Here is a 43,168-nt window from a genome sequence, read left to right on the forward strand (position 1 = left end):
GAACTGTCTCTATGATGCTGAAAGCAATACATGCGCAGGAAAGCAAGGAGGCGGCACGCACCAAAGCAGCCGCTGTTGCTGAAAAGCTCCGTGAAATAAAGCTTTCCCAAGCTGCACACAAAGTTGAAGAAGGCATCGAAGAGACGCTCACATACATGGACTATCCAACCGAACACTGGAACAGGATCCGAACCAACAACACAACAGAACGGGTTAACTGGGAAATCAAGCGCCATACAAAAGCGATTGGGGCTTTCCCGGACGGTCAGAGTGCCCTGATGTTGGTCTGCGCTCGCCTGCGCCATGTGGCCGCATCAAACTGGGGATCCAAACGGTATCTGACATGAATCACTTGTTCGACCTGAAACTTCAGCGCAAGGTTGACGATCAGTCTGCAGTCAGTTAACGATGGTGAGCCGACGGGTGAAAATGAATTTGCGAAAAATTATTGACACTATCTCGACTTTTTATGGAGGATTTGATATGGAGTATGTATCTACATCGGAAATTGCAAAAATCTGGGAAATATCACGTCGTCGAGTTACGACATTGTGCAGAGAAGGCAGGATTGAAGGCGCAGTTTTTGCTGCCAATACATGGCTCGTGCCTAAAGATGCAAAAAAACCGGAAGATCCAAGAAGAGTCCGTAAAATGGAAAAGAATAAGAAGTGATTGTAGACTCAGTGAGCCCACAATCTAAAAATGGTTACTTTAAAATAAATTTGGAGGCAAATATAAATGGCAATAAGAAGTGCAAAGATTAATCAAAAAGCGGACCTGATTTGGGCGATTGCAGATAAACTTACAGGACCATATAAACCACATGAATATGGGGATGTAATCTTACCATTAACCGTTATACGAAGATTTGATTGTATCCTGTTTGATACAAAGGAAGCAGTATTAAAGAAATATGAAGAGGTTAAGAATCTTTCGATGAAGGATGTGCTTCTTCGCAAGGCTTCGGGTTTTGATTTTTATAATACAAGTAAGTATACATTTGAAAAACTTATGGATGATCCTGACCATATCGAAGAGAACTTCAGAGATTACTTAAATGGATTCTCTGAAAATGTACAGGACATTATCCAGAAATTTGAATTTGACGGTCATATAACAAGAATGGCAAATAAGAACATTCTTTATATTGTTCTGAAGGAGTTTACTACAGAAAAAGCAAATCTTCATCCAGATGAGGTTTCTAATCTTGAGATGGGTTACATCTTTGAAGAGATTATCCGTAGGTTCTCTGAAGCACATAATGAAGATGCCGGACAGCATTATACACCAAGAGAAGTTATCCAGCTTATGGTTAATATCCTATTTTATGATGATAACGATATTCTTTCCGGTAATAATGTGGCAAAGACCATTTATGATCCGGCCTGTGGTACCGGAGGAATGTTATCTGTAGCAGAAGAGTATCTTCATAGCTTAAATGCTTCTACAGAACTTGTATCCTTTGGACAGGAAATTAATGATCAGACATTCGCTATCTGTAAGGCAGACATGCTGATTAAAGGAAATAACGCAGATTATATTAAAGACGGAAATACTCTTTCTGATGATCAGTTCGTGGGGAATACTTTTGATTATATCCTTTCAAATCCTCCGTTTGGACGTGAATGGAAAAATGAGAAAGCAAAAGTAGAAGAAGAAGCAAAGAAGGGATTTGCTGGTCGTTTTGGAGCAGGTCTTCCTGCGGCAAGTGATGGTCAGATGCTTTTCCTTATGACTGCAATTTCTAAGATGAAGGATATTAGTCAGGGTGGAAGCCGTATTGCAATCATTCATAATGGATCACCGTTGTTTACAGGTGATGCTGGGTCAGGTCCATCTAATATTAGAAAATATATTTTAGAAAATGATTTGCTAGAGGCAATCGTGGCACTTCCGAATGATATTTTTTACAATACCGGAATTGCAACTTATATCTGGGTGCTTTCTAATAAGAAAGCTGGAACTGTTAGAGAAGGAAAAGTTCAGCTTATTAATGCAAATGAACTTTATGAAAAGCGCCGTAAGGCTCTTGGAAATAAACGAAATGATATTCCAGAAAAATACATTGATGAGATTACGCAGATTTACGGTGATTTTAAGGAAAGTGACATCAGTCAGATTTATGAGAATGCTGACTTTGGATATACAAAAATCACAGTGGAAAGACCTCAAAAAGACGAGGATGGCAATGTTGTATTAAAGAAAGGTAAGCCTGTGGCTGATACCTCTCTTCGTGATACAGAAAACGTGCCATTAAAAGAAGATATTAAAGCCTATTTTGAACGAGAGGTGCTTCCTTTTGCGCCTGACGCATGGATTGATGAAAAGAAGTCCAAGGTGGGATATGAGATTCCATTCACAAGGTATTTTTACAAATATGAAGCACCGAGACCATCAGAAGAAATTATGGCGGAAATTATGGAACTTGAAAAAGAATTATCCGGTAGTCTGGAGGAGGTATTTCGCTAATGGCTAAGAAAAAAGAGATTACCATCAGATCCTCTGCGGCAGAGTATCTGACATTTATTACAGCAACCGGTGAAGGCGGGATAGAAGCAATTTATGCTGATGAAAATGTTTGGTTAAGTCAAAAAATGATGGGGGTTCTTTACGATGTAGGAAAGAGCACTATTAATTATCATTTACATAAGCTGTATGAAGATGGAGAAATAGACGAGGATTCAGTTGTTCGAAAATTTCGAACAACTGCCGATGATGGAAAAGACTACGATACGTTACATTATAATCTTAAGGCTATCATTGCAGTTGGTCATAAAGTAGATTCGGAAAAAGCAGTCCAATTTCGTAAATGGGCAAATACGATAATCGAAGAATACACAATTAAAGGCTATGCCATGGATGATGAAAGGCTCAAAAAAGGCGGCAGTATTTTAACGAAGGAGTATTTTGAACAATTGCTGGAACGTATTCGAGAAATACGTTTGTCTGAGCGAAAGTTCTACCAGAAGATAACAGATATTTATGCAACTTCAATTGATTATGATTCGACAGCAAAGGAAACAAAACGATTCTTTGCGGCTGTACAAAACAAGCTTCACTATGCTGTTCATGGTCAGACCGCAGCTGAAGTGATTTATAACAGGGCTGATGCCGAGAAAGAGCATATGGGACTCACGACATGGGAAGGGTCTCCGAATAGTAAGATTCATAAGTATGATGTTACCGTGGCAAAGAATTATTTAACGGAAGAAGAGTTAGCTATCCTTAGTAGAATGGTTACGGCCTATCTGGACTTGGCGGAAAGTATGGCTATGCGAAATATTCCTATGACTATGGCCGATTGGGAAATCCGATTAGATGGTTTTCTTACATTGATGGATCATGAAGTTCTTAAGGATAAAGGGAAAATCAGTGCGGAGCAGGCCAGGATTCATGCAGAGACGGAGTTTGAAAAATATAGAGTGATTCAGGATCGATTATTCCAAAGCGATTTTGATCGATTCATGGAGTTGGAAGAACATTTAAAGGATGAACATAAATAAATGAAAAGGAAGAATACTCTAAATGAGAGAGATGAAAGATAGTGGTATTTCATGGATTGGATTAATACCAAAAGGGTGGAATATTTACAGAAATAAAAATGCGTTCTCTTGCTCGAAAGAATTAGTAGGAAAAAAATTCAAAGAGACGCAATTATTATCATTGACAACAAAAGGAATTAAATTAAAGGACATCAATAATCCGGAAGGGAAGTTACCAGAATCATTTGACACATATCAATATGTTAAAAAGGATGAAATTGTAATGTGTTTGTTTGATTTGGATTGTTCAGCGGTATTTTCAGGTCGTAGCCCTTATGATGGTATGATTTCTCCTGCATATAAGGTGTTAACTTGTACTACTAAAATGGTACCGGCTTATGCAGACTATTGGTTTACATATATAAGTTATGATAGAAAGTTTAATCATTATGCTAAAAATATACGATATACGCTGAATTATGAAGAGTTTGCATCTTTACCGATGCTTTTTCCAAGCGTAGAGGAACAGCATAGAATCGCAGATTACTTGGATAAAAAATGTGCCAAGATTGATGCTATCATTGAAAAACAGCAGGAGATTATCGAGAAGCTGAAAGAATACAAAATATCAGTGATTACGGAGACTGTTACAAAAGGAATAACTACGAGTGCTGTTTTAAAAAAATGTGAGGTGCCAGGAGTTGAAACGATACCGGAATCATGGGAGGTTAAGAAATTAAAACATTTTACGGAAGTGATATCAAAAGGCACAACACCTTCGACAGTAGGAAGAGACATTAATGATGAAGGCCCCGTTCGATTTTTTAAGGCGGAGAATATTCAAAACAATAGAGTTTGTAAAAAACCAGAGTTTTTTATTGATGAAGAAACCAATGATTTTTTAAATAGATCGCAATTGACAGATAGGGATATTTTGTTTGTTATAGCAGGTGCTACTATTGGCAAAACTGCGATAATTAGCGATGATTGTCTCCCAGCCAATACTAATCAAGCTGTTTCTTTTATTAGAATAAATGATAAGCGGAATCGTAAGTATGTTTGGTATAGTTTGCAGTCTTTACATATGAAAACAATGCTGGCGGTTAAAGCAACACAGGCTGCTCAACCTAATCTTGCAATGGAAGATTTAGGTAATTATCCAATTTTTTTGCCAACAAAGGCTGAAATGGAAAGGATTATAGATTATCTTGACAAAAAATGTGATGTGATAGATGAAACTATTATTAGCAAAAGTAGGATTATTGAAAAGTTTCAGGAATATAAGCAGTCTTTGATTTATGAGGCTGTCACCGGCAAAAGGGAGGTTTAGTTTATGTCTGATTTTGACGTAAAAGAACGTCGATTCGAAGAGGATGTTGAGGATTATCTGATTCATCACGGCGGATATGAAAAGGGAAATCCAGCTACATTTAACAGGGTAAGTGGTCTGGATGAAGGTACTTTTGTTAAATTTATAAAGAATTCTCAGCCAAAGCAGTGGGAAAGATTTGTGAAAATTTATGATGCGATGGCGGAGAAACAGATTATTGAGCGTTTTTCTCGTGAGGTAAAGCAGACAAGTCTCCTAAATGTACTTCGTCATGGATTTACCGACAGGGGGATTAAATTTCGTGCGATATTTTGGAAGCCGGAAACATCATTAAATGAAACCAGTAAAGCGCAGTATGAGGCAAATATTCTACATTGTACCAGACAGCTCCATTACTCTGTAAAGAATGAGAACAGCATTGATATCGTGCTTTTCATAAATGGTATTCCGGTTGTGTCTATGGAATTGAAATGTCAGTTCACTGGGCAGAGTACCACCAATGCCATCAATCAGTATAAGTTTGATCGTGCAAGCAAAGATACGATTTTTGCTTTTAAGGAGCGTGTACTGGTTCATTTTGCAGTGGACCTTACCAATGTGTATATGACAACACGTTTGGAGGGAGCACACACTTATTTCTTACCTTTTAATCAGGGAAGTGCCGGTGCAGGTAACGTTGGTGGCAAAGGAAATCCCAATAATGAAAATGGATATGATACTGCCTATCTTTGGGAGAATGTTCTTTGTAAGGACAGACTTTTAGAGATACTTCAGAAGTATATGCATCTGCAGCAGGAATTTGATGATAAGGGAAATCTGAAGTCGGAAAAAATGATTTTTCCAAGATATCATCAGTTTGATGTGGTAACAAAGCTTCTTGCAGATGTTAAGGAAAATGGTTCTGGAAAGAATTATCTGATTCAACATAGTGCCGGTTCTGGAAAATCTAATTCTATTGCATGGTTGGCTCATAGATTGGCAGGATTACATAACGATATGGACGAGAAGATTTTTCAGTCTGTCATCATTGTAACAGATCGTCGTGTTCTTGATAGTCAGTTGCAATCGACTGTATATCAGTTTGATCATGTAGAAGGCGTTGTTCAGAAAATAGATAAAAACTCTCAGCAGCTGAAAGATGCTATTGAGAGTGGCGCGGGAATCATTATTACTACCTTACAAAAGTTTCCGGTAATTTATAAAGAGGTTAATTCTGCAAATAAGAGATTTGCCATTATTGTTGATGAAGCTCATTCTTCGCAGACCGGCGATGCAGCTAGAAAATTAAAGAGAGCTCTTGCTGATACAGAGGAAATTTTAAAAGAATACGCTGAGATGGAGGCGGAAGACGAGAAGAATCGCAAGGATGATGAAGACCGTCTTTTAGATGAGCTTGCAGCGCAGGGAATCCATGAAAATCTTTCGTTCTTTGCTTTTACTGCGACACCGAAGGGCAAGACTCTTCAGATGTTTGGAACAAAGGATGCAGAGGGAGTATATCATCCATTCCATATTTATTCTATGAGACAGGCCATTGAAGAACACTTTATTTTGGACGTTCTGCAGAACTATATGACCTATAAGATGTATTACAAGATTACCAAGATTATCGACGATGATCCGGAACTTGATACAACACAGGGCTCAAAGGCTATCCTTAATTACGAGACATTGCATCCTCATAATATTTCGCAGAAAACCGCTATTATGCTTTATCATTTTATGAATATTACAAGGCATAAAGTGGGTGGAAAAGCAAAAGCTATGGTGGTTACACCTTCGCGTCTTCACGCTGTACGCTATGTGCAGGAGTTTAAGAGACAAATCGAAGAAAAAGGATATGATCTTGATGTGCTTGTAGCTTTCTCCGGCGAGGTAACTGATGATGGTGTTTCTTATACCGAGGAAGGAATGAACAAGGACAAGAATGGTCAGAGCATCAAGGAAAAGGCTCTTCCTGAGGCTTTCCATACAGATGATTATGGAATCCTTGTGGTAGCAGAGAAATATCAGACCGGATTTGATGAACCACTGCTTCACACAATGTTTGTAGATAAAAAACTTTCTGGTGTAAAAGCAGTTCAGACGTTATCCAGATTAAACAGAACAGCGAGAGGAAAGCTTGATACGTTTGTACTTGATTTTGTAAATTCCGCTGAGGATATTAAGGCGTCCTTCGAGCCATTCTATGAAGAGACTGTGCTTCTCGAAGAAACAGATCCTAATGTTGTTTACGATATGAAAAACACATTAGACGAATTCCGCGTATATCAGACAAGCGAAATTGAAAAGTTTGCAGATATTTTCTATTCAAATGAGACACAGTCAGCAGGTGACTTGGGTAAGTTACAGGGACAATTGCGTCCGGCTGTAGATCGTTATGTATTGTTGGAAGCTGAAAGACAGGATTTATTTAAGTCTACGCTTGCGATGTTTAATCGTGTGTATGCATATATTACTCAGGTTTGTAGATTATTTGATAAAGACATTCATAAGTTTAGTGTGTACTCAAAATTCTTGTACACGATGTTACCAAAGGGACAACCGGGCGAAAAGGTAAGCGTAGATGATAAGATTCTCCTTGAGTACTACAAACTCGAAAAGGATTTTGAGGGCTCTATAGAGTTAGAAGGGTCTGATGGTGGTTATGTTCCAATTTCCGGTGATGCTGGGCATAGGGAACCAAAAAAAGATCCACTTACAGTTATTATAGATAAGATTAATGAGCGATTTGGAACGGCTTTTACAGAAATGGATAAGGTGCTTGTTCAGATGGAAAACGACTATGCTAATCAGGAAAAATGGCAGAGTTATGCAAAGAATAATGACAGAGCTACATTTATGTTGTTATTTGAAAAAGATTTCCCGACGATGGCTGCAGAGAGATACGAGCAGAATGATGAGTTTTTCAGAAGACTGTTCGGTGATCCGGAAATGATGAAACAGGTTATGGACACAGTCGGCTCTGTGTTATATGAACGCTTGAAGAAGTCGTTTATCTATGATCCGAAGTTTGGAGTGATTGATGAGGCAACACCGGAAACTTATGTAGAAGATATTTATGCGAAGCCGGTGAAATAAAATTTTAAGGGAAAAGGTAAAGCAAGTGAATTATTGTACTGATAGAGCTATAGAAAGTGCCGAAGAGGATCTCCTTGGCAGGTCATCGTTTTCAAAACAGGTAGGACAAGCTTTATTTGAATATAATGGGAATGACAGTTTAGTTATAGGATTGTTTGGGAAATGGGGAACAGGAAAAACATCTGTTGCAAACATGGCTTTAGAAACTGTTAATGAACTTTCGAAACAAGATGATAAAGCGCCGGTTATCATAAGATTTGCGCCATGGAATTATTCGGATAAGGATAATTTAATAACTCAATTTTTTTCGACGTTGAAAACAAATATTGATTTAGGCGACAATGAAGAATTGAAAAACAAAGTTGGAAAAGCATTATCAGATTATTCTGGTCTGTTTGCATTTGCGTCTTTAATTCCTGTAGTAGGGGCCACTTTGGCAAATATATTTACCGAAAAAGCAAAAAACATCGGTGATGAGTTGAAAAAACCATATGATTTATATACGTCAAAGAAGAAATTGGAAGAGGCACTTATTGATGTTGATCAAAAAATCATTGTGCTTATTGATGATATCGATCGATTAACGAATCAACAGATTCGAGACATTTTCCAACTTGTAAAACAGGTAGGTGATTTGCCTAAGGTTATATACGTGTTGGCCATGGATAGAGATGTTGTAAAACGAGCATTGGAGGAAGTACATAAATATGATGGAAATGAGTATTTAGAAAAGATAATTCAGATTCCGTTTGAAATACCAGAATTACGAAAGAGCAAGCTCCATAATATTTTTTTTACAAAGCTTGATGAGATTATAAAGGGGCTTTCTGGTGACATCACATGGGATCAACAATACTTCAACAGGATATTTAATAATTGTATAGAGCCATATTTGTTGACGTTGCGGGATGTGAACAGGGTGATAAATACCTTTCAATTCAGATACAGTATGCTTTATGAAGAAACATCCTTTGAGGATATGCTTGGTATAACGACAATGGAAGTGTTAAACCCTGAACTATATAAGTGGATTGCCGAAAATAAAGAGGCAGTATGTGGTGGAGTATTACATGGGTTAACTATTGGACGTAATAAACCTGAAGAGAATAAAAAAACATACGAAGATAAATTTAAATTGATGGGGTTAGCTCCAGAACAATCAATAAAGAGCGTGGCAGCTATGTTCCCGGTATTTGAAAAAGACACTGGAACTCGCTTTTACGAGGTTGCAAATAACACAAATATTAGAAAACAGATGAGAGCAGCACAATCCGAAAGGTTTGAGTTGTATTTCATGTTTGATATGGATGATGTCAAAGTCTCAAGAAATCTAGTTAATGAATGCATTTATTCGCTTGCAAAGGATGAGGTGGAAAGAATTGTTTCGGAGATAAATATGCAAGGGAATATTATGTATTTTATTGATGAAGTAAAAGCAATGATAGACACAATACCTTATGAAAGATTATCTATACTAGCAAGCTGTTTTATGAAAATGCGAAATGGGTTTTCAGGAGAATCGTCCATGAGCTTTTTTTTGCTATCAGCAAATAACGCTGCTTCTTATCTTGTTGATTCTATTATAAGAAGGCTCGAAACAAATGAAGAACGGTATGAATTGTATAAAGAATTATTGATAAATGCCAGTGATGCATCTTTCGGTACGGCTGCGTATGAGATTAGAAAACTAGAGAGAGCATTTGGAAGATTTACAGATGAATTAGAAAAAACAGAAGATCAATTAGTGTCATTAGAACAGCTAAAGGATTTGGAACAACTATTTTTGTCACGGATTGAAACGTATTCAGCAACAGATACTATGTTGGATTCAGATGAATCCGCACATGCGTTTTATTTATGGGAGGATTTAGATAAGGAAAATGCCCAAAAGTATATTAATCGTATTTTCAAGGATCCGATAAGAAAACTAAAATTTATATGTAGATTAGCCGGTAAGTGGAGTGGGACTAATGGTACGGGCTGGAGTTTTGCTCATAGCAATTTCTCAGATTATACAACTGCCGGGGAAATATATGAGTCGATACAGCAATTAGAAAAAGGCCGGTTAGATGAATTTACAGAAACAGAACAGATAAAACTTGCATCATATTATTTGAACTATAATAAAGATGAGTATATGCACGTGACGGAACAACAGGCAATGGAACTGGTGAAGAAATGGAAGGAATAAAAATATATTCAATTTATTAATGATATTTCTAGTGTGGTGCTTATTGAATTAGTTCTCGTTCGATGATGACGAGGATGATCGCATTACATTTTGAACTTTTTTCTGCCATACTTGGAGCGGTTCAAAAAATACAAGATTTTTGAGAGTACTCCAAGGAGGTTCCATATGGATCAGTGCACACGATTTCATAGACAATACTCTTATTAGATTCGTCGAGGTGTTCAATGATTTGAATTTGATTGACGAGTCCTTTTATACAAAAGTCAAATATGGTACGGACAATCCGGAAGCGATTTGTCTGCTGAAAAATGGCCTTTCGTTAAGCCTGGCACTGTTGCTTATTGATAGTTATAAACAATATTTGAAAATAAATATCAAAGACAGCGAAGTTTATTTCCAGTCAGATCTTATTGACGCGATGGAAAAGGCAGATGAAAATCGTATTCTTATTTACGAAGCGAAGAATTGTATGTGAGGAGGCAAGTATATGCTTGAAATTGGAACCAAAGCTCCGGCCTTTACCCTGCCGGATCAAAATGGAAATATGAGAAGCCTCGCAGATTATCAGGGACAGAAGGTAATCCTGTATTTCTATCCGAAGGACATGACAGCCGGCTGCACTAAGCAGGCCTGCGCGTTTGGAGATCTGTATCCGCAGTTCCGGGAGAAGGGCGCTGCTGTTCTTGGCGTAAGCAAGGACAGCGTAGCATCCCACAAGAAGTTTGAGGAGAAATACGGTCTGCCCTTCACGCTTCTCTCTGATCCGGAGAAGGAAGTGATTCAGGCTTATGATGTCTGGAAAGAGAAGAAGAATTACGGGAAGGTCAGCATGGGTGTTGTCCGGACGACCTATCTGATCGATGAGAATGGCATTATCATAAAGGCTTTTGATAAGGTGAAGGCGGCTGATAATCCGGCACAGATGCTGGGAGAACTGGAATGAGAATCATTATCTCCCCGGCAAAGCAGATGCGGGTGGATACAGATTCTTTTGCCTGCAAAGAGCTTCCGGTATTTATGGACAGGACAGAAGTCCTGATGAAATGGATCCAGAGTTTGTCTTATGAAGAACAGAAGAAGCTTTGGGCCTGCAACGACAAAATCGCCCGGCAGAACGCCGAGCGATTTGCGCATATGGATCTTTACAAAAATCTGACGCCTGCCTTACTGGCCTATGATGGCATCCAGTACACATACATGGCTCCGGCTGTTTTTGAGGATGGCCAATATGATTATGTGCAGGAACATTTGCGTATTCTGTCTGGTTTTTACGGTGTAGTGAGACCGATGGATGGCGTGGTTCCATACCGTCTGGAAATGCAGGCGAAGATTGCCGCAGGCGGTCATAAGAACCTGTATGATTTCTGGGGAGACAGTCTTTATCGGGAAGTGATCGGTGAAAGCAGGACCGTCATCAATCTTGCTTCGAAAGAGTATTCAAAATGCATTGAGAAATATCTGCAGCCGGGTGACCGGTATATTACCTGCGTCTTTGGTGAACTTGAAAGCAATAAAGTCGTTCAGAAGGGTGTTTACGCCAAAATGGCCAGGGGAGAAATGGTGCGCTTTATGGCAGGAATTCATGCAGAGGCTCCGGAGCAGATGAAGGACTTCAATTGGAGTGGGTATTGTTTTGATGATGACCGCTCTTCGGATCAGGAATATGTTTTTATCCGCAAAACAATACCAGGAAAGAAAAGTCTATCATTGTGAGTGGACGTAATGGGAGAGATGAGTATGGCATCAAGCAAAAGATACCTGGAATTCATATTGGAGCAGTTATCGGACTTGGATGATATATCTTATCGAGCTATGATGGGCGAATACATCATATATTATCGAAGCAAGGTGGTCGGTGGCATTTACGATGACCGTTTTCTTGTAAAACCCACAAAATCTGCTGTGGCGATGATGCCGAATGCAGATATGGAGCTGCCATATGAAGGCGCAAAGGAAATGCTGCTTGTCGATGACGTAGAAGACAGGGAATTCCTGCGCAAGCTGTTGGAAGCAATGTATGATGATCTTCCTGCCCCAAAGAAAAAGAAGTAAGGACGAAACAGACTGACTGCGAATACAGACAGGGTGAATATAAATGAGTAAGCACAAAATGGTGGACGGGCGACTGCTCCAGATGAATAAAAGCTATGGGCAGCTGAAACAGAAGCAGAAAGAAAAAATCTCGGAGTGGATGTACCAGGCCTATCGGAAGCAGACCTTGGAAAACTTGTCGGATGAGGAAGCACTGCAACTCGTTTTTGATCGGATTGAAGAAGCAAAGATCTGGATTCCGGATCATGAGATCCTTAACCGCTACCGGGCAAAAAAGAACCAGTTCAAGAGACGCCTTGCCGGAGAAAACGTGCCTCAACATATCTTTGTGATGGAAAGCATCCTGGAAAAAGCAACGCAGAAGATGGCTTCCCTGGAAAAGAAGATTGAGGAGTATGCAGCATTCCAGTCTGAAATCCGGAAGCTGGAGGCATATTATACGAGCCAACAGTGGAAGGACGATTATTTCATGGATGAGGATGGTACATTTCCGGCCAAACTGAAGCGAGGTGTCCTTTCACAGGATGGTATATGGAGTTTGCTGGAACGAAATAAGGAATTGACCCGGAAACTCGGGATTTCGGAGGTACAGGGGCATGATGAACATGAATGACGGATTATATATTGGCGTAGATGGATGCAGAGGTGGTTGGATCGCCTGCGTCCTGAATCAAGGTGAGCTCCGATTTGAACGATTTGATTCTCTGGAGCAACTTGTCAGCCATTATCCGGAATTTGATGCATTTCTGATTGACATGGCAGTAGGACTCAGATCCAGCGCAGATCAGTTAAGACCGGATGACCTTGCCCGTAAAGAACTGGGGCAGAAATCATCCTCGATATTTCCGATTCCCTGCCGCCAGGCTGTGTATGCAGATTCGGAAGAGGAACAGAAGCAGACCAATATCAGAATTCTTGGAAAAAGTCTTTCAAAACAGACCGTTCATATCATCCCGAAGATTAAGGAACTTGATGAATATCTGAGTCTTCATCCGGAGTATAAAAACCGGATTCTGGAAAGCCACCCAGAGGTGGATTTTGCCAGACTGAATGGATCTGTTGTAATGACCCGGAAGAAAGAGTATCCGGGCTTTTCGGATAGAGCAGCGATCCTGAAAAGGTATCTGCCCGGGAAAGATTTATCCGGCATGTGGGGGATGGCAAAGAAGCTTAAGTGCAATCCGGATGACTTGCTGGATGCCGCCTGTCTTGCAGTGACTGCAGCCCTGGCAGCGGGCGGAATGTGTGAGACGATCCCTGCGGAGCCGGAACAGGATGAAAGCGGGCTCTATATGAAGCTGACAATTCCAAAAAGGATCATCGGGGTACCGGCAAGCGGACAGAAGGTTGCCATCGTGACCGGCGGAGCCAATGGAATAGGGAAATGCATAACAGAGGAATTCCGAAAACAGGGCGTAAAGGTCTATGTGATCGATAAAGCGGCGGGCGACCATTATGTTGGTGATATCTCTGACAAGGCCGTGCTGGAAGCCTTCGCAGAGAAAGTGATCTTTGAGAACGGTGGTATTGATTATCTGATCAATAATGCGCTGCCGCTAATGAAAGGGATCGATGAGTGCAGCTATGAGGAGTTCCAGTATGCACTGGCCGTCGGCGTAACTGCGCCGTTCTATCTCTCCAAACTGTTTGCGCCGCATTTCCGGGAAGGTGCCTGCATTATCAATATTTCATCTTCCCGTGACCGGATGAGCCAGCCACAGACAGAGAGCTACACAGCGGCAAAGGGCGGGATTGCGGCGCTGACACATGCGATGGCTGCCAGCTTCGCGGGGAAGGTCCGGGTGAACTCTATTTCCCCTGGATGGATCGATACGGCTTACACGATATATGAAGGTCCGGATGCTTTGCAGCAGCCAGCCGGTCGCGTTGGCAATCCGATGGATATCGCAAACATGGTGATGTTTCTTTGCTCTGACAAAGCCGGTTTCATTACCGGAGAGAATATTTGTATCGATGGCGGCATGACAAAGCTGATGATTTACCATGATGACCACGGCTGGACCTATACGCCGGAAGAATAAAGGAGAATGGCATGGGCTACTGTACCTGGGCCATGATAAGGGGCCAATCCCGGTGAGCAACGGATTATCAGACAGGATCAGTAAGGATCTCAAGAAGCGTGGCTTCAAATACGTGGGTGCTGTCACAATTTATTCCCATCTGCAGGCCTGCGGCGTCATCTGTGACCATGATCCGGAATGCCCTTGTTATCAGAAGATTGTTGCTGCGCATCCAACTGTACGGAAACGTAGGGACAAGGAGGTACTTTGATTATGAGAGTATTGATTTTTAACGGAAGTCCCAGACCCAAGGGAAATACTAAACAGATGATCCAGGCTTTTTGCGAAGGACTGGAGACGGCAGGGCACGAGTATGGTGTATATGAGGTCTGCAAGATGAATATCCACGGATGTCTTGCCTGCGAATACTGCCACACAAAGGGAAATGGACAGTGTGTTCAGAAGGATGACATGCAGTTTGTCTATCATGAGCTTCGAGAAGCTGAGATGCTCGTGTTCGCATCTCCGATCTATTATCACGGCCTTTCCGGGCAGCTGAAATGTACGATTGACCGATTCTATGCGGCAGCGTATCCTAACAAACCGGAAAAGCTGAAGAAGGTGGCCATGTTCCTGAGTTCCGGTGATCCTGACATGTATGACGGGGCACTGTTCTCATATAAGGGAGATTTTCTGGATTATCTGCAGTTGGAAGACATGGGAGTATTCACTACGCATGGATATGATTCCGGCGTGCCGGAGGAAAAGCTGGAGGAGCTTCGCAGGTTTGGGGCGAGTCTGAAATATTAAGAAAGGTATCAGATAGAAGCTGTACCGTTGAGAGAAAAGCATTAAGTATCTGATGGGCCATACGGATATCAGCGTCACCCTGAACACCTACACGCATCTGGGACTGATCGATGCGGAGCAGGAGCTGGAACGCATGCAGAGAGAGGTCAAGATGAGTGAGAAGATCGAGCGCTGGAAGCAGCGCAGAAAGTCTTCAAGGGAATGAAAAGGGATGGAAAACCGGTGAAACCGCAAAAATCCAATGTTGATAAAACGCGGTTTTCGGCCTGTTTTTCGGTCCGTTTTATCAACATTGAAGTCCAGGATATGCAAGGAGATGCCAGTTTATGCCGGATTTCAATGAAACCTGAAATCGCGGAAACCCGCATAAAATATGGAAAAACGCGGCATAAGCTGGCAAAAATAAGCATGATAAAAATTTTATTCGTCTGCCACGGCAGGATACACAGATAGTGCCTCAAACCCTTATGAATACTGGATTTCAAGGATATTTGCGAACTGTTTTATACCGCGTTTATACCTTTAAAAACACCCCGATGTGAAACTATTGGAAGGATGGATGAAGAGTATGACAAGAGTACTGTTCGTCTGCTGGGGCAAGAGATTTCAGTAAAGCAGAAAGCCTTGAAAACACGGCATTTTGATGATTTACCAAACGGATTTACACCCCGTTTACACCTTTTGAAGGTGGACTACCCGATGAATGATGAGAGCACTCTGCGTGATGCAGGGCGCTTTTTTGAATAAACGAGCTGATACTATATAGAATAGATATGTGAAATGATCATATAATGCTAAACGCATGGCTATACGGAGAAAAAAACTCCAAATAAAGAAATTTATCTTGAAAAATCGCCTTGGTTCGTATTATAATGAATGCGCAACCTGGAAAGGAGGCATATTCATGCTAATTAAAATATCTGTCGAGAATTTTAAGTCTTTTGATCAGAAGGAAGAATTGTCGATGATTTCTTCCAGCAAAATGCAAGGAAACAAGAATCATCGAGTACAGATTAAACAGACTAAGTTGTTAAAAAATGCTGTGGTTTATGGCGCTAATGCATCTGGCAAGTCAAATCTTGTGACTGCATTTGCGTTTATTAAGGCAACCCTTATGGAAGGTCTACCGGTTGTGTCAGTTAATGATTTTTGCAGAAATAGGGAAGAAAATAAAAACCGGGAGAGTATTTTTGAACTGCAGTTTACGGTCGGAGATACTTTTTATGCATATGGTTTTTCGGCAATTCTTAGTCAGAGGAAAATTACGGAAGAATGGCTGTATGAACTTATGCAGGATGGTGGGGCACATCAACTTTTTATTAGAGAAGGAGATAACTCACCGATTTTAGGAGAAGATGTCAAACTAACTGCTACAGAGAAAAGCCGCTTTAATGTTTATTCCGAAGACTTTGCGGGACAGGAGTCAAAGCTCTTCCTTACTGAAATGAATCGGGGAAAGAAATATGATGATAAATCAAGGCTTCTGTTTTTCCAAGAAGTATTTGGCTGGATTATGAATAATATCATCGTAATAACGCCGAATATGGGTATCTCGAATACCGAGGCATATTATAACGATGAGTCCTTGGAAAACATTAGTAGGTTGATTCAAACCTTTGACACAGGTGTTACGGAGATTAAGACAAGAAAAATTACTACTGAAGAAATGAGCAAGATGATTCCGGCTGAAGTGGTGCAAGGGATCTTTAATCAATTAATGACTCAAATGAGGATTACAGGTGCACCGGGAGTTCAGATGACATGGAGAGTGGAAGGTGGCTTTTTTAATATTCGTATTGCCCAGGGTAATTCTGAACCAGAGATTACCACACTTGTTTTGAAACATGGAAGATCCGCTTTTGACTTTAATTTCGTGGAAGAATCGGATGGAACTAAGAGATTGTTTGATCTTATAGATATGCTGCTTACCGATCGCCCAGATACACTTTTTGTTGTGGATGAACTTGAACGTAGTTTGCATCCGAAGTTAACAGAGCGTTTTCTGAAACTGTTCATGGATGCTCACGACGACACAAGAATGCAGTTGGTATTTACAACACATGAGGACACTATCATGGATCAGATTCTTTTTAGGAGAGATGAAATCTGGTTTGTGGAAAGAGATGCGGATAATGCCAGCAAAATATACTCTCTTGATCGTTTTAAGGAAAGATACGATAAGAAACTGAGCAAAGCTTATCTTGAAGGAAGATATGGCGCAATTCCTGTGTTTAAACAGTTTTCTTTCCGGAAAGGAGAGTAAAAATGCCGGTACATGCATATACAAACTGGAATAGCCGCCCTTCCGATGAGATTGAGCAGATAGAGCCTTTTCGAAAGTATTTCTTTATCTGTGAAGGCGCTAATACTGAAACCTTCTATTTCAGGAGGCTAATCGATCTGCGAAAACAGTTAGGAATACACCCGCTGATAGATATTCGCTTATGGGAAAAGACCGATGAAGACAGGAATCTGTCTTTTGCAAAGAACCTGGTTGCTTTTGCTGAGAAACAAAAGCAGAATCCGGAAAATGAGTTTGATTATGAACGAGATAAGATGGTCATTGTATTCGACGGTGATATCTTTGAAGAGAAAGTGCAAGGATATGAGGAACTTATTACTCAAATCGAGAATACAGATATAGCAGGTGTGACGAATCCGGGCTTCGAATTGTTTTTGCTGCTTCATATTGAGGGAAGCTATGAAGAGCGTATTAAGAATCATGAGGCAGAGTTTCTCAATATGGACGAAGACGGAAAGTACAGCTATGCCTATAATGTGCTTCGAGAAATAACCGGAATGAATGCAAAGAAAAATCCCGAAATAGGAAATCTCGCGGATAATGTCCTCATAGCAATTGATCAGGAGAAGAAGATTAATCAGGATATTCATGATCTAAAAGGGAAGGTTAGCAGTAATATCGGTAAGATCGTTGAAGATATAATAAATGAGAAACCACAAGTTTAATGAGAATAACTAAAGTATAAAGAAGCTTTTTAGGAGAACCAGAAGTATGACTCCCAATCAATATATTAATAGTATCGTTCAAAAGCACAGATTGCCAGACTCGTTGGACGAATATACATCATTGAACGTAGTAGCACCTCTTAAGCGGATTATATCAAGTTGGGCAGGGACTTGCCTTTGCGAAGTAAAGTTATCGGGTTCTAGGGCTAAAGGAACAGCGATAGATTTGTCAACAGATCTTGATTTGTTCATTTCTCTTAGTTCTACAACCAATAATAGTTTAAGAGAAATATATGAGTCATTATACTCTCGTATACAAGATGAAGGAATTGAGGCAAGAAAGCAAAATGTATCAATAGGAATTGACTATTTGGGAAAGAAGGTAGATCTTGTTCCAGCGAAAAGACAGGGACAATATGGCAATGATCACAGTTTATATAAGAGAAAAGAGGATACTTGGACAAAGACTAATATTGATACTCACATTAGCCAGGTACGTCAATCAGGAAGGTTAACGGAGATAATCGCATTGAAAGTATGGCGAGAGAATCATAGTGTAGATTTTCCGTCGATTTATTTGGAGACGTTTGTTATAGATTCATTACGTGGACGAAGCCTAAATTCACCAGCAGATAATTTTATTTATTTGCTTAAAGATATTCGAGATAATATTCAATATAGGCGAGTTATAGATCCAGCAAATTCCAATAATGTTCTATCAGATGAACTTACCCTAATGGAGAAAAGGAAACTTCAAAGTATGGCAGATTCTAGTATTTCAGAGCAGTATTGGCGCGATATTGTGTGGTAAATGATACATTTGATAGGAATGAGTAGTAAGATAACTATATTCCTGCAACAACGAAGAGAAGGAGGCTTCTATGCCACGCGTAAATATGTTGGAGTTATTTAAAAATATGCAAACTCAGATGGCGTCGACATTAGAACTGGGGCGAGCATCAATAACCCATAATGGCGAAATGGGGGAGGCTGCAGAAGAAAGTTGGCGTCAATGGCTGCGAAAGTATCTTCCACGTAGGTATTGCATAGATAAAGCAATAATAGTTGATTGCGATGGTAATACAAGCGATCAGATAGATATAGTGATCTATGACGGACAGTATTCATATTTTGTCTTTAAACATGAGCAGGTCATATATGTTCCAGCGGAGAGCGTGTATGCAGTCATAGAGGTCAAGCAGGAATTAAATAAAGCAAATTTAGACTATGCGGGTGAGAAAGCTGTAAGTGTACGTAAACTTAAAAGAACATCAGCTGAGATTCCTTTTGTTGGTGGAATCTATAGGCCTAAACCTCTACATAAAATATTGGCTGGTATTATTACAATTGAGTCAGGCTGGAAAGATCCATTAGGGGATTCGTTAAAGAAAAATTTGACAAATGTAGACATAGATAAGCAGATTGATTTTGGATGTGCAATAAAACATGGATCATTTTGGACAGAATATGGAACTAAATTATCAGTAAAAAGAAGTGCGCCAGATGAGTCTTTACTTTTTTTCTTTTTGCAATTGCTTAAAGCGTTACAAGCAATTGGAACGGTACCGGCAATTAGAATTGATGAATACGCAAAGGTATTAAATTCGTATGAAGAGTAATGGAATCTTTATATACGAAAGAATAGCCTGCAGTTATCCTTAATACGTGGATGACCGCGGGCTTTTTTATTTTGCTCACCGTTTACCTCGAAAAATCTACCATTCACTACATTGGGAGCAATAAACAGTGAGTAATATCCGATAATATCTATATAGTATGCCCTTGGGGAGGGCGCAAGACATCCGGTGGATGTATGCTCTGCGCCGACCGGAGCAAAGCGGAGACAACCATGAGAATTGCTATTTGTGATGATGAAAAAAGAATATGCGCCATCCTTGCCGAGAAAGTTGGAAAGATCTGCCCTGATGCAGAGATTATTACATATGCTTCCGGGAAAGAATTGTTTAATGCTGATGAACTGCCGGATATTTTATTGCTTGATATCAGAATGCCTGAGGTCAGCGGTATGGATGTTGCAAAGATTCTTCGGGATAGGGATTGGAGAAAAATCCTAATCTTTATTACTGGGGAAGAAGACTAGGTGTTCAACTCCTTTGATCTTCGTGCGTTCCACTTCCTTGTGAAGCCGGTGGCAGATGAAAAGCTTAAGGAAGTGCTGGATAATGCCCAGAAGGAGTTGGAACGATATGGGGATATATCCGGTAAACAAGATAAATATATTGAAATTCAGTCCGGCACGCCACATATCCGAATCAATCTGTCAGAGCTTTTGTATGCAGAAGTGTATGACCGTAAGACCATCCTTCATATGAAGGACGAAAGCATAGAATACTATGGCCAGTTATCGGCTCTGGAAGAGCTTGTGTGGAAGGAATCTTATCGAATTCACAGGTCGTATCTTGTGAATATGAAATATGTGGAATGGTATGACAGGACGTCGGTAAGAACGCTTGGTGGCGACACTATTCCGATTGCGAGAAGGGAATACGACGGTTTCCTTAAAGCATATATGGAATACAGCCGCAGGAGGATAGATTCATGAGTGTGGAAAGAATGTGGGATATGGCAAGTACAATGTCTGCCATAGCAGGACTGTTTGTCAGTGCAATTCTTGTGGCAAGGTTCTCTTCATCAATGTAGATTTTACTGCAATTCATGAGCTTGCCAAGATGATGTGCATCGATAGCAGAAACATTAATCAGATTGCAAAAGCAGCCAATACCTACGGCTGGGTTGATGAAAAAAACATTGCTGATATGAAAGCTGAACATGAGAAAGTTCTGGAAACGGTAAAAGAGTATTTTGATAAATTGCTTGAAATCATGTAGTTCTGGAAAAGTGTTTTTAGCCTGCTTGCAGGCGTAGCTTGTCGATGAAAAATCGGCAATCGGGGGGATTGGGGCATACTCCCCAACAAGTAAAATCGCATCAGGTGTACACCGATGCACTGCTTGCCAGTTTATAAACAACAAAATTTTCGATATGGAAAAAGAAAGGAATAAAGAAAAATGACTATGACAGAATATGATGAATTAATGAATGACACAAGATTGTTTTACAGGCTTCCGAAGAGATTGTTTGAGGATCCTGCATTCGAAGAAATGTCGATTGATGCAAAAATGCTATACATGATTTTGCTTGATCGCAGATGTCTCTCGGAGATCAATGGAAGTGATTGGAGAGATGATCACGGATGCGTGTTTATCTATTTTACCATCGAAGAGATGATGAGACTTATGAACTGTGGGAACAAAAAGATCAATGAGCTTTTGAAGGAATTGGAGAAATATGATCTTGTTCAGAGGAAGCACAGAGGGCTGGGAAAGCTAAACAGGATTTATGTGTATGATCTTCTTTCGCCGTACAATCCAAATTGGAAGCCCGGAGTAAAGAAAACTATGGAAGGAGATGAGAAATATGCTTAATACAGATCTTGGATGCAATAATGCAAACGGAATAACTCTGATACATGAGATTACAGAACGGCTCGCCAAAGTTCCAACTATAGTTCCGCTTGCTTATGGGATTCTTTGTGAGCTGAAGAAGACTATGAAAGAAGCGGTTCCTGTAAAAGAGATGAAAGATAGCCCAGCTGTTTCCATTGCGGACAAGTATTCTCTATCGATACAGGAAGCTGCTGAGTATTACGGGATTGGAGAAAAAAGACTTAGAAGTATTATATCAGAGCACTATAATGAGCCTTTCATTCTTGAAATAGGATCGCATCAGCGTATAAAAAGAAGACTCTTCGAAGAGTTTCTTGATCAGGCAACGGCGGTATGAATAAACACATGAAATAATGAAAACAGAAAAAAAAATACGTGGCAGGCGAACAACCCGATTGATATAATGTCAATGTCGGGTAGTTCGCCTTTTTTTATTGACAAGGAGGACTACTAATATGAGTGAAAAAAGAAAGGATAACAGAGGAAGAGTTTTACACAACGGAGAAATCCAGCGTAAGGACGGAAGGTATCAGTTCAAGTATATAGATGCCAACGGAAAAGAAAAATTCGTATACAGTTGGATGCTTGACCACAATGATGCTACGCCACAGGGAAAAGTCAGAAATTTATCCCTAAGAGAAATGGAACGTCAGATTCAGGCTAATCTGTTTGACAACATCGTTTCAAATGTTGGCAATATGACCGTGCTGGAACTTGTGGAGAAATACATTTCTACGAAGACCGGTGTGAGGCCTACAACGAAAGCGGGTTATAAAACGGTGATCAATTTCCTGAGTAAGGATCCCTTTGGCAGAAAACGCATTGATACAGTGCGTCTCTCAGATGCAAAATGCTGGCTTAGCAAGCTTCAGGCAGATGGAAAGAGTTATAGCTCGATTCATTCCTTAAGAGGCGTCTTAAGACCGGCTTTTAAGATGGATGTAGATGATGATCTGATCCGCAAGAGTCCGTTTGATTTCGAATTGGCATCCGTGATCGTAAATGATAGCCATACAAGGCTTTCGATAACCAGGGATGAAGAGAGAAAATTCCTTAAGTTTGTAAAAGAGGATCCTCATTTTTGCAAATACTATGAAGGAATCTATATTCTTTTCCACACGAGCTTCGCATCTCGGAGTTTTGCGGACTGACTCTTGGGGATATCGATTTTGAGAATCACAAGATCAATGTGGACCATCAGCTTCAGAAGCGTGCACATATCGGATACTACATCGAGAGTACAAAGACTACTTGCGGAACCAGAGTACTACCTATGACAGAAGATGTTGAGGTTTGCTTTAGGAAGATCATCTCTGAACGCAACGCACCCAAGGTTGAGCTGATAGTAGACGGATATACCGGATTTCTGTACTACGACAAGGATGGAAGCATTACATACTCGCTTCACTGGGACCATTACTTTAAGCATATAGTGGTGGACAAGTATAATTCCATTTACAAGCTTCAGATGCCCGAGATTACACCTCATGTATGCCGCCATACCTACTGTTCCAACATGGCGAAATCCGGGATGAATTCGAAAACACTTCAGTATCTCATGGGACATGCGGACATTGGAACCACGCTTAATGTCCATACTCACGTGAATTTTGAGGATGCAAAAGCAGAGATCGAGAAGCTGAATGTTGTGTGAAAATCTTAAGGTGTAAATGAAAAATAATTACACCTTTTGCCGGTGTAAATATGCCCAAATATGCATATATTATGTCGGCAAATGAAAATGAAAAAGGTGTCTAAGCCCTGATAAAACAAGGAAAAACGATATGATCAAAATATTATTCGTCTGCCACGGCAGCATCTGCCGTTCACCAATGGCAAAATACGTTCTTCAGGATATGGTTGAAAAACGGGGGCTCGCGCACCGGTATCGGATCGACTGTGCGGCGATGACATATGAGGAGATTGGAAATCCGGTGTATCCGCCGGTGCGGCAGGTTCTGAATCAGCATGGGATCAGCTGCGACGGATATGCGGCCCGCCATGTACGGGAAGAGGATTATACCGATTTTGATTACATCATCGGAATGGATGCGGAAAACATGCGGGATCTTGCCAGGGCATTCGGAAACGATCCGGCCGGTAAATGCTGCCGGCTCCTGGATTTCACAGATGATCCGAGGGATATCGCGGATCCGTGGTATACCCGCAGATTCAATTACTGCTACGAAGACGTTAAACGCGGATGCGAGGAGCTTTTGCGGAAGACAGAAGGGGAAAACTAAATAATATCGTACGGGAAGTTTCGTGAGGTTACTACATTGTCGGATGGAAACGCAGAGCAGAAGCAGTTGTTTCTTATCCGGCATTTCTTTATTGACAAAATCGACACGCGTGTCTAAAATAAAAAACGACATTGGTGTCGATTTTTGCGGGGTTGGCCAAATCATAATAAAAAACGGAAAGCGTATAAGAAAAAATGATCATAGGTTTCATGACTTCAACATTGTACAAGTATGAGTACCGGGTATCGGGGAGGTAAAAATGACATCAAAAGGTGAACAGACAAGAAACACGATATTGGATGTATCATACGCTCTTTTTGCAGAGAAAGGCTTCAAGCAGGTGACCATGAAGGATGTCTGCGAAGTCACCGGTATGAGCCGGGGCGGACTGTACAGTCATTTTTCCGGAACGGCGCAGCTGTTCGAGGCGTTGCTGGAGCGAATTACGGAAAAGGAGTCGATGGATTTTTTCGGAGAGATGAAAAAGGGGATGTCTGCGACGGACATTTTGAACGGTGCACTTCTTCTCATGGAGGATGAAATGAATCATCCGGAAGAGTCTCTGAGCATGGCCATGTATGAGTATGCGGAAACCGTTGATTGTGGTGTGATGAAACATTTTACCGAAATCAATGAGGATAAATGGACAGAACTGATCCGGTACGGGATAGCTCGCGGAGAATTTCAAAACGTGGATGTCGATGAAATGGTGAATGTGATTCTGTATTCATATCAGGGTATCCGAATGTGGAGCCGCATTATTCCGATGAATCCGGATAGTTTTCATTCCATTGTGAGTCATATCAAAAGGCAACTGACTGGATCAGGAAAAGAAGGATCGGGAACGGAAGCAGAACAGAGATCAGAGTGAGAGATTGAAATGGAAACAGAGTAAGAACCAGAAGGCAGAGCGGGAAACTGAACGGAAGGCAGAGCGGGAAAATGAGCAGAAAGCATAGCGGGAGACAGAACAGAAGGCAGAGCGGGAAACTGAACGGAAGGCAGAGCGGGAAAATGAGCAGAAAGCATAGCGGGAGACAGAACAGAAGCAGAGCAGGAAACTGAACAGATAGCGGAGCGGGAATCAGAAAGCAGAGCAGAAGACAGAACTGGAAACAGAAAAGGAGAAAGAAGGAAATGACGGAATTGCTGAAACAATTCAACAGGAAGAACAACTGCGAAGCCAGCGAAGAACTGGGACAGAACCGCAATAAGGCGGTTTTATATGTTCACGGAAAAGGCGGAAACGCGGAGGAAGCAGAACATTATATGGAGCTTTTTCCGGAGTGTGATGTGTATGGATTGGACTACCGGACGGATCTTCCGTGGGAGACGAACCTTGAGGTGGAGAGCGTGGTGAATGATTTGAGCGGGAGATACCGTCATATCATACTGATCGCTAACAGCATCGGCGCATTTTATTCCATAAATGCGAATATTGGAGAGAAGATCGAGCGTGCCTTTTTCATTCACCGATGGTTAATATGGAAAAACTGATTCTCAGCATGATGACGTGGGCGAAAGTATCCGAGGCGGATTTGCAACGAGAAAAAAACATCCGGACGGAGTTCGGTGAGGATCTGTCATGGGAGTATCTTTGCTATGTGAGAGAACATCCGGTTTTCTGGAGGGTTCCGACCGATATTCTGTATGGGTCGGAAGATCATCTGCAGGATCAGGAAACTGTCCGGAATTTCGCGGAGAAAACAGGAGCATCTCTGACTGTGATGAAAGGCGGAGAGCACTGGTTTCACACGGAAGAGCAGGTGGCATTTCTGGATCGGTGGCTGGAAGCAAAGACCGGGACTGTGAGAGATCGATTAGACTGATAAATCAGAAAATAAATTTTGGAAATCGCAGTGAAATGGATATAATGAAATTGATGGCGTAAATCAAGATCCAATGCCGTGGTGTGCCGTCATCCGGCGGGATCGGCATATATCTGTATGGAGGGTTTGAGATGAATATCCGGAATTTTGAAAATGACACCCGAAAGTTTGCGGAAAACAAAGATAATTTCTATGTTCTTGAGTATCTGCGCGATGCCAGCGTATCACCGATGAATGCCGCGGCGGAGTACTTCATGAGCAAGATGGGCGTTCACAGAAGACAGGTCGCGATCAAGCTGGAAAACGGCCGTTCGGCAATGATTCAGAGCGGTGCTATGCAGTGGATGGCCGGAGACATCAATGTGAGCACCGGGGTAAAAGGCGTCGGTGATTTCTTTGGAAAAATGATGAAAGGTGCAGTCACGGGAGAATCTGCGATTAAGCCGGAGTACACCGGAAACGGGTGGCTGGTTCTAGAACCGACCTACAAATATATTCTTCTGGTTGACGTGGCAGAATGGGGATCGGGTCTGACCATCGAGGATGGCATGTTTTATGCATGCGCCGGAACGGTGAAGACGGCAGTGGTTGCGCGAAAGAATCTTTCCTCCGCAACACTTGGCGGAGAAGGACTGTTTAATCTGAGTCTGTCCGGGTCCGGTGTGGCAGCTCTGGAGAGTAATGTGCCGTATGATGAGCTGATCGAAGTGGAACTGGATAACGATACGCTGAAGATCGACGGCAATTATGCGGTGTGCTGGTCCTCCAGCCTTGATTTTACCGTGGAGAGAACGACAAAGACGCTGATCGGCTCGGCAGCCAGCGGAGAAGGACTGGTCAATGTATTCCGCGGTACCGGAAAGGTCCTGATGAGTCCGGTGACTCCGACCACCTCGCTGTATGAGGCGACCAATACGGTGTCGGCAAAGGCAGCGAAGAAATGATGATATTTGAATTTGTATGATGAGAAGAAACAGCCTTCCCGGCATGTGTCGGGAAGGCTGTTATACTGCAAATGAGAGAGTTGAGAGGGAGTTTGCCAACGCAGGAATTATGGTTGTTAGACCATAAAACCGCCATCCGATGAGACAACATGGAGGGTCGAAAAAACGACCGGGAGACTCACAGATCGGCCAGTTCGTCCGCGGGCACGGGATTCGGATTCTTTTCCGTCTTTACGATCATGCCATCTTTCATCACGATCGTAGTATCCATCATTTTCGGAATCGCAGTGTTATGAGTGACCATGACGATCGTGGTGCCATACTTCTTATTGATTTCTTCGAGCAGTTTCAGTATTTCTTTGGAAGTGACAGAATCCAGAGCACCCGTCGGCTCATCGCACAGAAGTACCGGGGAGTTTTTGATCAATGCCCTTGCAATGGAAACTCTCTGCTGCTGGCCGCCGGACAGTTCCGGCGGATACATTTTCTCAAGACGTTCAAGCCCCAGAACATGCAGAAGCATCTCGTAGTCCATCGGCGATTTGCTCAGCCGGGCTCCGACTCTGATATTGTCTCGGACACACAGATTGGGTAACAGGTTATAAAACTGAAATACAAAACCCAATTTATCTCTTCGGAAACAGCGCAATTCTTCTTTGTTGAGGCCGGTTATCTCCATTCCATCAATCAGAATTTCACCCTCATCCGGGGTCTCCAAACCGCCGATACAGTTCAGCAAGGTTGATTTACCGCTTCCGGAGGAACCGATGATCACGCATTTTTCTCCGGCCGCAATATCGCAGGATACACATTTTAATGCTTCAATCTTACTGCTTCCGCTGCCATATGTTTTCTTAATATTTTTAACCGTTATCATGAAAATCAGCCGCCTTTCTTTATTCATTTGCCCGTATAAGATCAAGCTCGTTTATCGTTTTGATCTGTCGGGAAGGACCAAATGCTGCTATCAGATATATAAAAATGACAACAGCGACATCTCTTATGAAGTTTATAACGGAATAGCTTAAATGAATCCCAACGGGGGTGGTATTCATTAAGTACCGGACTACAATATTAGAAAAACGGAACCCTGTGAGTAATCCGATGATTCCACATAAAACAGTGAACACTGCGGTACTGGAAAGAAATATCAGCTGAAGTTCCCGGTTGCTGTAGCCCAGTACAGAGTGGATCGCAATCTGGTGCATTCCTCCATTTACGGAAAAACGTACAATGAAAATGACCATCGCCAAATAAAAGAGCAGTGATACCGTTATTAAGAATATCCTCATCCTTCCTGATTCAAGTTTAAAACTTTTGATCGGTTTTAGATAGTCTTCTCTTTTATATGAGCCAAGCAGTTCCGACGGGGAGTAATCGCAGACCTCATTTGAGTAGATGCTGTTATAAACCTTTCCCTTTCCCAAACGACTGCGCAGATCATCGATGTTCATATAGGCAGTTAACATAACATCATAATCTGCCACGCCGGCAATCGGGAACGTATATGCTTCTCCCGTCAGATCATCATATACGGTAAAACTGTCATTTTCCTTTAGACCGTAGTGTGAGGCAACCGCACTGCTGATCAGTACTTTTCCGTTTAGATCACTCGTATCTACATGAAAGAATTCTCCGGTTGATTCGAGTCCGAGAAATTGAATATCGGACATGTAATCCGTATCACCGATCTTGAAGACCTTTTTGTAAACAGCTTCGCCCGAAGTTAGCGGTTCATCGGATTCCTCCATGAGATCATATACATACTCATAATTAATCTCCTGCGGAAGTCTTTCTTCGATATTACTTACAAATTGTCCGATACCGATTCCAAGCATATAGACCATTCCGGACACAAGCGAGCCGGTAAGGAGAACCGCACATAAGCCGATATCCTTTGTAAAGCGCGAAAAGATCAGATCCAACAGGATACCGCGGCCGTTTCCGCGGCTTTTGTACTTCCGGGTATCGTTGTTGAAGGTTCCTTTCAGCAATGCCACCGGAGCCATCGAAAAGAGTTTGTTTAATCGGACAAAATTGATAAGAAAACAAACAATCGGAGGTATCAGCACGCAATAGATAAAGATGAACGGCGAAGTCTGAATCGGAACATAGGGCACGCAGTAATAATCGGAATTTGAAATCAACTTGGCCGCACTGAACCATATACTGGCCAGCCATCCGAGGAATCCGGCGACAAATGAAATAAGCGTTGGCGGAGCAAGATACATGATGATGACATCCGTCTTCTTTACCCCCATAGCGTAAAGCGATCCGATCGAAGCACTTTCTTTCTCAATCGCGGATTTGATTCCAAGATAGAATACGACGGAGACGAGGATCAGTAAGCCGATTCCGATAATAAAGCCGGCAATTTCATACGCAAAACCATCAGCCACTGCGGAGCACATTCTCTCATTATTGGCCCGCGGGACGAATGTAAGGAGATTCGCGTCTTCTCCGAAGGAAGCCTGTATTTCCCCGCGAAGTTCATCATCGGAACCTTCATCCGGCAGTTTATAGGAGTATACATATTCCTGCCGGGTGCCGTTTCCTGTCTGCGAAAGCAATGTATCATATCCTTCATCCGTCAGGAATGCAAGACCAAATGAATGACTGTCCGAACTGTAATCCGACAAACCTCTGGAAGGCATATCATAATCGGTAACCGAGCCAATGCCGCAAACATGATACTGCTGCGAACCAATGTTCAGGTCGTCCCCGACTGCGATTCCATTTGAAGCCGCATAGCATTTGTCCAATACAAGCTCCTGCGGATCCTCCGGATAATGACCTTCATCAAGGACCAACAGGTCGATCTTTTGGCGGTTCTTAAACATGCGAAGGATATTGCCATTTTCCAGTTCAAGATCAAATGAAAAAATCCGTTCCAGCGCATATCCCTGTTCTTTCAAGTAGGACTCGTCCGGATCGGTCAGAGGTTTTCTCAGGGAAAACTGTCCGTCCTGATAATTGGAAGCGATATAATTCTTTCCGCAGACAAGATTATAGGAATAGGTAATGGACGCCAGGGAAGAAGCAATATACATGCCACCGGCAATCAGCAACCCCATCAGAAGGTAGGTGATCCGGTTTCGATATAAATCTCTCCAAATGTTATTTTTCAGGATTTCCAGCATAACAGACTCCTTAAGGATGCATTTTCTTTGAACGGATCAGATCATATACACTGATTCTGACTCAATAATAACACATTTTATTCTTTGGCTAAAATGTTCCATATGTAAAGGAGAATATAAAAGAAGATGATACCTGGCGGAAACATGGAACGTATCAGGTTTCCGTAGGTATCATCGGGAATGTGATCGGCTATGGAACTTGCACTGCGGTGCATGGAAAATGTTTGAGCCGTGAAATGAAGAAGCGGAGAATCCGGTGTTTACCGCAGTTTCAGGATCTCGTCCAGAAGCCGGTTTGCGGCATCCCACTTTGACATCAGCGGAAGCTCGGTTTCCGACTTGCCGGAAATCAGTGTCAGCACGTTGGTGTCCCCCTGAAAACCGGCCCCGGAAACCTTGACATTGTTCGCCGCGATCAGATCCAGATGTTTCTTTTCAAGCTTTTTTCTGGAATTTTCCAGCATGTTTTCGGTCTCCATGGAAAAGCCGCAGAGAAACTGTCCTTCCTTTTTGTGCTCACCGAGGTATTGAAGGATGTCTCTGGTTCGCTCAAGCGAAAGACTCAGGTCCGAGCCATCATCTTTTTTCTTGATCTTGTTGTCCGAGACACTGGCAGGACGGTAATCTGCTACCGCGGCAGCCTTGATGATGATATCGGCATCATTCTGCCGTCCGGTGATTTCGCGGAACATGTCTTCGGCGCTGCGGATGGGAACGACACTTACGCCGGCAGGCGCGGAAAGTTCTGTCGGGCCGCTTACGAGTGTGACGTCTGCACCGCGGCAGGCAGCGGCGGAAGCAATGCTGTAGCCCATTTTTCCGGAGGACCGGTTGGTGATAAAACGGACCGGATCCAGATCTTCACAGGTAGGTCCGGCGCTGACCAGAACGTTCAGGCCGGTCATGTCTTTGGCACGGGCACAGGAATTCACAATCCAGTCGACGATGGTTTCCGGACTTGCCAGTTTGCCGGAGCCCTCATATCCGCAGGCAAGATGTCCGCTTTCCGGCGAAATCATGGTGAAGCCGTAATGCACAAGCTTTGCGACATTGTCCTTTACGATGGGATTCTGCCACATGTGTGTATTCATGGCCGGGGCGATCAGCCTCGGGCATCTGCACGCGAGAAGTGTGGTGGAAAGCATATCATCGGCGATGCCGTTGGCGAGTTTTCCGATGATATTGGCGGTTGCCGGGGCAATGATCACGCAATCCGCTTTGTCCGCAAGCGCGATATGTTCTACTTCAAAAGGGTGACTGCGGTCAAACGTATCGGTCACGACTCTGTTGTGACAGAGGGCCTCAAATGTGTTCGGAGTGATGAAGTTCAGCGCATGCTCTGTCATAATGACATCCACATTGGCGTGAAGCCTGACAAGACGGGAACAGATATCCGCCGCCTTGTAGGCGGCGATGCCGCCGGTTACGCCGAGTAATATGTTTTTACCTTTCAGCATTGTGTGCTCCTTTTCTCGTTTTCGTGAAACTGCATATGGGGATCGGGGACTCGTTTCCGGCATGCGGTGCGTCAGTACCGTATCTCACTGCAGAACTGCTTCGGATGATGTCATGGGGACATTTTTCCTGTAGAGAATCTCCAGACCGTTCAGAAGAAGATCGGGTTCAAAACAGGCCGGATGTTTCATCCATGGAAGAACCAGCCGGCCGAGACCGCCGGTAAGCACGAGGGGAAGCTTTTCAACGTCGAGATTCATTTCCTCCGCCACGCGCTCGTGAATTCCGTCAATCATGGCAGCAGTGCCGATGACGGAGCCGTTGATCATGCAGGAAACGGTGTCATTTCCCAAAAGGGCTTTCGGCGAGTCAGCCATAAGCTCAGGAAGCTGCGCCGTTTTTTGCGCTTCCGCGTCCAGTCCGAGCTGAACACCAGGTGAGATCATTCCTCCGTTAAAGTAGCCTTCGGCGTCAAGAGTGGACATCGTTGTGCAGGTGCCCAGATCGTAGATGATCAGCGGCGCGCCATATTTTTCTCTTGCGGCAATCATATCCACCATACGGTCCATTCCCAGCAGGGACATGTCGTAGTCGCGGACCGGAATATCGATATGGCTTCTGTCCGCAATCATCGGATTTTTGCCGGTAAAACGCCGGATGGCCGATGACAGTACCGGATTCAGATCCGGTACAACGGAAGAAATGATGGCGCCGTCGACGGCATTTCCGGAGATGGAGTGACTGAAAAAGATGGTTTCCAGCTCGTTCATGAAGCAGAGCGAATCCCAGTTCCGCCCGGTTTCTGTCCGGTCCTGAAAAAGTTTCGTTCCGTCCTCGAAGAGGCCGATTACGATATTGGAGTTGCCAACGTCTATCAATAGTATTTTCATATGTTATTCTCTGAATTTACATCTGATCTTTTGCGTAGATCGGCTGAAAGCATAGGTTTATCAAGAACAGATGGATTAAAGGCGGTTTTGGCATATCGGGAGATTATGCCGGAAAATGCCGGTCAAAACAGAGCGTCTGACCGGCATGACAGATTACGAGACTGACTCGTCAAAGCCTGTGCCTGCACATGGCCCTGGCGACTGCCGCGAAACGCGCGCAAACTTGCGGAGCGTGTTTCGCCTTTTTATTTTGCTGCGATACGTGCCTTGATCAGCGCTGTCACAACGACAGGAACGATGACTGCGGCCACAAGCATCTCGGGAATACCGTTTGTGAATACAATGCCGAGTATTACACCGAGTACTTTTTCAACGGGGATGCCGTTCGCCTGAGCGTAGGCATTCCGGAAGATTACAAAGATGGATCCCATGACAAGGCCGGTGTTGGTTAAGGCGCCAAGCGCGCCGCAAACGGTGAGCAGGACGAAACGTACTGCGTCATTCATCTTCGGAAGCATTTTTTTAACTGCCGCATAAAGAAGAAACGGTGTAACGCCGACGAGCATACGCGGCACAAAGCAGATGAATAAAGCCCACGGAGAACCGTGCGACAGTCCCGGAACCGGTACGGTAGGGGTAAATGCGAACGATAAGATGCTCGGAGTCATGATGTTTTTAAACAGACTGGTTGCTCCGAACAAAAATCCGAGAAAGGCACCCTTTTTCGGGCCGAGAACGATGGCGCCGATAATAACCGGCACATGCAGGATCGTTGCCTTAATGAGCGGCAGATCGATGATGCCGAATGGGGTAAATGCCATGATCAGAACGATGGCTGTAAACATCGCCATGATCGAAAGGTCACGTACCCGGCTGGACACACCGACGCCGGAAGCCGAAGTGGTTGCAGTAACGTTGTTATTCATTTTTTTTCCTCCTGCTGCGGTCTCCGTCTTACGAGGCTTACCCGGTACGGCTATCGTACCGGGCCCCCTGCGAAGTATCGCGCTCCCTCATTATGCCATTTGTTGTCCGGGTATGCAATATTTCTTATGATTCAAACTATTGAAAATATTCATGGAAATTAAAAACTATATGGATTGCTCCGGATACGGTTTGGAGTGCCTGCCGGCAAAGAATTCAAAACAGACATTTTGTATTTGGAGATGGTCTGCATTGTTTCGAAACAGAACGAATTCGATAAAAAAACTCAAACAAGGAATGGAAATATCCGGATAAGACGGAAGTTCATATTGGATCGCGAAAGTATTCCGATAAAATTGAAACGGTAATCGGAAAAATGATATAATGACTAAAATTTGTTACCACAAGGAGGAAAAAATGATCAGGTGGATAATTATCGGAGTGGCAGTGGTTCTTATTCTGTGGTTTGTTGCCGGCTACAACAGGCTGGTACGGGCTGCAAACAAGGTGGAGGAAGCATTTTCCACCATGGATGTGTATCTGAAGAAGCGGTTTGACCTGATTCCGAATCTGGTCGAGACGGTAAAAGGTTACGCAAAGCACGAGAGTGAGACACTGGACCGGGTGATTGCGGCAAGAAATGCGGCAGGAAACGCAAAGAGTGCGGAAGAGCGCATGGTAAATGAAGCGGCCATCAGCGGCGGTCTGCGCAATATCTTTGCTCTGGCGGAAAGTTATCCCGAGCTTAAGGCAAACGAAAATTTTCTGGATCTGCAGGGACAGCTTCAGAAGATTGAGGAAGATATCGCCAATTCCAGAAAATACTATAATGCAACCGTTCGCATCTTTAACGATATCGTGATGACAATTCCGACCAATCTTATTGCTTCCATGTTCCATTTTGAGAAGAAGCCGATGTTTGAGGTTGCGGATGCAGCAGAGCGCGAGAATGTAAAGGTGAGCTTTTGATGAAACGGATTAAATCATTTGCTGCGGCGCTTTGTCTGGCACTGTGCTTTTGCATTTTTCCGGCGGGGCCGGTGTATGCGGACAATGAGACAGTATACCACGATTCCGACCCGAAGGATTACATAACCAGGCATTTCAACGTATGGGCAGAGTTTGATTCATCCCACACCGCAGCCATTACCGAAGAGATCAGCGTGGACTTTGTCAAGGCGCATCACGGTATCACCAGAAACATTCCGGAGGCCCGGGACGGCACATATGAGATAAGGAATGTTTCGGTGAATGACTATAACTATTCGGTGGAGAAAGAGAGCGGCAATGTGGTCGTTCGAATAGGAGACGCCGAGAAATATCTGGAGGGCGATCAGACTTTCGTCATTTCTTATCAGATCGAGTATTTAAAAGATACAGATACTTCGGCGGATTTTTTGGCTCAGAACATGCTTCCGACGGAGTGGCAGACATCGATCCGTCAGGCGCAGCTCAGCCTCACCATGCCCTCCGAGATCGACTGGGATAATATGTTTATCTATTACGGGGAGTATGGCGCAGTCGATGATGAGCGCTGGAAGTCCTGTTTTGATTACGAGATCAACGGCGATACCTTGACCCTTTACGGAGAGGATCTGGGGAAAGGCTGCGGTCTGACTCTCCGCGATACCGGGCTTCCGGAGGGATACTGGTCAGAGGCCAGAACCTATGCGGAGGTTCATAAGACAGCAATCACGGTCATTATGATCGTCTCCATTCTCACCGCCGTGCTGTCTATCCTGCTTTGGATACGATACGGCCGGGATGATGCGATCATTGAAACGGTGGAGTTTTATCCGCCGGATCAGATGACTCCCGCCGAGATCGGATATGCGATGGACGAGGAGCTTTCGGATGGAGAGATGATGACAATGGTCTTTTATCTGGCAGATAAGGGATATATCACCATAGAACCGGAAAAGGGTCATTTTGTCCTGAAGAGAGAAAAGGACGCAGCGGACGAGGAGCCGCAGCATGTAAAGGACTTCCTTCTTGCATTGTTCAAGGGCAGAAAGAGCTTCCGGACGGACAAAGTTCCGATGGCGTTCCGGGAACCTTTTAACAAGGCGAAAACCAGAGCGGAAAAGGATTTTCGTGAAAAACATGACGACGTCTATACAGTGAGCGCATTTTTGAGCCGTTGTGCCTGCCTTATCTTCCTGATTCTGGATATGGCAGTTTATTACTGGATCATGGACGGCCATTTTGACGGGGTATATCTGGCCGTTTTCCCTGTTGGCTTTTGTATTGCCGCAATGTATCTTGCCTGCACGGGAATGGATAATTTCCGTTTCCATAAGGGCATGGGTGTTGTCAAGATCGTGGCCGGTTTTATATTGTATGCGCTTCAGATTCTGATTTCTCTCTGGTGGTTTAACCATCTGCCGCAGGGCGAGTACACCATAGCATTTGCGGTTTCCATGGCGGTGATCTTCCTTGCTATGACACTAATGCAGAAACGCACACCTGAGAATACCCGGCTGATGGGAAGAATAAACGGTTTCCGCAGTTTTATCAAGAATGCGGAGTATGAAAGGATTGTGGCCCTCAGCGAAGAGGACCCGGAATATTTTTATCATATTCTTCCCTATGCGGCGATTCTGGGACTGGAAACCCAGTGGACAAGGCATTTTGAGAAGATTTCCATCCCGCAGCCTGAGTGGTATCGGTCGGATGACACATTTGTATATTCACCTGTCTGGTGCAATCAGATTGTCCGTTCGTGCACCACGAAAGCGGTACCGCCTGTCCCGTCGGGTGGCTCTTCCGGAGGTTATTCGGGAGGTTCTTCCGGCGGCGGATTCTCCGGAGGCGGCGGAGGCGGCGGAGGCGGCGGTGCCTGGTAATGCCGGAATCCGTAATGTGTCCGGCCAGTCGTATGCCCGAGAAGGCGAAGCGGTCCAAACAGATCGTTGATCGGACAAAAACAGAAGATGCGCTTTTCATACGGAAGAAAAAGATCGAGTAGGAGGCTTTGGTCTCCTGCTCGATTTGCAATTATTCTGAGAGCGGAAAAAAGGTTTTTCCGAACAAAGGCGGAGAGATCAGAGACTGTCACCCCGGAGCGGAACCGGCGGAAACCGATGCGTTCCGGCTTATGTTTGGGAAAACGGTGTAAGGAGCAAGTTTGAAAGTAAACTTTCAAACTTTGATTGACGGCTCGAATAGACAAGCAAGCTTGTCTGCTTGAGCCTGGAGGACAAAATTATGAAACAATACAGGCTGCCTGCCATATTGTTGGCGGTATTTGAGATCGCAGCCGTTGGGCTGTGGCTGATCAGGGATAACTTGTTTTATCTGTTTAACTTCAGTTATATAGGTTTATCCATATCACTGGGAGTATTTTGCTTTATAAAGAAATATAAATATGCGCGGCGTTCCGTGCAGCTGCTTGTCGGTTTATATATTCTGGTTTATCTGGGGCTTATCTGCCGGGAAAATATGCAGATAGAAGGTTTCTGGTATTATCTATTTTCGGGTGTCTTTGAGGCGGCGACCATTCATTATGCCGTTGCAAAGATATTCGGTCCCCTGGTCTTCGGACGTGGATGGTGCGGATATGCCTGCTGGACGGCAATGGTGCTGGATTTTCTTCCGTATAAGGTGCCGAAGGAGCCAAGAAAGAAACTGGGGTGGATCCGGTATATCACGTTTGCCGTATCCTTGGTATTCGTGGCGGCTTTATTTCTTTTCAAAGCTGGAAATATCGAATACATCATGTTTTGGTCGTTTGTGGTCGGGAATATCGTGTATTACGGAACCGGTATAACTCTGGCAATTGCATTTGAGGATAACAGAGCTTTCTGCAAGTACATCTGTCCAATAACGGTATTCTTAAAACCGATGAGCCGGTTTTCGCTGATAAGGATCCAATGCGATAAAGAAAAATGCATATCCTGCGGAAAATGCAGGCGCATATGTCCGATGAATGTGGATGTGACAGATAATTCGAGAAATCGCAAGAACGGAACGGAGTGCATTCTATGCATGGAATGTGTGAAAGCCTGCCCGAGGAATGCACTCTGAATCTGGAAGTCGGGTTCCTTCGGTATTAACTCCTGCGGGAACGGAAGAAATGAAGGCTCCAGGGAGCTTTTGATCATGATGTCGTTGTTTGGGCTACGCCGATCTATTATTACGAGATGTCCGGGCAGATGCTTATGGTTACAAGTGTATTCTTATTGCAGTCGGGATTGCAGGACTTAAACTTTTAGCAAAGGATTAAAAAAGATTCTTCTTATATTCTCAGGCATAGAATGAAACATCATCTTTACCACAGTTTCAGCAGGGATGATGTTGTCATTCATCAGCCATTCTCGTGTCATTCCCACACATCCGTAGCAGTACAGTCGGATACTGTATATAATCTGGGTATCCAATCTATCTGTATCAAGAATTTTCATTGCCTCGGCAGAGTAACGGTCAACAAAGTACTCATGCATGTATTGCCAGAGCGGATTCTGGGAATTGTCTTCGTAAGCCCGCTTATAGAAGAGGTAATCCGCTCGCATCTGATTCATGCCTTTGGCAGCCGATTCTACAGAGAGAATATCCGTCTTGAAGGCATCATGAAAGAAAATCCAGGCAACTAAATCGTATTTGTCCTTGAAGTGATAGTAGAAAGTCGGTCTCTCAATCTCAGCCTCACGGCAAATCTCTGTCACACGTATTTTATCTAAAGGCTTTGTCGCCATAATCTTCTTCATTTTCTCCGCAATCCATAGTTTGGTTCTATCTGCCATTGTTTTCACCTCACAGCTTTATTACAAAAATATAATTATGTAAGAAAATCTATCATTATTATACTTCTGTAAATGGAATGGTACAAGATTTGCCTTTATTCTAAGAGTGAAGTTTTGAACTGCTGAAAATGAGATGAAGGAGGCATTTACCATGCATTTTACAGATACTGTTTATAGAAATCCCTATTGGCCAACATTTCCGCTTTTGCAGATTACACAGGGGTGTACCCACAACAACTGCAAATTTTGCACAATGTATAAGGAGATTCCATTTCGTATGCAGCCAATGGAATGGATCGAGGAAGATCTCCAGGAGATCGCTGAGATTGCTCCGGATGCAACGACGATACAGCTTCTGTCAGCCAATCCTCTTTGCATGACTTATGATAAGCTTGCTCCAATCTTAAACAAAATCAACCATTATCTACCTAAGATGGAATCTATATACGCTGCGACCAGAGTGACAGACATTAAAAACAAGACGGTGGAAGAGCTAAAAAAGCTGAAAGAATCAGGTCTTAGAGAAATATCCCTTGGAGTTGAAAGCGGTGACGATTGGACTCTTGATAGAATCAATAAAGGATATCATGCCTCAGACATACTTGAACAGTGCAGGAAACTGGAAGAAGCGGGTATCGATTACTAGATGACTTTCCTTAATGGAACAGCCGGCAAAGAGCATAGCTTGGAACATGCAGTCAATTCTGCCAGAGTTTTTTCTCAGTGTAAGCCTATGCTTGTAGGAACAGGGGGGCTTACTCTTTTCCCAGAAACACCACTTCTTGAGGAAGCAGAAAGAGGAGAGTTCACACCGCTTTCTGAAAAAGAGATGCTCATAGAACTGAAGGCTTTTGTGGAAAATCTCACTTGTGATTGCTATTTCATTACGCATCATACTGTTTCCGGCAAAAACCTGACCGGGCCTGATTTTCTGAAGCGAAAAGATGCCATTATTGCATCATTAGAAAATGAGATAGAACACGGCGATTTGGATAGAATGGCTGCTATTCGAAGCAGAAAGAAAACACTGTAATTTATTGGCCGAATATATGAAAGAGGGGTACATGAAAACGATTGTTTTAAATGATTGTGCGATAATAGGACGACACCGAAAAGCGGCTTAAACAAAGGCTTTTCCGGTACAGTCCTATTTATTCGACCTACTGGGCGGGTAGAGATCATGGGCGGCGCCAAACATAATCGAATATCCAAACACTGACAGGGCAGCAGAGCTTCCAGGGCTCTAAAGGGGATTTCAGCAATAATGGACATAGTATAAATGGGGATTTGCGCTGATTTTTTATTTACTTGAATGGGAATTTGAGATGTACTTGTGCCAGAAAGGCGAGTTTCTATGGAATCTTGTTTGGGCTGAAGAAAAGAAATACCACCGAAGCAGATCAAAGGCTGAGACCGTCTATGAACTGGCATCCGATGGTATTCCAACAATGTCTTCCAGTACTCCATCGACCAAAATGCTGGTACAGGAAGCAGTTTCAGTATTAAGAGCCGTGGACAGCTCTCTGTCTCATATCTTATCACGAATGAAAGATCTTGCGAAGTCTTTAACTGAATATACAACGGTACGGGCAATGAGCGGCGTAGGCGAAGTTCTTGCTCCTAAGCTGATTGCCGAGATAGGAGATGTACGACGACTACATAGTGCAAAGGCTCTCATAGCATGGGCAGGGATAGATATCCTGCTTTGATGGTCAGCGGTCAGACGATAACCGGCTTTTTGCCCGGGGATTGAAGTAGGATCCCCGCTAGTAATTTCGCTGCTTTCTCCTCCGATAAGCCCTCATCTAGGATCCATTTGATGATGAAAGCAGCCATGCCTGCAGACTGGAATTCATAATAGAGACGAAGCTCTTCCGAATCCTTCATATCAAAAAATGAAAGTGCGTTTGTCAGGTTCTGACCGAAGATAAGGTCTGTCAGTTGCCGGAGGAATTTTCCGTCGTCACCCTTGAGCATGACATAGATCAGCTCCCTGACCTCCGATATACCTTCCACAATGTGTTCCGCATAGGAAACGATCGTCTCCTCTCTGACCGCGGAGGCGTCCTGAATGATCGGCATAAGTGAGTCACGGATCCCTTCTGTGGCTCTGGCAACCATCTGGTCGTACAGATCCTCTTTATAGCCATAATGCTGATAAAAAGCATTACGGCTTATGCCGGCTTTTTCACAGATCTCCTTCACGGTTATCTCCTTTAATTCCTTTGTATCCAGCAGTTCAAGGAGTGCGTTTTGAAGCCGCTCCTGTGTTTTTAAGATCCTGAGATCGGTAAAGTTCATGTACATCTCCCTTAAAAATGACATATGTCACATAAATAAACTGCATGAGCCTGACTGTAAATTGAAATAGTAAAGTGACAGATGTAATATTATATTAGCATGAGTCATTCGGACTTGCAACAAACATTCACAGGAGGGATTCACTATGACATTCGATGAAAAAATCAAGGCTCTGAACGATCTGGCGATTGCATGGTATTCCACGTCTCAGGCAGACTCCATCCATGAGGCTGTTTTCCATGGTCAGGGCTATGGCAAGTTTGCGGATCACTGCAAGGAAGAGGCCGAGGAAGAACTGGAAGAGGCAAAGAAATGCACTGCAAGGATCATCGCGCTGGGCGGCAAGCCGGAGTATGGATTTATCCCGCAGGAGATCCACTATGATCCCAAGGAACTGCTCTGCCGGTGGTATAAGGAATTCACCGAGGGTGGTATTGAGTCCATGAACAAGCTGGCATGCAGCCTTGAAGATGACGTGGTTACCAGAAAGATGGTCGAAGAATTTGTGGAAGGTGAAGAGGAACACTGCAGATGGGTTGCGCAGCATCTCGGTATCATTGAGAAACTCGGATATGACAACTACCTTCTTGAAATGATGGATATTTAAGGAATTCTCCTATGGAACCTGTCACAGACGGCAAGTATAAATGCGCAAAGTGCGGCTATGTCTATGATCCCGGGAAGGGAGACTCGAAGCACGGCATAGAACCCGGAACAAGGTTTGAAGATCTTCCGAAGAACTGGAAATGTCCGCGCTGCCGGAAGGATAAGGATATGTTCAGACCGGTCTGACCCAGAAAGGAGTTGAAAACCCAATGATTTTTAAGGCTGTAAAATATTTTGAGAAAGGCTTCCACGCACAGGGCTTCGCTTTTGGCGGCGAGGATGGCATGGAGCATTTCGATAACAATGTGAAGTACCGTGCGTCCCTTCAGAATTATGTCATCGATACAGGTGATGATGTGATCCTGGTCGATACGGGGCTTCCCAAGGAAACGCCGGGCGCTGTCTGGGACGGCAAAGCCCATTCCTATATGGGCAGATGGATCGAGGACTATGTGTCTGCACTGAAGACGGCCGGCTATGAGCCCTCTCAGGTAACGAAGATCATTCTGACCCATAAACACAGCGATCATTCCGGTGAGATCAGAAGCTTCCCGAATGCAAAGTTCTATGTAAACAGAGTGGAACTGGAGACAGACGAAGTAAAAGCATTGAAAGATCATCCCGGCATTACACCCGTGGACTTTACGGATGGACCTTATTATAACTTTACCAGAAGCCAGATCATTGCACCGGGCGTGCGAATGATTCCGGCACCCGGGCACACCTTTGGCAACAGTATTATCATCGCAGAAGACGACGGCCTGTTCTACATGTTCCACGGAGATATTTCATACACGGACGAGGCAATGTATGCGGACAGGCTGTCTATCGTATATGACGATATCCATCTGACCAGGAGCACGCAGAATACGATCCGGGAATTCATCCGCAATCATCCTACGGTATACTGCGGAACCCATACTCCCCTGGGCTATGAAAATCTGGAAGCAAAACGGGTAATGGATCTTGATAATCCGCCGCAGACGATCTGGCCGACGGAAGACTATTTTGTGCTGGATGAGGGAACAGGAAAGTATATTTGCTCTATTTGCGGTTATGTTTATGATCCCGCCGAGCATGACGGCGTCGCCTTTGAGGATCTGCCGGACGACTGGAAATGTCCCCGCTGCAGGCAGTCTAAGGAGAAGTTCAACAAGGCCTGAGTAAAATGGGCACTATAACAGAATAACACTATGACGAGGCCCGGAACGAAAACAGTATCCGGGCCTGTTTTATGGAGAAATAAAAAGTCCTTGACAAGTAGTTACAGGCAAAACAGCAAAATCTATTTTAGTGAGCTGCGGTGCCAGACTAGCTCCCTTTGATATTGCAGAGCTTCGAGAAATCACAAGCTATGATGAATTGGAACTGGACACCTTGGGAGATAGAAAGACAGCATTATTTCTCATTATGAGTGATACAGATGCTACCTTTAATTTCTTGATTTCCATGGTCTACAGTCAGCTTTTCAATCTGCTTTGTGAGAAGGCCGATGATGTGTATGGCGGCAGACTTCCAGTTCATGTCAGATGCCTCATCAATGAGACAGCCAATATCGGACAGATCCCGAATCTGGAAAAGCTGGTAGCCACAATCCGAAGTCGTGAAATTAGATAATATGAAGTGACCCAACATTTGTAGCACCGTGGATTTATCTGTATACTGATGATTGACAAGATCAATGGTAACAGGGATTACCGCATACAAAAGGAGGTCACCAATGAATAGAATAATCAAAATCGGCATGGATGTCCATAGTACAAACTATACTTTTACATAGCTTTTACATAGACCAGTACCTCTGGGGACGCCCAGATGATTCGTACTGGTCTATTATTATGCCCATTTTTAGCGCAAGGAATGGACATGAGTCGAAACTATTAATCTATTTTCAAGAAAGGAAAATTCGGGAGAAGCTACTTCCGAATGAAGGTACTTAATGGAACAGCCGGCAAAGAGCATAGCTTGGAACATGCAGTCAATTCTGCCAGAGTTTTTTCTCAGTGTAAGCCTATGCTTGTAGGAACAGGGGGGCTTACTCTTTTCCCAGAAACACCACTTCTTGAGGAAGCAGAAAGAGGAGAGTTCACACCGCTTTCTGAAAAAGAGATGCTCATAGAACTGAAGGCTTTTGTGGAAAATCTCACTTGTGATTGCTATTTCATTACGCATCATACTGTTTCCGGCAAAAACCTGACTGGGCCTGATTTTCTGAAGCGAAAAGATGCCATCATTGCATTATTAGAAAATGAGATAGAACACGGTGATTTGGATAGAATGGCTGCTATTCGAAGCAGAAAGAAAACACTGTAATTTATTGGCCGATAACGTACGGAGGCCGTACATAGGAGGTGCATTATGGCAGATTTAGATTTAAAACTTGGTGGTATCTGTTCATTTATTAACGGATCTGCTTCTCTTGGATGGCAAGGACTTATTGTGGGTATCATTGTTGCAGTGGTTCCTCAGGCCTTAACCATTTGGGGAGCTGAAGGAATTGGTATGCTAAAAGAAGTATTGGCTAGAATATAATGATTTACCAATTATTGAATAGTTGTTTTGCTTTAAATCCAGGTGTTTAACTGCACCTGGAAATTTTTTTGAAAAAAATTAGATGTAACCATTGACATTACAACAAAACGATGCTATATTAACACCATCAGATGAAACTGCTACGGTTACAACGATGAACT

The 43,168-nt window shown here is 43.3% G+C and carries 49 protein-coding genes and 2 pseudogenes; 44 read left to right on the forward strand and 7 right to left on the reverse strand.

The window, feature by feature from the left end; genetic code table 11:
* From BMW41_RS08245 to BMW41_RS08390, 32 genes and pseudogenes are all read left to right on the forward strand, one after another.
* The coding region (locus BMW41_RS08245; RefSeq protein ID WP_242870319.1) for a transposase at nucleotides 1-347 on the forward strand (347 nt) is incomplete at its 5' end.
* Nucleotides 348-483: 136 nt separating this feature from the next.
* Nucleotides 484-672 carry a helix-turn-helix domain-containing protein gene (locus BMW41_RS08250; protein WP_074649688.1) on the forward strand — a complete coding sequence of 63 codons (189 nt, stop codon included), beginning with the start codon at nucleotides 484-486 and terminating at the stop codon, nucleotides 670-672.
* A gap of 66 nt (nucleotides 673-738) precedes the next feature.
* A complete protein-coding gene (locus tag BMW41_RS08255; protein ID WP_074649689.1) occupies nucleotides 739-2,469 on the forward strand; it encodes a type I restriction-modification system subunit M in 1,731 nt (576 codons plus the stop codon).
* On the forward strand, nucleotides 2,469-3,503 hold the full coding sequence (locus tag BMW41_RS08260) for a virulence RhuM family protein (RefSeq protein WP_074649690.1): 1,035 nt from the start codon (nucleotides 2,469-2,471) through the stop codon (nucleotides 3,501-3,503). The genes BMW41_RS08255 and BMW41_RS08260 overlap by 1 nt, the downstream gene beginning before the upstream one ends.
* A 22-nt stretch (nucleotides 3,504-3,525) precedes the next feature.
* Entirely contained in the window at nucleotides 3,526-4,812 is a 1,287-nt protein-coding gene (locus tag BMW41_RS08265; RefSeq protein WP_074649691.1) for a restriction endonuclease subunit S, read from the forward strand.
* Nucleotides 4,813-4,815: 3 nt separating this feature from the next.
* Nucleotides 4,816-7,893, forward strand: coding sequence for a type I restriction endonuclease subunit R (locus BMW41_RS08270; protein WP_074649692.1), 3,078 nt, complete (start codon nucleotides 4,816-4,818; stop codon nucleotides 7,891-7,893).
* A gap of 25 nt (nucleotides 7,894-7,918) precedes the next feature.
* A complete protein-coding gene (locus tag BMW41_RS08275) occupies nucleotides 7,919-10,084 on the forward strand; it encodes a KAP family P-loop NTPase fold protein (protein WP_074649693.1) in 2,166 nt (721 codons plus the stop codon).
* 217 nt (nucleotides 10,085-10,301) lie between these two features.
* A complete protein-coding gene (locus BMW41_RS08280) occupies nucleotides 10,302-10,559 on the forward strand; it encodes a hypothetical protein (RefSeq protein ID WP_177171200.1) in 258 nt (85 codons plus the stop codon).
* A gap of 12 nt (nucleotides 10,560-10,571) precedes the next feature.
* Nucleotides 10,572-11,027, forward strand: coding sequence for a thioredoxin-dependent thiol peroxidase (bcp, locus tag BMW41_RS08285; protein WP_074649695.1), 456 nt, complete (start codon nucleotides 10,572-10,574; stop codon nucleotides 11,025-11,027).
* Entirely contained in the window at nucleotides 11,024-11,797 is a 774-nt protein-coding gene (gene yaaA / locus BMW41_RS08290) for a peroxide stress protein YaaA (protein ID WP_074649696.1), read from the forward strand. The genes bcp and yaaA overlap by 4 nt, the downstream gene beginning before the upstream one ends.
* A 24-nt stretch (nucleotides 11,798-11,821) precedes the next feature.
* A complete protein-coding gene (locus BMW41_RS08295; RefSeq protein WP_074649721.1) occupies nucleotides 11,822-12,136 on the forward strand; it encodes a TfoX/Sxy family protein in 315 nt (104 codons plus the stop codon).
* 43 nt (nucleotides 12,137-12,179) lie between these two features.
* Nucleotides 12,180-12,749, forward strand: a complete 570-nt coding sequence (locus BMW41_RS14955; RefSeq protein ID WP_083378847.1) for a DUF4298 domain-containing protein — start codon at nucleotides 12,180-12,182, stop codon at nucleotides 12,747-12,749.
* On the forward strand, nucleotides 12,733-14,178 hold the full coding sequence (locus tag BMW41_RS15180; protein WP_083378848.1) for an SDR family oxidoreductase: 1,446 nt from the start codon (nucleotides 12,733-12,735) through the stop codon (nucleotides 14,176-14,178). The genes BMW41_RS14955 and BMW41_RS15180 overlap by 17 nt, the downstream gene beginning before the upstream one ends.
* The gene (locus BMW41_RS08315) at nucleotides 14,144-14,428 is read left to right on the forward strand and encodes a DNA-3-methyladenine glycosylase I (protein WP_074649697.1); all 285 of its coding nucleotides are present in this window, start codon (nucleotides 14,144-14,146) and stop codon (nucleotides 14,426-14,428) included. The genes BMW41_RS15180 and BMW41_RS08315 overlap by 35 nt, the downstream gene beginning before the upstream one ends.
* Nucleotides 14,429-14,430: 2 nt before the next feature.
* Entirely contained in the window at nucleotides 14,431-14,967 is a 537-nt protein-coding gene (locus BMW41_RS08320; protein ID WP_074649698.1) for a flavodoxin family protein, read from the forward strand.
* Nucleotides 14,968-15,019: 52 nt separating this feature from the next.
* Nucleotides 15,020-15,172: an integrase gene (locus BMW41_RS14325; protein ID WP_143050838.1), complete on the forward strand. Its 153-nt coding sequence runs from the start codon at nucleotides 15,020-15,022 to the stop codon at nucleotides 15,170-15,172.
* A gap of 350 nt (nucleotides 15,173-15,522) precedes the next feature.
* Complete coding sequence (locus BMW41_RS14330; RefSeq protein ID WP_143050839.1) at nucleotides 15,523-15,714, forward strand: hypothetical protein; 192 nt, start codon at nucleotides 15,523-15,525, stop codon at nucleotides 15,712-15,714.
* Between the two features lie 157 nt (nucleotides 15,715-15,871).
* Entirely contained in the window at nucleotides 15,872-17,230 is a 1,359-nt protein-coding gene (locus tag BMW41_RS08330; protein ID WP_074649700.1) for an AAA family ATPase, read from the forward strand.
* A gap of 2 nt (nucleotides 17,231-17,232) precedes the next feature.
* Nucleotides 17,233-17,934: an RloB family protein gene (locus BMW41_RS08335; RefSeq protein WP_074649701.1), complete on the forward strand. Its 702-nt coding sequence runs from the start codon at nucleotides 17,233-17,235 to the stop codon at nucleotides 17,932-17,934.
* 46 nt (nucleotides 17,935-17,980) lie between these two features.
* Nucleotides 17,981-18,745, forward strand: coding sequence for a nucleotidyltransferase family protein (locus tag BMW41_RS08340; protein WP_074649702.1), 765 nt, complete (start codon nucleotides 17,981-17,983; stop codon nucleotides 18,743-18,745).
* An 85-nt stretch (nucleotides 18,746-18,830) separates the two neighbouring features.
* Complete coding sequence (locus BMW41_RS08345) at nucleotides 18,831-19,553, forward strand: DUF6602 domain-containing protein (RefSeq protein WP_207646878.1); 723 nt, start codon at nucleotides 18,831-18,833, stop codon at nucleotides 19,551-19,553.
* A gap of 230 nt (nucleotides 19,554-19,783) precedes the next feature.
* A complete protein-coding gene (locus tag BMW41_RS14160) occupies nucleotides 19,784-20,035 on the forward strand; it encodes a LytR/AlgR family response regulator transcription factor (RefSeq protein ID WP_177171201.1) in 252 nt (83 codons plus the stop codon).
* Nucleotides 20,036-20,497, forward strand: coding sequence for a LytR/AlgR family response regulator transcription factor (locus tag BMW41_RS14165; protein ID WP_083378851.1), 462 nt, complete (start codon nucleotides 20,036-20,038; stop codon nucleotides 20,495-20,497).
* Nucleotides 20,498-20,510: 13 nt separating this feature from the next.
* Nucleotides 20,511-20,783 carry a MobC domain-containing protein gene (gene mobC, locus BMW41_RS08355; protein WP_074649704.1) on the forward strand — a complete coding sequence of 91 codons (273 nt, stop codon included), beginning with the start codon at nucleotides 20,511-20,513 and terminating at the stop codon, nucleotides 20,781-20,783.
* A 186-nt stretch (nucleotides 20,784-20,969) separates the two neighbouring features.
* Complete coding sequence (locus BMW41_RS08360) at nucleotides 20,970-21,380, forward strand: replication initiator protein A (RefSeq protein WP_177171202.1); 411 nt, start codon at nucleotides 20,970-20,972, stop codon at nucleotides 21,378-21,380.
* Nucleotides 21,373-21,738 (forward strand): excisionase, encoded by a 366-nt coding sequence (locus tag BMW41_RS14970; RefSeq protein ID WP_242870320.1) that lies wholly within the window; start codon nucleotides 21,373-21,375, stop codon nucleotides 21,736-21,738. The genes BMW41_RS08360 and BMW41_RS14970 overlap by 8 nt, the downstream gene beginning before the upstream one ends.
* Nucleotides 21,739-21,856: 118 nt before the next feature.
* Nucleotides 21,857-23,055, forward strand: a pseudogene (locus BMW41_RS15315) (integrase DNA-binding domain-containing protein).
* Nucleotides 23,056-23,185: 130 nt separating this feature from the next.
* Nucleotides 23,186-23,644, forward strand: a complete 459-nt coding sequence (locus BMW41_RS08375) for a low molecular weight protein-tyrosine-phosphatase (RefSeq protein WP_074649706.1) — start codon at nucleotides 23,186-23,188, stop codon at nucleotides 23,642-23,644.
* Nucleotides 23,645-23,903: 259 nt separating this feature from the next.
* Entirely contained in the window at nucleotides 23,904-24,515 is a 612-nt protein-coding gene (locus tag BMW41_RS08380) for a TetR/AcrR family transcriptional regulator (protein WP_074649707.1), read from the forward strand.
* A gap of 266 nt (nucleotides 24,516-24,781) precedes the next feature.
* Nucleotides 24,782-25,141: an alpha/beta hydrolase gene (locus BMW41_RS15195; protein WP_330386969.1), complete on the forward strand. Its 360-nt coding sequence runs from the start codon at nucleotides 24,782-24,784 to the stop codon at nucleotides 25,139-25,141.
* A complete protein-coding gene (locus tag BMW41_RS15200) occupies nucleotides 25,120-25,473 on the forward strand; it encodes an alpha/beta fold hydrolase (protein ID WP_330386970.1) in 354 nt (117 codons plus the stop codon). Before BMW41_RS15195 ends, BMW41_RS15200 begins: the two co-directional genes overlap by 22 nt.
* Before the next feature lie 131 nt (nucleotides 25,474-25,604).
* Nucleotides 25,605-26,417: an AIM24 family protein gene (locus tag BMW41_RS08390; protein WP_074649708.1), complete on the forward strand. Its 813-nt coding sequence runs from the start codon at nucleotides 25,605-25,607 to the stop codon at nucleotides 26,415-26,417.
* Nucleotides 26,418-26,595: 178 nt separating this feature from the next.
* Here BMW41_RS08390 and BMW41_RS08395 read toward each other — a convergent pair whose 3' ends face one another.
* The 5 genes from BMW41_RS08395 to BMW41_RS08415 all read right to left on the reverse strand — a co-directional run bounded on the left by BMW41_RS08395 (nucleotide 26,596) and on the right by BMW41_RS08415 (nucleotide 32,828).
* Nucleotides 26,596-27,294 (reverse strand): ABC transporter ATP-binding protein, encoded by a 699-nt coding sequence (locus tag BMW41_RS08395; protein ID WP_074649709.1) that lies wholly within the window; start codon nucleotides 27,292-27,294, stop codon nucleotides 26,596-26,598.
* Between the two features lie 19 nt (nucleotides 27,295-27,313).
* Nucleotides 27,314-29,557 carry an ABC transporter permease gene (locus tag BMW41_RS08400; RefSeq protein WP_074649710.1) on the reverse strand — a complete coding sequence of 748 codons (2,244 nt, stop codon included), beginning with the start codon at nucleotides 29,555-29,557 and terminating at the stop codon, nucleotides 27,314-27,316.
* Nucleotides 29,558-29,817: 260 nt separating this feature from the next.
* Entirely contained in the window at nucleotides 29,818-31,014 is a 1,197-nt protein-coding gene (coaBC, locus tag BMW41_RS08405; protein WP_074649711.1) for a bifunctional phosphopantothenoylcysteine decarboxylase/phosphopantothenate--cysteine ligase CoaBC, read from the reverse strand.
* 84 nt (nucleotides 31,015-31,098) lie between these two features.
* The gene (locus BMW41_RS08410) at nucleotides 31,099-31,902 is read right to left on the reverse strand and encodes a type III pantothenate kinase (RefSeq protein ID WP_074649712.1); all 804 of its coding nucleotides are present in this window, start codon (nucleotides 31,900-31,902) and stop codon (nucleotides 31,099-31,101) included.
* Between the two features lie 245 nt (nucleotides 31,903-32,147).
* On the reverse strand, nucleotides 32,148-32,828 hold the full coding sequence (locus BMW41_RS08415; RefSeq protein ID WP_074649713.1) for an ECF transporter S component: 681 nt from the start codon (nucleotides 32,826-32,828) through the stop codon (nucleotides 32,148-32,150).
* Between the two features lie 415 nt (nucleotides 32,829-33,243).
* On the opposite strand from BMW41_RS08415, the gene BMW41_RS08420 reads away from it, so the two are divergent.
* The 3 genes from BMW41_RS08420 (at nucleotide 33,244) to BMW41_RS08435 (ending at nucleotide 36,852) form a co-directional block, all read left to right on the forward strand.
* The gene (locus tag BMW41_RS08420; RefSeq protein WP_031471753.1) at nucleotides 33,244-33,795 is read left to right on the forward strand and encodes a LemA family protein; all 552 of its coding nucleotides are present in this window, start codon (nucleotides 33,244-33,246) and stop codon (nucleotides 33,793-33,795) included.
* A complete protein-coding gene (locus tag BMW41_RS14335; protein ID WP_143050840.1) occupies nucleotides 33,795-35,672 on the forward strand; it encodes a DUF2207 domain-containing protein in 1,878 nt (625 codons plus the stop codon). Before BMW41_RS08420 ends, BMW41_RS14335 begins: the two co-directional genes overlap by 1 nt.
* 361 nt (nucleotides 35,673-36,033) lie before the next feature.
* A complete protein-coding gene (locus tag BMW41_RS08435; protein WP_074649714.1) occupies nucleotides 36,034-36,852 on the forward strand; it encodes a 4Fe-4S binding protein in 819 nt (272 codons plus the stop codon).
* Nucleotides 36,853-37,028: 176 nt separating this feature from the next.
* Here the strand turns inward: BMW41_RS08435 and BMW41_RS08440 are convergent, their stop codons facing one another.
* Nucleotides 37,029-37,568, reverse strand: coding sequence for a TetR/AcrR family transcriptional regulator C-terminal domain-containing protein (locus BMW41_RS08440; RefSeq protein ID WP_074649715.1), 540 nt, complete (start codon nucleotides 37,566-37,568; stop codon nucleotides 37,029-37,031).
* A 151-nt stretch (nucleotides 37,569-37,719) separates the two neighbouring features.
* On the opposite strand from BMW41_RS08440, the gene BMW41_RS14975 reads away from it, so the two are divergent.
* The 3 genes from BMW41_RS14975 to BMW41_RS08450 all read left to right on the forward strand — a co-directional run bounded on the left by BMW41_RS14975 (nucleotide 37,720) and on the right by BMW41_RS08450 (nucleotide 39,277).
* The gene (locus tag BMW41_RS14975) at nucleotides 37,720-38,214 is read left to right on the forward strand and encodes a radical SAM protein (protein ID WP_242870321.1); all 495 of its coding nucleotides are present in this window, start codon (nucleotides 37,720-37,722) and stop codon (nucleotides 38,212-38,214) included.
* A gap of 39 nt (nucleotides 38,215-38,253) precedes the next feature.
* On the forward strand, nucleotides 38,254-38,601 hold the full coding sequence (locus BMW41_RS14980) for a hypothetical protein (RefSeq protein ID WP_242870322.1): 348 nt from the start codon (nucleotides 38,254-38,256) through the stop codon (nucleotides 38,599-38,601).
* Nucleotides 38,602-38,893: 292 nt separating this feature from the next.
* Entirely contained in the window at nucleotides 38,894-39,277 is a 384-nt protein-coding gene (locus BMW41_RS08450; protein ID WP_330386972.1) for a transposase, read from the forward strand.
* A 10-nt stretch (nucleotides 39,278-39,287) separates the two neighbouring features.
* Here the strand turns inward: BMW41_RS08450 and BMW41_RS08455 are convergent, their stop codons facing one another.
* Complete coding sequence (locus BMW41_RS08455; RefSeq protein ID WP_074649716.1) at nucleotides 39,288-39,869, reverse strand: TetR/AcrR family transcriptional regulator; 582 nt, start codon at nucleotides 39,867-39,869, stop codon at nucleotides 39,288-39,290.
* Nucleotides 39,870-40,014: 145 nt separating this feature from the next.
* Here BMW41_RS08455 and BMW41_RS08460 point away from each other — a divergent pair, with 145 nt between their 5' ends.
* The 6 genes and pseudogenes from BMW41_RS08460 (at nucleotide 40,015) to BMW41_RS14580 (ending at nucleotide 43,007) form a co-directional block, all read left to right on the forward strand.
* Entirely contained in the window at nucleotides 40,015-40,476 is a 462-nt protein-coding gene (locus BMW41_RS08460) for a ferritin-like domain-containing protein (protein WP_074649717.1), read from the forward strand.
* Between the two features lie 11 nt (nucleotides 40,477-40,487).
* Nucleotides 40,488-40,661 (forward strand): rubredoxin, encoded by a 174-nt coding sequence (locus tag BMW41_RS08465; protein ID WP_074649718.1) that lies wholly within the window; start codon nucleotides 40,488-40,490, stop codon nucleotides 40,659-40,661.
* A 23-nt stretch (nucleotides 40,662-40,684) separates the two neighbouring features.
* On the forward strand, nucleotides 40,685-41,638 hold the full coding sequence (locus tag BMW41_RS14985) for an MBL fold metallo-hydrolase (RefSeq protein WP_074649719.1): 954 nt from the start codon (nucleotides 40,685-40,687) through the stop codon (nucleotides 41,636-41,638).
* Between the two features lie 94 nt (nucleotides 41,639-41,732).
* Nucleotides 41,733-42,086, forward strand: a pseudogene (locus BMW41_RS08475) (type IV secretory system conjugative DNA transfer family protein); the annotation flags it as partial.
* Between the two features lie 315 nt (nucleotides 42,087-42,401).
* A complete protein-coding gene (locus BMW41_RS08485; RefSeq protein ID WP_242870323.1) occupies nucleotides 42,402-42,788 on the forward strand; it encodes a hypothetical protein in 387 nt (128 codons plus the stop codon).
* 45 nt (nucleotides 42,789-42,833) lie between these two features.
* Entirely contained in the window at nucleotides 42,834-43,007 is a 174-nt protein-coding gene (locus BMW41_RS14580; protein WP_177171203.1) for a hypothetical protein, read from the forward strand.
* The last annotated feature ends 161 nt before the right edge of the window (nucleotides 43,008-43,168 follow it).

This window comes from [Clostridium] aminophilum, assembly GCF_900101295.1.
Taxonomy (GTDB): domain Bacteria; phylum Bacillota; class Clostridia; order Lachnospirales; family Lachnospiraceae; genus Clostridium_R; species Clostridium_R aminophilum_A.

What these genes read in the sequence shown, in the direction of transcription:
- BMW41_RS08460 (WP_074649717.1), top strand. Translation starts at nt 40,015, where the DNA reads ATGACATTCGATGAAAAAATCAAGGCTCTGAACGATCTGGCGATTGCA.
- BMW41_RS14975 (WP_242870321.1), top strand. Translation starts at nt 37,720, where the DNA reads ATGCATTTTACAGATACTGTTTATAGAAATCCCTATTGGCCAACATTT.
- BMW41_RS08270 (WP_074649692.1), top strand. Translation starts at nt 4,816, where the DNA reads ATGTCTGATTTTGACGTAAAAGAACGTCGATTCGAAGAGGATGTTGAG.
- BMW41_RS08340 (WP_074649702.1), top strand. Translation starts at nt 17,981, where the DNA reads ATGACTCCCAATCAATATATTAATAGTATCGTTCAAAAGCACAGATTG.
- BMW41_RS08295 (WP_074649721.1), top strand. Translation starts at nt 11,822, where the DNA reads ATGGCATCAAGCAAAAGATACCTGGAATTCATATTGGAGCAGTTATCG.
- coaBC (WP_074649711.1), bottom strand. Translation starts at nt 31,014, where the DNA reads ATGCTGAAAGGTAAAAACATATTACTCGGCGTAACCGGCGGCATCGCC.
- BMW41_RS08380 (WP_074649707.1), top strand. Translation starts at nt 23,904, where the DNA reads ATGACATCAAAAGGTGAACAGACAAGAAACACGATATTGGATGTATCA.
- BMW41_RS08335 (WP_074649701.1), top strand. Translation starts at nt 17,233, where the DNA reads ATGCCGGTACATGCATATACAAACTGGAATAGCCGCCCTTCCGATGAG.
- BMW41_RS08485 (WP_242870323.1), top strand. Translation starts at nt 42,402, where the DNA reads ATGAAGGTACTTAATGGAACAGCCGGCAAAGAGCATAGCTTGGAACAT.
- BMW41_RS08315 (WP_074649697.1), top strand. Translation starts at nt 14,144, where the DNA reads ATGACCACGGCTGGACCTATACGCCGGAAGAATAAAGGAGAATGGCAT.
- BMW41_RS08435 (WP_074649714.1), top strand. Translation starts at nt 36,034, where the DNA reads ATGAAACAATACAGGCTGCCTGCCATATTGTTGGCGGTATTTGAGATC.
- BMW41_RS14970 (WP_242870320.1), top strand. Translation starts at nt 21,373, where the DNA reads ATGCTTAATACAGATCTTGGATGCAATAATGCAAACGGAATAACTCTG.
- BMW41_RS08265 (WP_074649691.1), top strand. Translation starts at nt 3,526, where the DNA reads ATGAGAGAGATGAAAGATAGTGGTATTTCATGGATTGGATTAATACCA.
- BMW41_RS08375 (WP_074649706.1), top strand. Translation starts at nt 23,186, where the DNA reads ATGATCAAAATATTATTCGTCTGCCACGGCAGCATCTGCCGTTCACCA.
- BMW41_RS08465 (WP_074649718.1), top strand. Translation starts at nt 40,488, where the DNA reads ATGGAACCTGTCACAGACGGCAAGTATAAATGCGCAAAGTGCGGCTAT.
- BMW41_RS14325 (WP_143050838.1), top strand. Translation starts at nt 15,020, where the DNA reads ATGGGCCATACGGATATCAGCGTCACCCTGAACACCTACACGCATCTG.
- BMW41_RS08255 (WP_074649689.1), top strand. Translation starts at nt 739, where the DNA reads ATGGCAATAAGAAGTGCAAAGATTAATCAAAAAGCGGACCTGATTTGG.
- BMW41_RS15180 (WP_083378848.1), top strand. Translation starts at nt 12,733, where the DNA reads ATGATGAACATGAATGACGGATTATATATTGGCGTAGATGGATGCAGA.
- BMW41_RS08390 (WP_074649708.1), top strand. Translation starts at nt 25,605, where the DNA reads ATGAATATCCGGAATTTTGAAAATGACACCCGAAAGTTTGCGGAAAAC.
- BMW41_RS14955 (WP_083378847.1), top strand. Translation starts at nt 12,180, where the DNA reads ATGAGTAAGCACAAAATGGTGGACGGGCGACTGCTCCAGATGAATAAA.
- BMW41_RS14160 (WP_177171201.1), top strand. Translation starts at nt 19,784, where the DNA reads ATGAGAATTGCTATTTGTGATGATGAAAAAAGAATATGCGCCATCCTT.
- BMW41_RS15195 (WP_330386969.1), top strand. Translation starts at nt 24,782, where the DNA reads ATGACGGAATTGCTGAAACAATTCAACAGGAAGAACAACTGCGAAGCC.
- BMW41_RS08345 (WP_207646878.1), top strand. Translation starts at nt 18,831, where the DNA reads ATGTTGGAGTTATTTAAAAATATGCAAACTCAGATGGCGTCGACATTA.
- BMW41_RS08410 (WP_074649712.1), bottom strand. Translation starts at nt 31,902, where the DNA reads ATGAAAATACTATTGATAGACGTTGGCAACTCCAATATCGTAATCGGC.
- BMW41_RS14580 (WP_177171203.1), top strand. Translation starts at nt 42,834, where the DNA reads ATGGCAGATTTAGATTTAAAACTTGGTGGTATCTGTTCATTTATTAAC.
- bcp (WP_074649695.1), top strand. Translation starts at nt 10,572, where the DNA reads ATGCTTGAAATTGGAACCAAAGCTCCGGCCTTTACCCTGCCGGATCAA.
- BMW41_RS08455 (WP_074649716.1), bottom strand. Translation starts at nt 39,869, where the DNA reads ATGAACTTTACCGATCTCAGGATCTTAAAAACACAGGAGCGGCTTCAA.
- BMW41_RS08260 (WP_074649690.1), top strand. Translation starts at nt 2,469, where the DNA reads ATGGCTAAGAAAAAAGAGATTACCATCAGATCCTCTGCGGCAGAGTAT.
- BMW41_RS08330 (WP_074649700.1), top strand. Translation starts at nt 15,872, where the DNA reads ATGCTAATTAAAATATCTGTCGAGAATTTTAAGTCTTTTGATCAGAAG.
- BMW41_RS08450 (WP_330386972.1), top strand. Translation starts at nt 38,894, where the DNA reads ATGTACTTGTGCCAGAAAGGCGAGTTTCTATGGAATCTTGTTTGGGCT.
- yaaA (WP_074649696.1), top strand. Translation starts at nt 11,024, where the DNA reads ATGAGAATCATTATCTCCCCGGCAAAGCAGATGCGGGTGGATACAGAT.
- BMW41_RS08320 (WP_074649698.1), top strand. Translation starts at nt 14,431, where the DNA reads ATGAGAGTATTGATTTTTAACGGAAGTCCCAGACCCAAGGGAAATACT.
- BMW41_RS08250 (WP_074649688.1), top strand. Translation starts at nt 484, where the DNA reads ATGGAGTATGTATCTACATCGGAAATTGCAAAAATCTGGGAAATATCA.
- BMW41_RS08360 (WP_177171202.1), top strand. Translation starts at nt 20,970, where the DNA reads ATGACAGAATATGATGAATTAATGAATGACACAAGATTGTTTTACAGG.
- BMW41_RS08420 (WP_031471753.1), top strand. Translation starts at nt 33,244, where the DNA reads ATGATCAGGTGGATAATTATCGGAGTGGCAGTGGTTCTTATTCTGTGG.
- BMW41_RS08400 (WP_074649710.1), bottom strand. Translation starts at nt 29,557, where the DNA reads ATGCTGGAAATCCTGAAAAATAACATTTGGAGAGATTTATATCGAAAC.
- BMW41_RS08440 (WP_074649715.1), bottom strand. Translation starts at nt 37,568, where the DNA reads ATGGCAGATAGAACCAAACTATGGATTGCGGAGAAAATGAAGAAGATT.
- BMW41_RS08395 (WP_074649709.1), bottom strand. Translation starts at nt 27,294, where the DNA reads ATGATAACGGTTAAAAATATTAAGAAAACATATGGCAGCGGAAGCAGT.
- BMW41_RS14330 (WP_143050839.1), top strand. Translation starts at nt 15,523, where the DNA reads ATGGATGAAGAGTATGACAAGAGTACTGTTCGTCTGCTGGGGCAAGAG.
- BMW41_RS08415 (WP_074649713.1), bottom strand. Translation starts at nt 32,828, where the DNA reads ATGAATAACAACGTTACTGCAACCACTTCGGCTTCCGGCGTCGGTGTG.
- BMW41_RS14985 (WP_074649719.1), top strand. Translation starts at nt 40,685, where the DNA reads ATGATTTTTAAGGCTGTAAAATATTTTGAGAAAGGCTTCCACGCACAG.
- BMW41_RS14335 (WP_143050840.1), top strand. Translation starts at nt 33,795, where the DNA reads ATGAAACGGATTAAATCATTTGCTGCGGCGCTTTGTCTGGCACTGTGC.
- BMW41_RS15200 (WP_330386970.1), top strand. Translation starts at nt 25,120, where the DNA reads ATGGTTAATATGGAAAAACTGATTCTCAGCATGATGACGTGGGCGAAA.